Raw genomic sequence first — 57,671 nt, 5'->3', positions numbered from 1 at the left:
ATGCACTCACAATGATAGCGGTTGGACCAATAATTAGCGTATTACCGCCACTTTCATAACTGACCGTCGGTGGAATAAGGTTGGTTAACTCAACCGTATTCTCAATAGCAAAGGCTCTTGCTTTTCCATTGTCCGATTCTGTTTGTTGTAAAAATTGTTTTAACATTGCTTGGTTCCATCAAAGAACGTATTCATGCGATAGACTTTGTATAGCAAATAGTGTTCCATTTTTACTTTTGTATTAAATAACAGGTAGATACACATAAATTGCATCTTAAAAGTTCAGTTTCATCAAACAAAAAAAAAGAGCGGGACAATTTGTCTCACTCTTTCAATTGATTCATCAGTCAAAATGTACCTATTTGTTGTATGGTATATTTTGTCCTAGCCCTAATGAGGTATTTAGTGATTGTTTCTATTAGCAATTATTCTCATTAAGTGGTGATTTGTTCATACTATCTTGATTATGCTTTACTTGATTATCATTGAGATGTTCGTCAACTCGATGTTCGTCAACTACAGTGTCAGTCGCATATTGATGAGTTTCGTTGGAATTGGACTCTGCAGAACTGGCGATATTATCCGCCTCTTCATTTAACGCAGTCTCTTGGGGTTGGTCTATATCCTCAGGATCATCTTCGATAATCTCTTTCGCCCAGCCTCTAAGTGTTTCAGCAACCTCTTTTGAGAGCGTTTTAACGGCTTTGTAATCATGATCGTAATCATTCAACGCATCGACTTCACTAAATTCACCACTCAGGAAAAGTTTCCTCAGAGCCGCTTTCTTAACACTGGCTTCAGCACCTGTGGTTAATAGCTCCGCTATGGGAAGATCCGTAACGGAAGCGTCCACAACATCGCCCGAGCTTTCTGTTTCAGGATGATCAGATTCTAGATAACCAGTTTCGTTAACACCGCTCTCTTTGGACGTATTAGGGCCTGTAGTTATCGTGTTAAGCTCTGTCGCTATAAGGTCAGAATCCGTTTCATTCATGCCCAGAGCATCAGGCACAACCTCATTACCTACATCAAGGTCGACTTTATCTACAGGTTCTTCTTTGTTACTCAGCTTTCGTTGAGACCAGCGTGAAAGAAAGTTAGTTGCCACTTGCGCGCCCCGCACCTTTACGTTTCTTACGTCGAACTTCGATTAATTCACCATGGCGCCCTATATACGCTTCCATCCAAGCTTGTACTGCTAATGGCATGTCATCGGAAAGCACCAAGTAATCACCGTCCATATATTGTCCTGCAACGCTCTGAGACGCGGTAAGTGTGACAATGTTAGGTGCGATAACGTTAGCTTCGCTATTCTCTTCAAGACTTTCGTCATCTAAATTTTCGAGTACGACAAAGAGTTTAGGCATCTGAGAGTTCAAGTTGAATCGGTAATCCGTACGCTCATCTCTATGAAGCTCTAATAGTCCTACATTTTTCTGCAATATTTGAGGACGAGTATTGAACCCTTTAAGTTGCCATTGGGTGGTCGTCCAAAGCTTCTTAACGATCTGTTCTGAAATTAACTGACACTCAATATGCCAAATAGACTCTGTCTTCTCGACCGTTGGTGTTTGGCTTTTAGAGTCATCGACGTTTACCTGTTTCTCGTGAGTCATAAGCGTTGCATACCTTTTATTCATTCTCTCTTTGTTGTTACTAAAGCAATTTTCACGCCAGCCACATTCATGTCGTTTTATTGGTTAACGTTTTTTGGAACAAGAATTGCTATGTTAATCAATTATAACGTATAAGGTATTACGACAGAGGCAACAGACTTTATCTGACTCACAACTCTGTATGACCATTTCAAACTATGACCATTTCAAACTATGTAAGGATCATTTAGTGACCAAGCCGAATATCATTAAAACTGGGGCAAACCCATTTCAAACGCTAGAAGTTGAAGTATTCGATGAATATGGTGAAAAACTAACGAAACAAATCGCCTGTGAGCGCCCTCTTACAGTGATGTTAAATTGGAAAGAAATTGTCACCTTAATGACTCTTGGTTCAAGACCAGAAGCTTTAGTTCTGGGTTATCTTAAGAATCAGAGCTTTTTGAGCGATCCTGAAGCGATTGATTCTGTGATTATTGATTGGGAAACTCACTCTGCTGCGGTTATTACAAAAGAAGACACCAGCGAACTTGATGAAGCATTAAAGAAGAAAACCGTCACATCTGGCTGTGGGCAAGGCACAATGTATGGCAATGTGATGAAGCAGTTGGATAACTATCAGGTTCCACAAACCAAGATTAAGCAATCTCAAATCTATACTGCGCTTGAAGCCTTAACACACTACAACGATACCTATAAAAAAGCAGGCGCCGTTCACGGTTGTGCGGTATGCAAAGATGATCAGGTATTGTCGTTTGTAGAAGATGTAGGCCGACATAACGCCGTTGATACTTTGGCTGGTGAGATGTGGCTTAACAAAGAGAGCGGTGAAGATAAGATCTTCTATACCACAGGTCGATTGACCTCAGAAATGGTGATTAAAGTGGCGCAGATGGGCATTCCTGTTCTTCTTTCTCGATCTGGTGTTACTCAAATGGGCCTCGATTTGGCGCAGAAATTTGGGATTACGACCATTGCTCGTGCAAAAGGTTTACGATTTCAAGTCTTTACTGGAGCAGATAAAATTGAGTTTGATGTTAAAGGAACGCATAGCCTAAGCTGTTAATGATTACCCTGTACATCGCAATACGTTACGCCACAATCTATGGTTGAAATGATATTCCCTTAGATCATAAATACTGTATTTTCCAATATTGGTGAATGCAGTATTTTTTTTATCTGTCTCTCCTTCATCACTACTTTATTAAGTTCTATAAATTCAAGTGGTTACTATTCAAATCCTGCATAATTTATATCCCTTTCATTTTTTTTATTTATACAAACTTGTAATAATATGTTTCACAGCTATTAGTTGTATATCCACTAAAGAAGTTAATTATAAATTGGTTTAAACCAAAACATAGTGGTCAACGTCGACGTTAGCTAACAAGGAGGTGCCTATGAATGGGTCACCAGAAAACGCTGCTCCATCGCGTTCATTATCGATAAAAGTTAAATTATTACTTATCACGATGACGCTATTCTCTGGTATCGCGAGTTATGCCATCTATGAGTTCTATAGTTTGCAAAAACTTGAGCTCGTTCACCATGCCGCAGAGCTAAACCTTTCCAGTAAAGCTGAACTTTTAACGCTTAGACGCCATGAGAAAGACTTTTTGATGCGTAAGGATGAAAAATACTTATCTAAGTTCGACAATACTTATATTGATTTAGAGAGCCATATCGCATCCCTCCAGCCTTTGCTGATGTCGATAGACTCTAAACCCCATCATGAAATTGATGAGCTGCTCGGTTCGCTGAAGAGTTATAAAAACCAATTTGATAATTTAAGCCAGCATGCACTGTTGATAAATTCTGAAAGCGAACACAGTTATCGTGCAAAGCTCGGCCAATCTCGGGAGTTATTGCACCAACAGCTAGAGCAAGAGCGGAATGTTTCTCTCACGCTTCAGTTTATTGAACTTATTGAGCAAGAGTACACATTTGTTAGCTCTCCAAGCGCAGAGAGTCGGGAAACATTCATTGAAGCATTGAACGAGTTGAGTGTGTTATTTGCTGAATTTGATATTGCTAATGATAACCTCACGATTTACCAACGCGATTTTGAAACCTTGGCAGATGCGATGGTCGTTTTCGGCCTCTCTCCAAATTCAGGAATGCGCGGCAAACTACGTGCGAATGTCCATCAAACAGAGCAAGCACTTTCAGGTATGCTCACTCAAATTAATAACAGCGTCGATGTACTCTCTACGGAAATAAAACGTGATATGGCGTTAATGGGAGGCGGTATTGTTTTGATTGTATCGAGCATGATTATTATTGTGTCGAATATGATCACAAGGCGAATCAATGATATCAATACACTGATGAGCGACATTGCTCATGGTAGTGGTGACTTGACCGTTCGAATGAATGCTAAAGGTAGTGATGAGTTGGCACAGCTATCGAATTCGTTCGACCTATTCATTTCTAAATTGCAGATGAATATTACCGATATCGCTCAAGTGATGAATGTCCTGACTGAATGTTCAGAGACATCACAGCAAGCCGCCACTCAAAGTCTTGATAATGTGAGTAAACAGAAAGCGGAGTCTGAGTCCGTTGCGACGGCGGTTAATGAATTGGTTATGACAAGCAACGAGATAACAGCAAACATCGAAAGCGCGGCTCATACTGCACACAATGTTAAACTCGAAGCGGAAGAAAGCATGCGACTAACCAATATTGCGGGCGCAAGCACTCAAGAGCTCACTCGGAATATTGAACAATCTCAGATATTGATTAAAACATTAGAGTCGCAAAGCCGTGATATTTACTCGGTAATAACCACCATACAAGGCATTGCCGAGCAGACTAACCTACTCGCATTGAATGCTGCCATTGAAGCGGCTCGAGCGGGAGAGAATGGACGCGGTTTCGCGGTGGTCGCGGATGAAGTTCGCCAACTGTCTCATATGACCAATGATTCAACTAAGCAAATCGAGTCCACTATCTCAGGCTTAAAAGATGGTGTTGAGCAAACGGTGAGTTTGATGCAAACCAGTTTAGGTCAAGCACATGAAACGAATGAACAAACGAAATATGCAGCGAGTTCTATCACAAAGATCGTCGATCAAATTAGTGAGATGTTTGATATGAATTCACAGATTGCGACGGCATCAGAAGAACAATCGATGGTGTCAGCAGAAATTGACCGTAATATCACTCAAATTGCGGAACTGGCAGGCGACACATCAAATCTTGTTATTAAATCAGTGCATTGCAGTGAACATGTCACAGAAGTAAGCGAAAAATTAGAACGCGTAGTCGGTCAATTTAAATATTGATACCAAGATAGTGCGATTAACAAATGAGGAATGAGAGAGGAAGATTCGCTCAATACAAATGTGTAGGTGACAGATACAAAAACGCTCCGACTTGCGGAGCGTTTTTCGTTTTAATTTCGCTTTTAGTTTCTGATACGCTGCAATGCAATTGCGAAAATGACGAATCAGTGACTCTGCGATCTTAAACTAAATTATGATTCGCGAGATTTTAAGAACTCGGCATACGTACCACGGAAATCATTGATTTTTCCATCTCTGATTTCAAGGATACGAGTTGCAAGTGAATCAACGAACTGACGGTCGTGAGAAACGAAGAACAGTGTGCCCTTGTAGTTCTCAAGTGCTAAGTTCAATGCTTCGATTGATTCCATATCCATGTGGTTGGTAGGCTCATCCATAAGAAGCATGTTTGGCTTGTGCATCATGATCTTGCCAAGCAACATACGACCTTGTTCACCACCAGAGATCACTTTTACTGATTTCTTAATATCATCTTGACCGAAAAGCATACGGCCTAGGAAACTACGAACAACTTGCTCGTCTTCGCCTTCTTGACGCCATTGGCTCATCCAATCAAATAGGTTTAGATCTTGCTCAAAATCATGTGCGTGATCTTGCGCGTAGTAACCGATGTTTGCATTCTCAGACCATTTGTAAGAACCGTTACGGGGTTCTAGAACACCAGCAAGCGTGTTCAACAGCGTTGTTTTACCCACGCCATTCTCACCGATGATAGCAACACGCTCACCAACTTCAAAAATTGCATCGAACTTCTCGTATAGATCCTCTTCAAAGCCTTGGTTAATGCCTTCAAGAATAAGTGCATTACGGAATAGCTCTTTAGATTGCTCAAAACGGATAAATGGGTTCTGACGGCTTGATGCTTTAACTTCATCAAGTTGGATCTTATCAATTTGCTTAGCACGAGATGTTGCTTGCTTCGCTTTTGATGCGTTTGCAGAGAAACGAGATACGAACGTTTGAAGTTCTGCGATCTGCGCTTTTTTCTTCGCGTTATCAGATAGTAGACGTTCACGAGCTTGGGTCGCTGCAAACATGTACTCATCGTAGTTACCAGGGTAAAGACGAAGCTCACCGTAATCCAAATCCGCCATGTGTGTACAAACACTGTTTAGGAAGTGACGGTCATGCGAGATGATGATCATTGTGCAGTTGCGTTGGTTTAACGTATCTTCCAACCAACGGATAGTATCCATATCCAAGTTGTTGGTAGGTTCATCAAGAAGCATGATGTGCGGGTCTGCGAACAGTACTTGAGCCAATAGAACACGAAGTTTCCAACCAGGAGCGACTTCGCTCATTAGGCCGTAATGCTGTTCTAGAGGAATACCTACAGCAAGAAGAAGTTCACCGGCTTTAGATTCAGCCATGTAACCATCCATTTCTGCGAATTCAACTTCTAGATCCGCCACTTTCATGCCGTCTTCTTCAGTCATTTCAGCCAAAGAGTAAATACGGTCACGCTCTTGTTTTACTGCCCAAAGTTCTTTGTGGCCCATGATTACCGTGTCTAGAACGGTGAATTCTTCATAAGCAAATTGGTCTTGGTTCAGTTTTGCTACACGCTCATTTGGATCAACACTTACGTTACCACCAGAAGGCTCTAGCTCACCGCTAAGGATCTTCATAAACGTCGATTTACCACAGCCGTTAGCACCGATGAGACCGTAGCGGTTTCCTTCACCGAATTTAACTGAGATGTTTTCAAAAAGAGGCTTAGCGCCGAATTGTTGGGTAATGTTTGCGGTAGATATCAATGTATTCTTCCAATTGTCGTATAGTTATCAAACGTTAAAAAAGCCATCAAATAGACAGCTCTAGCGTTAAAAGCGGGGGCGAGTATAGCAGCTTTCGTGAAGTACATCACTCTTAAGGGAAGGGAATATGGTGAATAATTGATGATTATTTCATCAAAAGAGCTTGGGTGTATATCGGGCATACTCTCTCTGTTCGAATAAACAACTGACGTCGTTAAATGTCAGCCTGACACTCAGCGGACTATCGACCGGCCGAGTATAGGGATGAGAGAAAAAAACAGCCCTGTGTTTACTTGCTAGTAATGAGCAGGTTGGTATCAGATTTCTTGGGTAAGTAAACACTAAAACGGCTTCCTTCACCGAAGGTCGATGTTGCTCGAATCTCTCCACCAGTCTGGCTAAGAATACTTTGAGATACTGAGAGCCCTAACCCGGTGCCATCACGTTTAGTGGTGAAAAAGGGATCAAAAATACGTTTCAGGTTTTCAGGCTTGATTCCGCACCCCTGATCTTCAACATGAATTATCGCCCCTATACTCTCTTCTCCTTTGATCCAATCCTCACTGATGACGGTCAACTGCCCTTCTCCATTCATTGAGTGGATAGCATTCATCTGTAAATTGACTAATATTTGCAACAGCTGGTTTCGATTTACTTCGACGGATGTTTTGGCATGTAAATCCGTTTTATAGGTAATGTTTCGTTTCTTAGCTCCCGTTTTTACCAACGTAATACTTTCATCGAGAATAGGGTTCACATGTTGCCAAGTGATCTCATCTTGAACACCACCATGACGGCTATATTGCAAAAGGCTGCGAGTAATATTTCTGATGCGATCTATTTGATCCATGATGGCGGTAATCTCTTCCTCTACGCGCTCTGCATCTTCATCTAACTCGAACTTCATCAATTCAACATTCCCCAAAATCACTGCGGTTGGGTTGTTGATTTCATGGGCAATACCGGCCGTTAATTCACCAAGTGCGGCCAGTTTTTCATTCACAACCAATTTATCACGTGTCTGATTAAGCAGTTGTATATGGTGCTCAAGCTGTTGTGTTTTTTCGTGCAAACTTGCTGTTCTGACCTGTACCTTACACTCTAGCTCTGCTGCAGCTTGTTCGATTTGAGCATTTCTCTGCCTGAGTAGATCGAGCATGGTATCGAACTGTTTTGCAAGTTGCGTCAGTTCATGTTGGTCATCTAACCCGATCTTACCAATGCGGGTGTTCTTGCCCATTTGAACTTCTTTCACCACTTTATGGATCTGTTCGATTGGGTTAAAGAGGTCTCTAGAGCCTCGATACACCATGAAACCTGAAATAAGCAGTAGGCTAAGAATGGTAAAGGTTATTTCACCTAAGTTAGTTAGGTAGGTTTTCAACAGAGGCCAGATTAAATACCCGGTATAGAGCATCCCTACGACATTATTTTGTTGATCTCTAAGTGGTCGGTAAGCGGTGATATACCAAGCGTCATACACATACGCTCGATCAATCCACTCTTTGCCATCATTCAATACCTTCTGATGAACAGAGTGAGAAACGCGCGTTCCGATTGCACGCCCTTCTCTAATGTCGCTATTAAGTGGAACATTCGTCGAGACACGTAGGTCGTTAAGAAAAATGGTCACGGTTCCAACAGGACGACTAGACGTTCTTTTCTTATTTATGCTTCCACCGAGTGGCTCATTTTTTTCTGCCAGCAGATGGTCTGTATTATTGTTATTACTTGAATCACTCTCAGTCATCAGCTTGTTGCTTGTTGCTGCAGTTGCTTGATGACTTTGCGCCGAATACGCTTTGTGTGCTGGTGGGTAGATAAGATCCCGAATCTGATCGACAAGTTTCGTGCTGTTATTTAACAACAGGCCACCATCAAGAAAGCCTATGATCTCTTTCTCTTGATTCCGGACAGGGATAATTGTCCTACTCACTAGCCCTTGCGTTTCTACCTGAGCTGTACCCAAAATTGGGACTTGAGCTCTATTTGCTAGATCGGGATCTAAATGCTCAAGTTGTCGTTTATCAAGTAAATCGAAAAAAGCAGTTTCGTTTTGAGCGCCCGTTAACTGCCACGGATGCACGACAACATCGTTTGGGTGCCAATGAAGAAAATCTAAGTTATAGCGTACTTTTTGTTTAGTCACCCATTGCGAGATCTCGGTATTTGTTGCTTGCTTATTGACTAATACTCTAAAGTCATAAGAATTTGAGAGCGCATTAACATGATTAGCCTGCTTTTGTTGAAGCAGACTAATGCTGTTATCAGCTACATCTAGGCGCTCGGAGATATTTACCAACGCTTGCTGCCACGTATAATGGATCGACCAATAGATGGTAATTCCAACCAGTGCAAATAGAGTCAGAAATATAGGCGCTGAAGTTAAAAATAGTAACCTATATCGCACCATCGTCTTAAAACGAAAGCGCCATTTAGAGATAAAACCTGTCTCAGCCAACATATTCAGAGCCATCGGTGTCCCACTCTTTAAATTTACGTTCTAGTGTTTTTCTCGCAACGCCTAGCTCTCTTGCCGCAGCTGATTTATTGCCATCGTGATAGTCGACAAGTTGTTGTATATGAGACTTTTCGACATCTTTTAGCGTCCATGAATTTGGGTAACCGATAATATTGTCGGGTTTTCCTTCTGGAATGGATGGTACTTCCATACTGTGTGACACCGTCACTGAAACGTGAGTTGGCGTAGATGTGCCGTTAAGCTCACGCCAGTAGTGAGCAGGCGGTTTCCCTAACAATATGCAGCGTTCCATTAGGTTCTTTAATTCACGTATATTCCCTGGCCATTCGTACTCATCCATTGCGAGTATATCTTCGTGCGCCCATTTAGGCTCTGGCATCGCCAATTCAGCCGCTAACATGCGCGTGAAATACGGTACTAAGTCCATCAGGTCGATACGACGTTCGCGCAAGGGTGAAACTTCGATTTTGAGCACGTTCAGTCGGTAATAGAGATCTCGACGAAAATTGCCTTTATCAACCTCTTCAAGCAAGTTGCGATTCGTGGCAGCAACAACTCGAACATCAATACTCACCTCTTTTTCTGAGCCAACAGGACGAATGGTTCGCTGCTCTAATACACGTAACAGTGCAGATTGCATTGGAAGTGGCATTTCACCAATTTCATCTAAAAATAGTGTTCCGCCACTTGCGACTCTAAATAGCCCTTCTCTATTTTTTTTAGCTCCCGTAAATGCTCCGGATGTGTGCCCGAACAATTCACTTTCAAGCAACTCTGGTGCAATCGCACCGCAGTTGATGGGGACAAAAGGCCCAGTGCGTTGGCTCGCTTCATGCACACCACGGGCGACTAGCTCTTTTCCCGTTCCCGATTCTCCCTCAATAAGAACGGAGGCTCTTGACGGTGCGAATTGAGTGATTAATTGGCGGAGCTGTTTCGTTTTATCTGAGCCACCAATAATCTCTGTTGCCACGTAGCGGTTAAAGTCATGCTGTAGCGCGTATTGCATTCTTTCGCTCAAACGCTTATCCATGCATCGCTGCACCGCTTGTAGCATCTGTTCTAAATTAAATGGCTTGAGAATAAAATCCGATGCGCCCAGTTTTAAGGCTGAAATTGCGGTTTCTAAATCGGCGTAACCCGTCATAAAAATCACATCAGCGCGTTTTTCTGAATCATTAAACGCCTCTTCCCACTCAATGCCTGAACGACCAGGAAGGTTGATATCCAAAATAATAAGATCGTAATGACTACTCATTCTCAGAGATTCTGCGTCATCAATGCATCCCGCGGTATCCACTTTGGCAAACCATTTTCCTAAGGCTTTTTTTAAGATGGTTTGCATCCCCACTTCATCATCGACAACTAAAACAGAGAATGCTTGGTACTGAGATGTATTTTTGTAATCGGTCAGTTTGGACATAGAAAGCCTTAAATATGAATCTGTTAATCATTGGGGAGAGAACCGAATAAGTATATTGACGGTTGATTTCGAGATTATTGAATCTTATGGGACAGAGTGTACCAATACTTCTTATATTCAACCTAACTAATGTGAGACATTTTGTCTGTTTTCTTAAATTATCTCTATAAATCGAGTTTAAAAACAGCATCTTGGTATACTTTACGCAATCAAATAACTTGGCATTAGGTTTGCAATAAGCTCGTGGCTTATCAGATTCGAAATTTAATTTCGGTTATCGTCATACATGAGCATATGCAGATAATCACTCTGCGTTAAATTTAATAACTACATAATGGATTACATAATGAAAGCGATTACAGTTACTTTTGCCGCTCTTTCTCTCGTCAGTTACTCCGCAATGAGTGCCGATGATGCAACTCACGTACGTTTGGCGACAACAACCAGCACTTATCACTCTGGTCTGTTGGATTATTTATTGCCTGAATTCGAGAAAGATTCTGGTTTAAAAGTAGATGTGTTAGCGGCAGGTACTGGAAAATCCCTTCGCATGGGCCAAAATGGTGATGTTGATTTAGTGATGACCCACGCACCAAAAGCGGAAGCGAACTTTGTTGAGAAAGGTTACGGTGTTCTGCCACGTAAATTAATGTATAACGACTTTGTTATCGTTGGCCCACAATCAGATCCAGCGAAAATAGCAGCTGAAAAAGATGTGGCCGAAGTGTTCAAAAAGATCGCCTCAAATGACGTGACTTTTGTGTCTCGTGGCGACGATTCAGGCACTCATAAAAAAGAGATGGGCATTTGGGCGCAAACGAAAATGGAACCGAACTTCGGGGGTTACCGCTCTGTTGGACAAGGTATGGGCCCAACATTGAATATGGCGTCAGAAATGCAAGGTTACACCATGACTGACCGTGGTACGTGGTTGGCTTATAAAAACAAAATTCAGCTTTCTGTTCTTTTCCAAGGCGATAAGAAACTGTTTAACCCGTATCAAGTGATTTTAGTCAACCCTGAACGTTACCCTAGCATCAATTACCAAGGCGCGAAGGCATTCAGTGATTGGTTAGTTAACCCACGTTCTCAGCAGCTAATTAATGATTTTAAATTAAACGGTAAACAACTGTTTGTAGCAAACGCACAAGAAAAATAGGTCTTAACGATTTGTTCTCAAGAAAATAGGTCTTAACGGAAACCAATATGAGCCTTTGGCAAACTACGTTAGAAGCATTACATCTGCTGGTGAGTTTAGATACCAATTTATGGGAGATCGTTGCGGTCTCTTCCAGTGTCTCACTTTCCGCTATTTCTCTGGTTCTGTTGCCAGCAATTATGTTGTCTTTCATTCTTGCTTACACTGACTTTACTGGGAAATGGCTGCTGCTGTCTGTCATTAATACACTTCAAGCCGTTCCTACGGTTGTGATTGGTTTGTTGCTGTATATGCTTCTCTCTCGGGCGGGACCATTAGGTGATTGGCAAATGCTTTTCACCCAAAAAGCGATGATCTTGGGCCAAATGCTCATCTGTTTTCCTATTCTAGTCTCCATGATGCATGGCGCATTACAATCGAGTGATCGCCGTGCAGTAGAGACAGCCATTACCTTGGGTGTTTCAGTCCCAAGAGTGGCGGCAACCTTAATATGGGAAACCCGTTTTCCACTCTTTGCTGCGACAATTGCAGCATTCTCTCGTATCGTTACCGAAGTTGGCTGTTCAATGATGGTCGGTGGTAATATCATGGGTATGACTCGAAATATTCCAACCGCTATTGCAATGGAAAGCCATAAAGGTGCATTTGCTCAAGGTGTCGCACTTGGTATTGTTTTACTGACACTGGCTCTTATTCTCAATTTTTTCCTTTCTAGTATGAGAGGAAAAGGTTATTTACGGACTTAGGTGCGCGGAATGACGATAAAAATAACCGCTACTCAGCTTTCGATGCGTTTTAAAGATCGTGTTTTATTCCACATTCCTGAGCTATCGATTGGCCCAAATGACGCTATCTACTTGAAAGGCGACAATGGTGTAGGAAAAACGACCTTACTTAAAATTCTGTCAGGTTTAGTTAAACCAACAACGGGGAAAGTCGATTGCCCTAACCGCTCTCTGTTTTCGACGATGTTTAGAAAAACTGGCAGGAAAGATGTCATTTATCTGCATCAATCACCCTATCTATTTGATGGTTCAGTGTATCAAAACGTTGTTTATGCCATTCGTTTTCAAAAAGAAGCGACAAAAGACAAACGAGCACAAGTTATTAATGCCTTAAGAATGGTAGGATTAGAGACCCTCGCAGACGAGCACGTTTCAGTCTTATCTGGGGGCGAAAAACAACGTGTCGCAATGGCAAGAGCTTGGATCATAAAACCATCAATACTTCTGATGGATGAACCAAGTGCCTCCTTAGACCAAGAGTCCATTGAGAGATTGGTTGTCATGGCAAAAGATCTGTTACAGAGAGGATCAAGTTTGGTCATTACCAGTCATCAAACCAATGCGCTAACCGATTTATGCAAAAAACAGTGGTGGATTAAAGAGACAACCATGGTTGAATCACCGTTGTTACACGTTATTTCTAAAGAACAAGCACAAGAGAATTCATATGTTGCAACCAACGGAAACTAGTTGGGTCATTTTAGCCGGTGGGCAAGCAAGTCGCATGGGCGGTAAAGATAAAGGATTAGTGGAGCTCAATGGTAAGCCACTAATTCAGTACGTTTTCGATAAACTCTCCACACAAACCGATAGCATTATTATTAATGCTAATCGTAATGTAGAGCAGTACAGCACCCTTGCTCCGGTTGTCTCTGACTCTTTTCCTGATTATCCCGGTCCTCTAGGTGGAATCCATGCCGGTCTTTTGCATGCGGGTACTGATTGGGTTGGTTTCGTTCCTTGTGATAGCCCACAAATTAACAGTGACTTAGTCGCTCGTTTTTGTGCTGATGTTCAAGTGGATTCGGACATTTTAGTCGCACACGATGGTGACTATAAACAACCAGTATTTACCCTTTTTCATAAGCGCGTATTGCCTAAGCTTGAAGCTTTTTTACAGCGCGGAGACCGTAAAATCATCTTGTTGTATAAAGAGTGTCAAACCAGTTATGTCGATTTTAGTGATTCGCCTACCTGCTTTGTTAATTTAAACACTCCTGAAGAACTTAAGCAATTTGGAACTATTCAATAATGACGACTTCAAATATAAAAGTACCTACACTCCCATTGCTTGGTTTTGCTGCCTACAGCGGTACTGGGAAAACGACCCTTTTAGAGATGCTGTTGCCGAAACTGACCGATGCAGGGCTAAAAATTGGCGTACTTAAACATGCTCACCACAACTTTGATGTCGACAAGCCTGGAAAAGATAGCCACCGCTTGAGAAAAGCAGGGGCATCACAGATGTTAATTGCTTCACGCAACCGCCATGCTTTAATGACTGAGACTCCTGAAGCTGAGGCCGATTTCGAATACCTGTTGACCCGATTTGATACTGATAAACTTGATTTGATTTTAGTTGAAGGCTGTAAGAATATCGCATTCCCTAAGATTGAATTACATCGGGAAGAAGTGGGTAAACCGTGGCTATACACTAATGACACTAATATCATCGCGATTGCAGCGGATAGTCGTGTTGAAACTGAACTGCCACAAATGTCGATTAATGACCTTGATGCTATTGCCGATTTCGTCATCCAATATGCTACTAAGTTCAATGGCCAATCGACTTCTCTAGACTGCAAATCAGCACTTGATTGCAAATCAACATCCAAAAAGAGAGAGATGTCATGCTGTGACACTTTGGCCCCAGCCGCACTTTCGGTTAGTCAAGGACAAGAGAAAATCCTCTCTCTTATTTCTCAGCAAACCCTCACAACATCGTCTCCGTTAATGGCGTCTTATGGCTGTGTATTAAATGAAGATATTGTCTCTCCGGTAAATGTTCCGCAATACACAAACTCGGCAATGGACGGTTACGCGATTCGAGGGGATGATCTGGAACGCAATTCCTACAAAATCGTAGCTGAAGTTCTTGCGGGTTACGCTTATGACAAAGAACTGAAACTTGGTGAATCTGTTAAAATCATGACCGGAGCCCCCGTCCCTATGGGCGCAGATACTGTGGTCATGCGTGAGCAAGCGATTGAAGAAAGTGACACTGTAAGTTTTCCTGATGCGCTGATTAAGCAAGGACAAAATGTTCGTCAAGCAGGTGAAGACATTTCTATTGGTCAAACTGTATTTGCTAAAGGTACACGCGTTGAAGCTCCGGAAATGGGGATGATAGCATCACTTGGCTTTGGTGAATGCCCTGTACTGCGCAAAGTTAAAGTGGCAGTTTTCTCTACTGGTGATGAAGTTCAAGCCCCAGGAACAGAACAACGCGCGAACTCTATTTACGACTCTAACCGCTTTACTATCATGGGTATGCTGCAAAAGTTAGGTTGTGAAGTGCTTGATTTAGGCATCATTGAAGATGATGAAAATCGCATGATGGAAGTACTGAAAAGTGCAGCGCAACAAGCGGATTTAGTGATTACGTCTGGTGGTGTGTCTGTTGGTGATGCGGATTACATTAAGCTCGCTCTTGAAAAGTTAGGGCAAATTGATTTTTGGCGTATTAACATGCGTCCGGGTCGCCCACTTGCCTTCGGACAAATTGATGAGAAGCCTTTCTTTGGTTTGCCGGGGAACCCTGTGGCGGTAATGGTATCGTTCATTAATTTTGTTGAGCCTGCGATTCGTAAAATGCAGGGTGAGTCCAATTGGACGCCATTGAAAGTTGCAGCGATTGCGAGTGAACAACTTCGTTCTCGCCAAGGAAGAACTGAGTTCAGCCGTGGTGTTTATACGATGAATGAACATGGTGAATTAGAAGTAAAAACCACAGGTAAGCAAGGCTCTGGGATCCTTCGTTCAATGAGTGAGGCGAACTGTTTGATAGAGATTAGCCCAGCGATTGATACAGTAAAAGAGGGAGAAAGCGTGACAATCATCCCACTTCAAGGCAGAATCTAGCCAATATCATTCAAAGAACTTGTTTAAAGATGCTGTTTAGCATTTTTGTTTAAATATTTAGAGAGAATATTCAATGGCTCGTACCATTATCTACACTTATAAAGATGAAGAAAAAACACTGACATTTTCATACGAACATCACCGCAATATCCATGAAGCGGTAGCAGAAGAAGAAGGCATCGATTTAACTGAGTTTCTAAAAATGGAACAGCAAATCGAATCTATCTCTGATACTAAATCAGTACGAAACTATCGTGATAATCACTTCAGAAAACTTGGTTTTGGTAAAATCACCATGAAGCCAAAAGTAAACCGTGGTGTTGGCGAGAAAGAAGAATAATTTAACAGGTTATTTTGCAAAAACACAAAGGGCCGATTGCTTTACTCTTTACTAGAAAGAGAAATGCCATCAGCCCTTTTTTATTGTGCAGTCGTCTTAACTTGTCCCGTCTTATAACGGCACCTAAATAATTTAATTACTTAATGTTAAGGAAAGCAGCGCCACGAACACCGCCTGAATCACCGTGTTTTGCTTTGATGATCTTCGGACACTTAGCAACAGATAACAGATGCTTCGGAATACGCTTTGGCATCTCTTCATAGATAAGATCGAAGTTAGATAAACCACCGCCAAGCGCGACAACATGTGGGTCACAAGCCGTGAATAGGTTACCAAAACAGATAGCCAGAAGTTCCATAAAACGCTCTACGTGCTCTACTGCGTTCGCTTCACCTTCCGCATGAGCGGTAATGATATCGATCGCTTTCTTCTTCTCACCGTAGTAGTGCTCATAGATAAGCTCAAACCCACGACCAGATAGGTAACTATCCATACAGCCTTTCTTCTCACAACCACAGCCAAGTAGAGGTGCATTATCACCTAGATGGAACCATGCATCGATAGGAAGACGCATATGCCCTACTTCACCAGCAACGTGGTTACGGCCAGAAAAAACCTTGCCATCATAAATTAAGCCGCCACCAAAACCGGTGCCAAGAATCAGCCCCATCACTGACGGTTCATCTTTTAAATCTTCATCCCAGGCTTCTGAAAGAGCAAAACAGTTGGCATCATTTTCAATTTTCACACTACGGCCAATTTTCGCTTCTAGATCTGCACGTAACTGTTTGCCTTTCGCTGCAGGAACATTAACGGTTAATACCGCGTTAGTATCCGCATCTTCCATGCCCGGTAAACCGAGGCCTATCTTACCTTCAACGCCAAGCTCCGCGTCATACTTAGCCACAAGCCCTGCAATGGTGTCGATCAACTTTTGGTAATCGTCGCCCGGTGTAGGCACTCGCTCTGTCGCTACTCGTTCAAGTTTCTCGTTAAAAGCACCAAATTCAATTTTAGTGCCGCCAACATCGAAGCCGTAATACATGAAATCTCTCCTAAAACCGCTCCAAATCCAGAGCGTAAATAATCAACTATTGGCATTATCCATATCCTCCACCCTACAAACCGTGACCTAGTGCGAATTTATCTCTTCACTAGAATCAGTTGAACAACATGTCTGCACATAGTGGTTAAAGATTAGAGGCATCTCTCGGTTTTTTAAACTCAATAAATGTTCTTAGGGATGGTTTTGTTAAGTCAGGGCGATAACGAGTCTTACTTAACATGTAACTTTCTCTGAATGCTTCAAACCATAGCTCAAGTGTTTGTGCGGCCAGCGGTTCTTGTGCCTGCTTTAAGACTAAACTTGCAACCTCAGCGGTAGACAAGTGCTGTTCATTCTCCGATTTTCGCATCATGTACTGAGAGACAGATTCTGGGTTAATGGAAAGCACGGGTAAATGAGCCAAATAATCAGATCTGCGGAATATTTTTCTCGCTTCACGCCAACTGCCATCAATGAAAATCAGTAACCACTTCTTCTCATCTTTCAATTGCGTGTCTAAACTTTCTAATACACGTGTTTTGTCATCAGCATAATCACTTGGGAAAACAATCACGGGCTGGTATTCATCACTATTAAGCAGTGAGAGCATCTCATCATCAGGTTCAGTACGATTCCACTGATAGACAAACCCTTCTTTAACGACATCCAGTATTAAGCGACCTGTATTGCTTGGTTTCATCACCTCGTTGTCTGAAACAATCAACATCACTGCAAGGTTGGTGTCAAGATCGGGTTGATGTTCACACATGCAGTGATCAACCATGATTTGACAGAACTTACAACGTACAACTTTTGAGCCACGAGCGTTGAAAGGTTTGGTTGAAAGGGACATTCGATGTTCAAATAAGCGGTGAAAAGCGTGGATTCGCATTGATATAAGCTACTACTATAGAAAATTGGCTCGATTGTACTTACAGTAGTGACAGATTCATAGAGGAAGTGATGTCATGCAAGACCCATCAATAGTTCGTTTTAGCTTTTTTATCGTCATTTTTTGTTTATGTGCAATTTGGGAATGGCGATCTCCACGTAAACAATTAACGCAAAGTAAAGGCTTTCGTTGGTTAAATAATGCGGGCTTAATTGTTCTAAACAGTGTCACGCTCAGTTTATTCATGCCGGTATTAGCTTTTCAGGTTGCCATTGTCGCTCATGACCACGGTTGGGGCTTTTTCAATCTTCTCGAACAGAATGCCATCGCGATACCCCTATGGCTAGAAATCATATTCAGTATCATCTTGCTGGATATGATCATCTATTTTCAACACATGATATTTCACCGTGTTGGATTCTTATGGCGGTTACACCGAGTTCATCATGCTGATCAGGATATAGATGTCACAACAGGGGCTCGTTTTCACCCTATCGAGATCGTGCTATCTATGTGGATCAAAATGATATGTGTAATGGCCCTTGGAATTTCACCGCTGGCTGTTGTCGCATTTGAGATTATTTTGAATGGAAGTGCGATGTTCAATCACAGTAACGCTAAACTCCCACTCAAGGTTGATGCATTTTTGCGACGCCTAATCGTTACTCCTGATATGCATCGAGTCCATCACTCTGTGGTCGTCAAAGAGACCCATTCTAATTTTGGCTTCTTCCTTTCGATATGGGATAGAAGCTTTGGTACTTATATTTCTCAGCCGCAACTTGGCCATGATAAGGTGATTATTGGGTTACCTATCTTTAATACGCCAGATGAACAAAGGTTGGATAATATGCTTACTCAGCCGTTTAGAAATAATTAAGGCAATATCCATATATCAGTGTGAGTTTGTTTATGCTTGAACTGCACACTGATACTTATGTAACATCGTTTGCTGTTGGGCTGCAATATCAGCCACTTGCTCAGAACTCTCAACCATAGACTCTAACCTAACCTTAGTCTGTTCCCCTTGCTCACTAATTTGATTGATAGAACGACTGACATCGGCGGTTGCTCGTTCTTGCTCTTCTGTGGCTACGGTGATCTGTTCGACTCTTTGGCTTATGTGGTTCACTGATTGTTGAATATCCCCAAAAGTGGTTTTAACTTCATCGCTGGATATCAACGCCTCTACCATCTCTACTCTAGAGTCTGATATTGCACTACGCGACACTTGGGCCGCATTCACAAGATCATTCATCATCACTCGAATGTTTGACGTCTGTTTCGAGGTTCCACTAGCCAAAGCCCTGACTTCATCCGCAACCACTGCAAAACCACGTCCTTGCTCTCCTGCTCTTGCCGCTTCAATGGCTGCGTTCAGTGCAAGTAGATTGGTGCTTTCGGCAATACCACTAATCAAGTCGACCATTGCTTGAATTTTTGTGACTTTCATATCCAATTCTTGCATCGCGCGATCACTAGAATCTAAAGATTGTTCCAATGACTTTAAACGTTGCCTGTTTTTATCAACAACCTTAACACCAGTCGTTGCTTGACCCGAAGCAGTCTGAGAATCCGTGTATGAATCATTCGTTACGGTTGCAATCTCTTGGATTGAAGCCTCAAGTTCACTCACAGTAGTTACGATACAAGTTAACGCTTCATTTTGTTTATTTAGGCTTCGATTGGAGCGCTCTGCGGCATCGTGACTGATTTCAGCTGTTTGGTATAGCATTTCGCAGTTACGCGTCACCATCGAAATAGACTGATTGGTTGAATCTATAACTTGATTCAGTTTTACCGCAAGTTCTCGCATCTCGTACGGCCCAACTTGTTTGAGCTGTTGGGTCAAATTATGAGTGGTGATTTCATTTAAGCCATTTTTGAGGTTATTCAATCCTTTATCGATCCATGCCCTCAAAATTACCCATGACATTGCAACAATGGCAACGATAAATACACCGAATATAATCAACTCTTTTGAGACGGTCTGCATAGTGTTGTGAACGACTTTTTCGCTTTGGGCTATATTATCTCTTGCCATCGTTGATGTTTGATTAAGTAACCCAATGGTACTTTTGGCGATAACCGAAGCCTTTTGTAGCTCGTTATTTTGTTTCTCTATGAATTCAAGTTTGCTGAGGATCTGCTTTAGGACACCGTTAGGTTCGAACCCCTCATTCACCATCTGAAGTGGTGCAACCAAGCTGGCATATTCGACAATATCAGGGTGCCAATGTGAGAAATCATCAAAAGCAAGCTTAATTCCAGCTTGTCGATTTCGCATCTCCTTATACAACTTTAATGCGCTTTCTGTTGTTGTTTCCATCATCATTAGAAGAAACGAACTTTCCATAGACGTTGCACTTGAAATAAAACGGTTCGCTGAATCCGAAGCTTCAGGGTTTTCGCTTACGAGGAACATACTAATGCGGTTCATTTCTGGCCCAATGGAATTCAAACCGTAACGAAAAGCGGTGGCGTTCGAGGATATGAGAGCCTGCTGCGCAACTATATTTCTTTGACCTTGTATCACGGACTCGGTGATTTGATGTAGTTGCTGCAAGCTGTGTTTTAGCTCTTCAAGTTGATCGATTGATATTGTTGAGTCCGCACTTTTTGCGATGGCTACCAACGATGACAGCTTTTGATTACTGAGGCTTTTTAGCTGCTGAATTCTTTCTTGCACAGGTTTTAGTTGGGCTTCTGATTCAACTTGAGTCCCATAATTTATGAGTTTTACTTGTTCTAGAATATTTTGTGTTAGCTCTGCATTATTAAATGCAAGCGGTAGAGCTTGAGTCGAAAGATTGTTAAATTGAACCGTAATTTTCTCAAGCCCTTTATTACTGGCGATAATGAGTGCAAGAACTAGTGAGATGAGCGCAATAAAAATAAAGCTGATCGTTTGAGTAATGGATGGGTTCCGTGGAAAAAGCGATTTAAATACACCAATTAAATATTTCATATCTCTCCGTTAAAGCACTGATGCAATCATTTGCATTTATTGAGAGCAATGCTAGTAAGTGGATATGACGCCAATATTTCATTTTTAAATCATTTATGTGACGGTCTACTATGTATAAAAATCAGCTTTTATTTCCAATAATCATCAGTTTAGTCATAACAGGTTGTTCGAATGCGCCGAGCCATATTATTGGAAGTCAAAATAGAGTGGTGCCATTTGAAGAACAACTGCCCGATAATCATCTTTTAATGGTTCAATTTAATAAATGGTCAGGGACGCCCTATCGGCTTGGTGGAAACAGCTTGAATGGTGTTGATTGTTCAGCTTTTGTTCAAGAGGTTTATCGTAGTGCGCTTGGTTTGGCCCTTCCAAGAACAACGGCGTTACAGAGTGAGCGTGGTAGAAGTATTGAGTACCAACAGGTTAAAACGGGAGATTTAGTATTCTTTAAGACGTCGTATAAAACACGACATGTTGGAATTTATTTAGATAACAATAGATTCATGCATGCATCAACATCAAAAGGGGTGATTATTTCAAGATTGGATAACCCGTACTGGGCTTCTGCGTTTTGGCAAATAAGACGAGTTAACGAGAGTTAAATCGAAATAACTCTCGTCTATTTTGATCAGTCGTATTTCGCTACTGCTGTATCAAATAGGTTTTTAACTAATGCAATGTATTCATCTAAGAATTCGATCTGTTGATTCGTTGCTTTCTTAGTCCAAGCACCAGCAAGTACTTCTCCAAGATCTTCAACTACCGCATCAGCTTCTTTAAGCAGTTGGAAACGTACACTTGAATGCAGTTCCGGGTTTTGTTCGAAAATAGCCATGATATTGGATGAAATCATATCAGTAACTATATCTTCAATACTCTCCTCCCCCGTATCTCCTTGCTCATTAGCAAAGACTGACAAGTTAAAGGAAAGGTGCTCAATCAGCGCTAAATATCCATCGGTTTCAACAACCACTTTTCTTCTCCGTATTGGTGCTTACAACAATTTGCTAAACGGCAACCTGTTCAAGCAACATATCTACTTTATAACATAGTGTGAAAACGTATCTAAACTAATACAATATCAAATCTAATACTAAGACATGTCGTCACATTTTCACACTAATCGGTAAGTGTTATGCTGCGTTTTTGGTTGAATGTCGTTTTTATCACCAAAAACAGGCTAATAAACACGCACCAACCATCCACTAACTGGCTGTTGTTCGGTTTCTTCCGTTCTGTTTCGAGTGGTACAAGTTTTCGTCAGCTTGTTGGATCCACTCCAAATGGTCACCTAATTTTGGATTAAATTGGCACACACCCAAACTTACTGTGAACTTGACTTCCACCCCACAAGATTTCACCACCTCTGCTTCAATTCGTTTCCTCAGCCTTTCTGCAAAGTAAAGGGCTTGATCTGCCGTGGTATCGGGTAAGACCGCAGTGAACTCTTCACCACCATATCGCCCACACATATCGGTTTTACGTGCTTGTTTCAGTAAAATAGAGGCGGTTTCTCGAATAACATCATCACCCACGGTATGCCCGTAAGTGTCATTCACTCTTTTGAAGTGATCGATATCGAAAATCACCAGCGAACAAGGTGAGTTAACCACTTGAGCATGATCAAATTGCTCTTTAAGACACTCTTCCCAAAAAGAACGATTAAATAAGCCTGTTAAGCCATCAGTACGGCTGATTTTGGCTAAGTCATGGTTCGCATCTCTAAGTTCGATCTTATTCTTTGCAATATCAGAAACATCATTGATCATCAATGCAATATGAGTCACTTCTCCAGACAATGAACGCAGAGGTGTGATGACGACATCTTGATACATGTATTCAACGCCTCTCGACACTGGTGAGAAGTTTGAAAATTTGAACAAATACGGGCGATCTTCCCAACTTGAGAATGACTTTGTCGCTAGTGCTATTGCGGCTTCAACTTTGGTGTGCATCCAACATTCAGGTAAGTCTGGACAGGCAGAAAAAAGATTCTTACCCATAATGTTTTGTGACTGAATACCACTGTATGACTGCATGAAATTATTCCAGACACACACGTTATATTGGCGGTCAATCACTACAAGGCCAGAATCAAGTGTATCCATTAGCTGCATAACCCAATGAAAATCCGTCATATCGACAGTTAAATCAGACATTACATCATCTCCATTAGTTTATAAATTTCAGCAACCGACTTATTATCAAGCAAGAAAAGCACTTCACATTGGAAATCGAGTGTTTCCGCTGAGTAGGTATATTCGATAGTAAAGATCTCTTCAGAATCTGAAATGCTGGATTGCGTTTTCTGAATATGACCCAAAACGGTAGGCTGTCTGAGAGCGACTCGTTTTGCTAATTGCTCCCCCAGGGCGACTAAATAGGAAGAAACTAATAAGTTTGCAATATTTAGTACAATTTCGTTGTAGGTTGAGTGTTCAGGCGTATAACCAAGACGAATTCCGATCTCATTAACATGCGATCCTCTTAAGCAGACCAAAGCTTCGCCGTGTAATCCACCACCAACAAAACGTTGAGACACTGCGATTGAGTTATCACGACTGATCACGTCTTCCATGGTCATTTTTAATTCGCCATAGGTTAATGGACCGACGTTAGGAATGGGTAACTGAATGAATTCACTCAGATGATCGCCAAGAACCGCAGCCCCTTGACCGAGTGCTATGTTGGTTAACTCTTTAAACTTAGTTAAAGGATCGATCGTTTCTGCTTCTTGAACGGGTTTAGGCTTGTTTGCTGTGTAGAAAACAATGCCTAGTTCATCAAAAAGTGGCTTGGCTATTTCAGCGGTAAATGGTTTGGATACGAAGTCATACGCCCCAAGATTTCGACACCTTGTCTTAGCTTCTTGTTGTACATCACCAGAAATTACGACCGTTTTAGTTTGATAGTTGCTAACGGGAAGTGAAGCAAGTACATCGAACCCATCCATTACCGGCATGGTCAAATCCAAGAACAAAATGTCTATATTTTGCTCTTTTAAAACTTGCAGTGCTTCAAGGCCATCTTTGGCAAATACTATTTGTACGTTGTCTGTCTGTGTTATGCATTTGGCGATTGACCTCCGAGCGACCGAGGAATCATCACAAATAAGAATTTTCATAAGTCATTTTTAATTTTTATACTCGTAACATACATAATACTCATACCAACATGTATTTCATACTGTTAAATTCTATGGATGACTTCATGTAGGCGACCGATATCACACTTATTCAGTTCTCTGAGCAATTACAGCCACTTGTTGTGAAAAGTATGCAGAACTTAGCAATCATTGTTAAATTAATGACCTAAGATAGAAAGTAAATAAAGCAATGACCTAGTGAGGGTGATTATGTGGCAAGCCATTTCTCAGCAATTATCAGATACTTTATTGTTTGACTTCAATTTAGTCGAAAAAACCAAAATCTCCGGAGGGGACATTAGCGAATGCTACATGATCAGCGATGGTGAGCAGCGATATTTCGTTAAGGTCAATAGTCGTGATTTTTTTTCTAAATTCGAAGCAGAAGCAGAAAATCTACGCTTACTGCGGGAAACTTCCACCATATTCGTGCCTGAACTCGTGTTGATTGGTAAATCAAAAACAAATTCATTCATTGTCTTAAACTATTTGCCAACCAAAACGTTAGACGATGCTAAAAACAGTTATGCCTTTGGCGTTAAACTAGCCAAATTGCACCAATGGGGTGAACAAAAAGAGTTTGGGTTTGATCGAGATAATTTCATAGGCGCTACACACCAACCGAATAAGTGGTGTAAAAAATGGAGTCGTTTTTTTTCAGAGCAACGAATCGGCTGGCAGTTGCAACTTCTAAAAGAGAAAGGTATCGAGTTTTGCGATATTGATGCTTTTGTAGAAAGTATTCATCAACGTTTAGCCAATCATCACCCTCGCCCATCATTGATTCATGGTGATCTATGGTATGGCAACGTCTCTAATTCAGTGTCAGGCCCTATCTGCTATGATCCGGCCTCTTACTGGGGGGATTTAGAGTGTGATATTGCGATGACTGAATTGTTTGAAGGATTTCAGCCTGATTTTTATCAGGGCTACGAAAGTGTTACCCCTTTAGACATTCATTACGCTGAGAGGAAAGACATCTATAATCTCTATCATATACTGAACCACTGTAATCAGTTTGGTGGCCATTATGTTGAACAAGCTCAGCTACTTATTACAAAAATACAATCTCAACCGTAATTGTCAAGTTCGCAAAAGGCGAAGCGGTTTAAATTGATAATCAGAGCTTTAGTATTTATATGAAACATAATATTTACTTTAAACTCATGTAATTAAGAGTTTACGTCAAACCCTTAAATGTAATAGTTTCTAATATATGAGACAGAGCTAATTTTGTACTTATTTAGCGCCAATAAGTAACCAAACCATCTAAAGTATAAGGAGTAAAGAGAACCTCAGTATATAAGGTGTAAGGGAAATTTATGCGTAACTACACAGAACGAAGAGTTCAATGCCCACACTGTGGACACTCAATTGGGATCACTCTTGATGCTTCACAAGGAAGTCAAAATTTTTACGATGATTGCCCTGCTTGTTGTCATGCGATCCATTTAAATATGACGGTGGATGAGCAGTATGATCGAGTCGATTTACTGGTCGATTCCGATGATGAGCAAGTTTTCTAAGTGTTATATACGATTCAGTAAATAAACAGACAAAGCGACTGGTTACCCGTTGCTTTGTCTGTATGTTTTGGCACTTTAGTTACTAAATGAAGCGACTAAGTGATTAGCTTATAGATACAGTAATGTCCTATTGATCCATTCTGGCAGCAAGTACTCGCTCTACCGTATCGACGATAGCTTGTGTTTGTGGATCAATTTCAACATTCACCTTTTCCCCCACTAAGCGTTGGCCAAAAAGAGTACGATTCAAGGTTTCAGGAATTAAATGTACACAAAATGTATTTTTTTCTACGTCCCCAATGGTTAACGAGCAGCCGTCAATACCAATATAACCTTTAGTAAGAACATATTTGCTCTGCTCATTCGGCAAGCTAAACCAAATGGTTCGATTATTTGGTGTATCGATTATTTCAGTTATCTCAGCGAGGCAATGAATATGCCCTGACATACTATGGCCACCAATTTCATCCCCAAACTTTGCCGCTCGCTCAATGTTCACCGCACTACCCACGCTAAGTTCGCCAAGGTTGGTTAACTTTAACGTAGCTTGCATTAAATCAAACGACACTCGTCCTCCATCAAGCTTGGTAACGGTCAAACAGCACCCGTTATGAGCAACTGAAGCGCCGATTGAAAGTTCTTCTCTCATTTCACCAGATAGCTCAATAGTGTGGGTTTGGAAGTTCTCTTTCTTATCTATTGCAACAATCGTTGCCATACCTTGAACAATACCTGTAAACATTTGCTGATTCCGACAATTTTTAATGGTGCTTATTGTGACATTTCTTTATCATTCACCACAATATATCTGTACATATTATTAGCATTTAAGGATTATCCTGAACCCAATAATATGTCGAACATTTACCTATACTGAACACAGGGCTAGAACGTAACAAAGCCATGCTTGTTTTGGAGAATTTCGTGCATCGTTATAAAAAAGAAGCGGTTAATTTAGTTAAATTATCAACGCCTGTTCTTGTTGCTTCTGTTGCTCAGACAGGAATGGGGTTCGTTGACACTATAATGGCGGGTGGCGTCAGTGCTATTGATATGGCTGCCGTTGCTATTGCGGCAAGTATTTGGCTACCGTCTATCCTATTTGGTGTTGGTTTGTTGATGGCACTTGTTCCTGTAGTCGCTCAGTTAAATGGCTCAGGTAAGCAAGAGAGAATTCCATTTGAGATTCAGCAAGGATTTACGCTTGCCGTCATCATCTCCTTACCCATTCTTGCCGTGCTATTTCAAACGCAGTGGATTTTAGGATTGATGGACATTGAAACCGCTATGGCCGATAAAACTATCGGTTATATGGATGCTGTAATGTACGCCGTTCCTGCCTTTTTGTTTTTCCAAACATTGAGAAGTTTCACCGACGGTATGGCTTTAACAAAACCAGCCATGGTGATTGGTTTTATCGGTTTACTATTAAATATCCCACTCAATTGGATGTTCGTTTACGGTAAGTTAGGCGCACCTGCATTAGGAGGTATCGGTTGTGGCGTGGCGACCGCAATTGTCTACTGGGTGATGTTTGCTTTGATGCTTCTCTATGTAATCAGCGCTAAGAGACTCCAACATGTAGGCTTGTTTAGTCAATTTCATAAACCTGAATTAAAAGCTCAAATTCGACTCTTCAAGCTTGGTTTCCCTGTGGCGGCTTCTATATTTTTTGAAGTAACACTATTTGCGGTTGTCGCTCTATTAGTTGCGCCTTTAGGCCCGACAATTGTGGCTGCGCACCAAGTTGCCATTAACTTCTCATCACTTGTTTTTATGCTCCCGATGAGTATTGGTGCGGCTGTTAGTATTCGTGTGGGACACAAGCTAGGCGAAGAGAGCATTGAAGGGGCAAGAATTGCGTCACATGTTGGGATAATCGTTGGCTTAGTAACGGCCTTTGGCACTGCCATTTTAACCACGTTGTTCCGTGAACAAGTTTCACTGTTATACACCGATAATCGCGATGTTATTGAACTGGCGATGGAACTATTGCTATTTGCTGCGGTGTACCAATGTACAGACGCCGTTCAAGTTATTGCAGCAGGTGCTTTGCGTGGTTATAAAGACATGCAAGCCATCTTCAATCGTACCTTTATTGCCTATTGGTTAATTGGATTACCAATTGGTTGTATTTTGGGGTTAACCGATTGGATTGTTGAGCCTATGGGTGCTCATGGTTTTTGGATTGGTTTTATTCTTGGCCTATCTTCTGCTGCTGTTATGCTTGGGATCAGATTACATTGGATGCACAGCCAAGAAGATTCAGTTCAACTGAAATTTGCTTCCCAGTAAAGAACTAAATTGGAAGTCGATCGTATGGTTGGCTTCCGCTTAGCTCTTAGCTCTTAGCAAAATGTTACCTATCGATTTGGACGCTCACGTAAATACCTTGCAAATTTTGGTACGCCATTTTGGGTGTATCCGTTGTAACGATACGTAACCGTTGAGCCTAACGTTGGTGGCAATAGCCTCATCTCATCAGTAAAACCACTCCCGATATAAAACTCTACTCCTTCACCCGTTCTAACTAAAATAGAGCCCATTTTACCTTTATACTTACCCGTCCCTGATTTATAGCCAATCACCAAGGCTTCAGCATCTTGATGCTTTTTTAGTTTGAGCAAATCATTACTTCGTCCTGCCTGGTATCGACTGGTCACCTTCCTCAGCATTAAGCCTTCGCCTAGTTTCTCGCTTACGCTATTCAATTGGCTAAAGAGCTCTTTCTGTGTTTTTATCGGTGTGTGTTCAACATATTTAACGTGTTGTACGTCTAACTGGCTTACCCAAGCCAAGATATTATAATAGCGTTTTTGATAGTCACCGGCTGAATCTGGCATATCAAATAGCATCAAATCGATTTTCTTCCATGCTGCATCATTCGGAATATCGTCTAACACAGTCTGCTGTACTAGATGGAAATTGCCTCTTCCTGCCCACAGTTCACCTTCGAAACGTATTGGAGGCAACTTTTCAATAAACCAATCAGGGGCATAAATAGGATTTCCATTTTGTGTCACCAGCATTTTTCCTGTCCATAAGGCTCGTATCCCATCCAACTTTTCACTTTTCCAATATTCAGACACATCAATGTCCTGCTGGTAATGACTCGCTTTTACGACTTGAGGTATCCGCTCATCTATTGATTCAGATTTAGAGGGAAATGCTGTTGCTAGCGCAATAGTGACAAAGTTAAGCCTTAATAAAACCGCAGTTCTTTTTTTCAATGTGCTCATCCAACGTTTTTTATATATGTGATTTATAAAAAACCAATATGACGTTACAAGCAAACTACCCCTTGTGGCATGCGAGTAAGGCAACAGTTCATGCTGATATTCCATTTGTCAGTTACATGAAATTTGGACTCATGCACAAATAACTGTTGATTTCACCGTGTCAATTTTCGCCATTCACGCACTTAAATTGTTCAATAATTCGTCTGTCAAATTGAGAAAAACTCGATTCTTAAATTGAGAAAAGGATACAATAAATTTTTATCTATCTGATTTAGTTGAATATATTTCTTGGCACAGATTCTGCTCTTATCTATGCATACCCAAACAGGAGATATCATCATGGAACTACGTAAAATTGAAGCTAACGACACAATACTGACTCTTTCAATCTGCGGCGATATGGATGCTTCAGGAAGTCGAGATGCACAACCACATATCGATGATGTCATCGCACACGACAGCCACCCAGAAATTGAAATTGATTTCAGCCAAGTTAATTTTCTCGATTCGTCAGGTGTTGGTGCGATTGTTTATCTCTATAAACGTCTTGTCGAACGTGAACGAAACATGCGCATTGAAAATGTTCAGGGGCAGCCACTAGAGATCATGAATCTTTTACGTATAGGACATGCCATCCCAGTAAACTCTCGTAGTAATAACGCTTAATCGAACCAGCAATTATTCCAATAAAAACAATAACTAATTGCTCACAATAATTGAAGAATGACAAGGGACGTTGGCATGAAAAACTTATATATGACTTACATAGCAACAGCTGTATTCTCATTTTACTTAACAGGCTGTACCAGCTACCCGGAAAGCGGTACTGGTGGGCTTGCAGAGAGTTACACTAACGCGGACTTCTCGCCAGTAATGCCCGATGAACCTTTAGGACCAGAGCATGGGTTAAGGTTTGATTGGAAACTGGCCAAACTGCATTTGGATGCTCTAATTCAAGAAGGAGCAAAATGGTGTTTCCCTGCTGCTGTTGTTCAAGCCATTGAGAAACAAAACCGTATAGCACGAGAGCTTCAAGGTGGTTTATTGCTGGATGCAGCTAATGATCTTGTCATTCAAAGAAAGCGACTGAGACAATTAGAGCAACAATTAGACTATGTCACATCACAAACTCGCTGCGCCCCACCTAAAAATGAAGCGCAATTTCAAATTCAATTATCTGTTGTTTCGCATTTATTCGATTTGCTCAATGTCGACAATCAATTTGCTTTCGACTCTATTGAGATCAACCCGAAATACATGGGTAAGCTTGCTGAAGCCGCAAACATTCTTAAACAACATAACGCGCTCACATTACAAGTAACTGGCCATGCCGACGCCTCTGGGAGCGAAGAACATAATCAAACTCTGGCACTTGGTCGAGCTAAGCAGGTCAAACGTTACTTAACCATTTTTGGTCTAAACCCACAAAGAATTACAACTAACTCATTAGGATCTACCTTACCTCTATTTGAAGGTGATACGCCTGGGGTGATGTTAACTAATCGACGAGTCAGCATAGAAATTTTATCAAATGATAAAAACAGCCCATCAACGCAAAGTGAGCTAGCCGCTTACCAAGGAGTTCGTTATGAAATGGACTAGCCTACTACTAACAACGCTTGTATTTATATTTACAGGTGCTTCACTCTCTTCTCATAGTCATGCTGCAGAAGACGTCGTTCAGGTAGGTGACCTGATTCAAGTTAACCTACCAGGTGAAGAGACGCTAAACAAAGGATTTCAAGTAAATAAGCGTGGAAGAATAACGCTGCCTGAGATTGGTCCTATTTTTGTCGCTGGCTATGACGAGGCCCAACTAGAACAAACGGTGAAGTCAGCACTAAAGAGTGTTTTCCGTGACCTAACAAACGCAAAAGTGTTCATTAAAAAGCGTCAGATGCTTATTTCAATTCAAGGTTATGTAAAGAAGCCGGGTGAATATACTTTACCTGAAGGTGCCAGCATCCAAATGGCAATTTACGCTGCGGATGGCCTTCGTTCAGGTGCCCAACTTAATAAAATGCAGCTAAAACGTGGTGCTCAAAAACAAGATTTTGATTATAAGAACTTCTTAGATACGGGTAATGAAGATCTGTTACCTGCTCTAAAATCCCTTGATACTTTATTTGTTCCAGCCTCTCCACTTGTGGGTAACATTGAGCAAGAGTTCGACGCTTCAAAACTTGCAAATTCAGGTGACAGTTCAGATGCGAGGTTAGCAATAAAAGTTTTTGGTGAAGTTAATGCGCCGGGGTCATTTTCATATACAAAAGATGCCGATCTTGTGGATATTCTGATGCGTTCTGGTGGTGTTACTCGTTACGCAGGCGTCGAACAGATTCGAGTGATCAGCAACAACGCACCAACTCTATTTAATCTAAAGCGTTATCTCGATTCTGGCGACTCAAGTTTACTCCCTACACTTCTTCCCGGTTCGACTATTTTCGTTCCAATGCAAGAAGAAGAGATTAAATCAGGGGCGAATACCGTATACGTCATGGGTGAAGTTGCTCAACCAGGTGCTTTTGAAGGGAAAAAAGGCGCAACATTTATGGATATTCTCGCTAACGCAGGTGGACCTACTCGATTTGCAGAGTCTCGCCAAATTCGAATTTTAAAGGCTAACGGTAAAGTCATTAAGTTTGATTTAGCGGCATACACTGAAGGCTTAAACGGAATCAAGCCACCAGCGATTCAATCAGGTGATGCCATTTTCGTTCCTGAAAAAACAGATATGAATGAAAAATCGTGGTTAAAGATTGCACCGAATAGAGCGGTTAATGTCATTGGTGAGGTTGTACGCCCCGGCCGTATTGAATGGTCTGATGAAATGGACTTGATGGATTTACTGGCTCATGTAGGTGGCCCGACTCTTCGAGCTGACACCACAAAAATTGAAGTGGTATCCGGCGGAAGACAGATGCAAGTCTTTGATTTAGATAGCTACATAATAAACGGCGCTCAACGAAGTGATCTTCCTGTCATCAGAGCGGGTGCGATTGTACGTGTACACGATCTTCCTCAAGATCCATCAGACAATAAATCTCAATGGGTTCGCCAAAGCTCAGATTCGTCTATTTATGTCTTTGGCCAAGTTAACGCTCCAGGCCGGTACCGTTTTACCAATCAAATGCACTTTTTAGATATCTTATCTGCTGCTGATGGACCAACTAAAGATGCCGACATTCATAATATTCGCGTGACTCATAGAGATAAAACTTACTCTCAAGTTAGTAAATTGAACTTATCTCTTTATTTTGAAACAGGTGATGAATCTCTACTTCCACAAGTTAAAACTGGGGACACCATCTATATTCCAGAAAAAGACCGTAACTGGTTAGATCGTTCTAAAGAATCAACAGTGCGGATCTTAGGGGCGGTTAATGATCCCGGTCGTTATGTATTCGATGACAACATGACAATTCTGGATATTTTAGCTGAAGCTGGTGGCCCAAGTGATTCGGCATACTTAGAGAAAATCAGCGTGGTGAATATGTCGTGCTGTGAAGGACAATCAAGAACATTCGACCTCATTAAATTCAGCAAAACAGGGAATATTTATCAACTACCTGTATTACGAGCTGGCGACACAATTTACATTCCGGATCGTAGCGAAAGTTACATCGAACAAGCTCGTTCAGGTTTACGTGATGTATTACAAATTGCCACCACAATCGTATTAATAGGAGCACTCTAATGGCTATATCTGCTACTCATGCTGAGATTGAACAGCTCTATTTATCAGCTGAACTCGAAAAATGCCGCTCTATTTGCATAACAGCCTGTCATTCAGGTGACGGCGTAACATCAGTAGCAGCCGCATTAACAGAGCGCTACCTACTTGCCGGACACAAAACCTTACTTGTCGATCTCAATTTGTTTAACCCCGCTTTCTTGGATCTTGAGTTAAGTTCCACACAGGATGGAGAACATTGGCTAGAATATAGTGAGACTCATCAATTATTTGTAGGCTTACCTGCGCCAAAAGAGACGTCGACTCAACTTGCGTACAAAGATCCAATTACATTACAGAGAAAAGTGGCACAGTGGCTCAACGAATATGAGCGTATTGTTATTGATACTTCCCCACTACTACAGGTAAATAAAGGGAATATCCCGGCTCAAAGTGTTGCGAGTGCATGTGATTGCACTCTACTGGTTATGCTTACAGGTGTGACATCAGCACATCACTTAACTAAAGCGAAATCACTGCTCTCCGCGAGTTCAATTAACTTATTCGGGTGTGTTATGAACATGCAGCAACATCCATCGCTGGCTCAAGAGATAGTAAGACAACTCAATAAATTTAAGCTGATTCCCAAGTCATTAAGAGCGAAATTAGAATCGGTCATCTATCACAATAATTTTTTAAATTTACCACTTTAATGAGGCTGCTATGAAAAAACTGCTCTGTATGATGTTTGCACTTTCGCCTATGTTAACCTTTGCTGAGCAGTACACGTTCAGTATTGTGCCGCAACAATCTGCGAGTCGACTTGCTAAGCAATGGACTCCTATTATGAATGAACTAAGTAAACGGACAGGCCATGATTTTGTTTTTACTACAGCCGCTGATATTCCTACTTTTGAGCAACGGTTAAGCGAAGGGTTATATGACTTCTCGTACATGAATCCCTACCACTTCGTTACCTTTAATCAAGCGCCCGGTTATCAAGCCATTGCAAAAGCTCGGAATAAACAAATCAAGGGGATACTCGTTGTACGTAAAGACAGTGGCATTACAGACTTAAAACAATTGCAAGATGAAACACTTGCCTTCCCTGCTCCGGCCGCATTTGCCGCAACTATACTGACTCAAGCCGATCTTGCCGCTCAAAATATTAACGCGATCCCTCAATACGTCTCTTCCCATGATTCTGTTTATCTTTCCGTCGCAAGAGGTTTTTACCCCGCAGGCGGTGGGGTAATGCGAACGTTCAAAGCGATGGACAGTGAAATCAGAGAGCAATTAACCCCAATTTGGGTCACCAAAGGTTACACACCCCATGCCATTGCCTCTCACCCTAGAGTACCTCTATCCGTTACAAAACAAGTTCAGGAGATCTTCGCGGATTTATCGAAAACAGATTCAGGTTCTAAGTTATTAACACCACTGAAAATTATTGGATTTGAAGCCGCAGTGAACGACGACTGGGATGACGTCCGAGAACTTCATATCAACAATCTAATGAGTGATAAAAAGTAACTCAAAAATAGACAAGGTTCATTAGACAAAAGGTTTGACTATGACATTTCGAGCTATGACTTTTCGAGCGAAAACAGTAATCGGCATTGCACTAATAGAGATTGTATTATTGATGATCTTAGTGATTAGCTCGATGTCATTTCTTGCTGATTCAAACGAAAAACAGTTAATACAACGGGCAGATGCAACTAAAATCATGTTTGCAAAAGCCACTCAAGATGCTGTCTTATCCATGGATCTCGCCACACTGGACGACTTAACGAACGAGATCGTTGTTCTAGAAGATGTTCTGTATGTGAAAGTAATACGTAACGATAAAGTCCTAGCGTGCAGTGGCGACAAATCTCTATTAGATCGAACGCCGACCTTTGATAAGGGGTTAGATACTATTGATGACGGCATTTTTGATACACGCGTTAATATAGAAGTCGACGGCACGGTTTACGGTCACATCGATATGGGATTTGGAACCTCAAGCATTGATAACCTTTTGGCCAGTGCCCAAAAATCGATCGTTGCTATCGCCTCTCTTGAAGTCTTTCTTGTGGCTGTTTTCTCATTGGTTTTAGGTACGTATTTAACTCGAAATCTCACAAAACTCACCGAAGCCGCGCATAACGTTGCAGAGAATGGCCCCGGTTATCAAATTAAAATGGAGCAGAAGGATGAATTAGCTGAAGTCGCCAATGCCTTCGATAAGATGTCGCGTAGCCTTCAAGAAAATTACGGTGAATTAAAACTCGCGCGAAGTGAAGCCGAACAAGCCAGTGAATCTAAAAGTCGTTTCTTAGCTTCAATGTCACACGAGATTCGTACCCCAATGAATGGCGTTCTTGGTTTGTTATCTCTACTTGAGGAAACCAAACTAGATAAAGAACAGATGAAACTCTTACATACTGCAACTGAATCAGGCGAGTTGCTACTTTCAATTATTAATGACATTCTCGACTTCTCAAGAATGGATGCTAATACCTTGATTCTGGAGCATAAACCTTTCATTCTTAACACATGCATGATCGACATCGTGGATAGTTTTAATGCTCTTGCGAACAAGAAAAATATCGCGTTAGTCTGTTCGGTTGATAATACTAAACCCATTAGTGTTATCGGAGACGTCAACCGTTTCCGCCAAGTTGTGCTTAACTTACTTGGAAACGCATTTAAATTTACTTCCGAGGGGTTGATCTCCGTTCAATTGCAAACCGAAGTCCAAGATCATAATAAAATTCAAGTGACCTGCTCGGTGACGGACACAGGAATTGGCATAGAAACTAATGCCCTCGATTACCTTTTTGATGAATTTACAATGGTTGACCAAAGTTACTCACGAAGCCGTGACGGTTCCGGTTTGGGGCTTGCTATATCACAACGTCTAGCTGAGATGATGGATGGTGGTATTACGGCCAAAAGCACATTAAATCAAGGTAGCACTTTTACGTTCACCTCTTACCTAAAACTGTCAGATGAAGAGGAAAAGTCAGATAAAATTAGAAAAACGCCCCCCGTTCTTTCGGAAGCAATACGCAAATGTAAGATTCTAGTTGCAGAAGATAACAAAGCGAATCAACTCGTTATTCAAAATATGTTTCTTCATGTAGGAATGGATATAGATATCGCTGAAAATGGGAATCAAGCGGTGGAAATGGTCCTTAATGGCACCTATGATTTTGTATTCATGGATATCTCTATGCCCGAAAAAGATGGGATTGAGGCATGTAGTGATATACGAAATTTAGAGTCTTCGCTGAAATCATCGGTCCCAATTGTGGCACTGACCGCTCATGCTCTTTATGGAGACAAAGAAAAATTTATGAAAGCTGGCATGGATGACTACCTTTCGAAGCCAGTTAGAATGTTCCAACTCATCGAAATGCTAAACCGCTATTTAGATCCGGAGCGATTGTCTATTGATGAAACGGGGATGGGTTCAAGCTGTAATGATAATAACGAAGTCGCAATGATGCCAAACCAACAACAGAGATCAACCTCAGTAATGACTCAAGAACAGGGGAATTTAACCGACATGGACACAAGCAATATGGACACAACTAACGAAGCTGCACTGCAATCTAACATTAACCTTCACTCACCTGAAGACTCTGTCGCGTCGGAAGGTTTGGATTCCGAACTGATAAACCAATACGTTGATGAATCGATTTTGATTCAAATGATTGAAGATACAAGCGCAGAAGTCATTCCTCTTTTGATTGAACACTATGTCGAAGAGTGTCATGTCCGTTTAGAAAAGATATATGCGGCGATGGATGCTCAAGATATAGACTCACTCGAATTTGAAACACATACATTAGGCAGCTCTTCACTAGCACTTGGCAACCGTAAGTTGTCCACTTTAGCTCGTGCAATAGAAAAACAGTGCCTACAAAATAACTCAGAAGAAGCATTCAAATTATGTGCAGGAATAGAAGAGCTTGCTAATGCTTCAATTAAAGCGCTTAAATTACGAAGTGCTCTCGGCTTTGAAAGCCATGCTTGAAAACCATTCGAGTTCAAATATTTAATTCAATCAGATTCATAGTTATGAAAGGCTGTGCTATTAATTTGTTTATAGCGATTTTTTAATCGTATGATTTTAAAAGGAGTATGCATGCGCCCTAAAGTATTACTAGTTGAAGATTCGACCTCGCTGGCCGTGCTATATAAACAATATGTGAAAGATGAACCTTACGATATCTTTCATGTTGAAACCGGACGCGAAGCAAAAGACTTTATACAACGCAACACTCCACAATTGGTCATTCTTGATTTAAAACTTCCCGATATGTCTGGAGAAGATGTCCTAGAGTGGATTTCAAGCAACGAAATACCGACTGCTGTGATTATTGCCACAGCGCATGGTTCTGTCGATATTGCCGTCAGCCTGATTCAAAAAGGGGCGGAAGACTTCCTTGAGAAACCGATTAAAGCAGATCGACTTAAAACCTCTGTTCAACTTCATCTTAAGCGCGCTAAATTAGAGCACTTAGTTGATGATATGCAGAACAAATTTGACCGTTCTCGCTTTCATGGATTTATCGGGTCATGTTTACCAATGCAAGCAGTGTATAAAACCATTGATTCTGTTGCACCAACAACCGCCAGTGTTTTCATTAATGGAGAGAGTGGAACGGGTAAAGAGGTTTGTGCTGAAGCCATCCACAAAGAGAGTAACCGCAAAGATAAATCATTTATTGCGATTAACTGCGGCGCGATTCCTCGTGATCTCATGGAAAGTGAAATATTTGGCCATGTGAAAGGCGCATTTACTGGAGCCACCACCGATCGCAAAGGTGCGGCGATGCTTGCTCATGGTGGAACACTGTTTCTAGATGAGCTCTGCGAAATGGAACTGGAAATGCAGAAGAAGTTACTGCGTTTCTTACAAACTGGCACCTTTACCCCACTAGGTGGCAGCAAAGAGATAAAAGTTGATGTGCGTATAATATGTGCAACCAACCGAAATCCCTTATTGGAAGTTCAAGAAGGTCGGTTCCGCGAAGATCTCTATTATCGAGTTCATGTCGTGCCCATTGAGATGCCCGCACTTCGTGAGCGAGGCTCTGATATTGCGACTCTAGCGAAGCACTTTTTGAAAGTCTATGCTAAGCAAGACGGTAAGAAATTTATCGGAATTAACCGTGATGCAGAAACGATTCTAAAACGCTACACTTGGCCTGGGAATGTTCGTCAACTGCAAAATATTATTCGAAACATTGTCGTTCTTAATGATGAAACTCACGTTTCTGTTGAACATCTACCGCCTCCAATTAATAGCAAAGATACCACCACTAAGCCAATGGGGCTCTCGGCGGCGACCAAAATTCAGCAACCTGTTGAAGTACAGCCTACTTTTGTCCCTCAAATTTCTGAGCAGACGAATACAATTTCTGGACAGTCTGGCGATCTCGATGCTCAATCCATTTTAAGTGACAGCATCACAAATAGTCAGCCAGTGAGTGCCGCCGATTCGTCTATGATTAACTCGGTCTTAACTAAACCGAATGGAGACATAAGACCAATGTGGCAAATCGAGCGCGAAGCGATTCAGCATGCGATTGATTTTTGCGACGGTAACGTCCTAAATGCAGCAGTACTATTAGAGTTAAGTCCTTCTACCGTATATCGGAAGAAACAGGCTTGGGAATCCGAAAGTGAATGCGACCAAGCCTAGATTAGGCGAGATATGGTTGTTAATCGATAGCCTAACTTTTGGTGGGATAGAAACGCATGTGCTTGAGCTCGCAATCGGGCTTAAGCATTTTGGATTGCATTCAAAAAGTAAAATCCCCTCTGTCCGAGTGGTATTACTGACAGAGTATCCTGAAGAATCTGCGATCATCCAGAAATTGAATGTTGAAGGTATTCCCTACTCTTATCTTCACCAGTTAGTTGATACGGAAAATAGATCCACACAAAGATTTCATCAATTATTGAATCAACCGCTGCATCAACTTCACCTCGCCAATCGTATTCATCAACCGACACTCATTCATGCTCACGGGTATAAAGCGAGTATCTTAAGCAAATTAACTAAATTACTCTCATGGTCGCACCCTATCACTCAATTCTCGACTTTTCACGCTGGAGAAAACCCAGTAGGAAAGGTAAAGCTGTATGATCTATGTGACCGATATTCCGCTGGGCTTTCAAATAGCAATCTCGCAGTCAGTCAATTGATACAATCTAAACTGCCCGTTAAAGCTTCGGTTCTCAATAATTTCGTTAACACAGGCAATGTTACGCGTAGTAACGGACAGCAACTGGCTTTTGTTGGGAGACTAAGCCATGAAAAAGCCCCAGACCGAATCTTAGATTTAGCCAAACACTTTCCAGAACTTGTTTTTGATATTTATGGCAGCGGTCCACTTGACTCTGATTTGAGTGCAAACAAAACCTCAAATGTTAAGTTTCACGGACATCAAAATGATATGTCACTCGTTTGGCAGAATATTGGGCTGCTTATCATTCCTTCACGATTTGAAGGTTTGCCAATGGCAGCATTAGAAGCGATGTCACGTGGTATACCAGTACTAGCGATGAATGTTGGAAATCTAAGCCAACTTATTCAACATAATGAAAATGGCTTTATCGCGAATAACGCCGATCAACTGTTTGAACATCTCCAAGCTTGGCTCTCTTCTTCTGAAGGTGAAAAAAATGCCATGACTCAAAATGCGATTAACACGGTGAATAAGCACTACTCTAGTGAAGCTGTGATCCCTCAGTTTCTGAATGTGTATCAAATCCTTCCGACAAAATCTGAAAGTTCTAGTTGCTAATTTTCTGAACAAAAGCGCTTTTATATTCATACAATAGGCTCATCTCAAACTGAGAATATGTTTCTCAATATGAGAATTACGTATATAAACTCTTAACCAACCATAACCATATCCTTTAAAATCAGATAGTTAACTAACAGTTAAGTTTGGCATCACCTTTGCAATCGTATACCTATCGTCATTACGTTAGGTATATCAAAATGAAAAATAAAAAAAACATCCTATTTGTTCATTATGGTGATAACTGGATCCGAGGCAGCGAGATGTGCCTCATCCGTCTATTCAAACATTTAGACCGAGATCTGTTTGTCCCACATCTTTGGACCAACAGCCAAGCGCTTCACACACATATGAGTGAGCGTGACATATTTAGCCAACATAGTGAGTTCTCATTACTCGCTGGTTGGAGTCGCCCACGCTGTGATGTCAATGGTTGGTACCATCTGGTACAGCAAGGCTTGAACCTGATTCGTCGCAATAACATTGATCTAATTCATGTCAACAGTGGTGCGCCTTGTCAGTGGATGTGTTTGGTTGCCAAGCTTTGCAATATCCCGCTAATCACCCAACTCCACAGCGACTACCAACTACGAGATCGAATGTCGCTGGGATTACACTTATCACCGAATATCATTTGTGTCAGTAAAGCGATCAGTCTTAACCTCATTAACGAAGGTTACCCGCAAAATCGGGTCTCTATTATTCATAATGGTATCGAAGCGGATATATCAAAAAGTGCCCCGCTGAATGTAAAAGCCAAACTCAATTTAAAAGAGAGTGATTTTGTTTTAGCGACAGTCGGTTCACTCATTGAACGTAAAGGGGTTGATAGGCTTATTTCAGCAGTGAAATTGCTTGAACACCACTACCCTAATCTGCATTTGGTTGTGATTGGTGACGGTGAACAACGAGATGAGCTCGCACAACAAGTCGCCAAGCTCCACTTTATGACACGCATTCATTTTGTTGGAGAGCAGACTAACGTAGCGAATTGGTTAAGTGGTGGCGTTGATGCCTTTATCAGTGGCGCGAGAACGGAGGCTTTCGGGCTGGTTCTCGGTGAAGCCGCGCTGGCTGGTTTGCCCATAATTGCCCCGAGTACCGGAGGTATTCCAGAATTCATTACTCATAATGATACTGGCATTCTATACGAAAACAGTGGGGTTGCACCGATTGTCCATGCGATTGAAACGCTTCTTGACGACCAACCGTTACAGAAAAAACTCGGTACGAATGCATTTAACTATGTCAGCACACAATTAACTATTGAGCGCAATACTCAAGCCATCCAATCTCTGTATTTGGCGAAGATAGCTCAATCTTCTGTCCCGAAAATTTCGTTACTCGATGGCTTAAAACCACTTAAAAGCATTATCAATCATGTACCGTCTACAGGAGGTCACCATGGATAACACAGCGAAAGTCGGTGCTGAATATGGACACAGTTTAGTCTTTGATCCAATAGGTTTTTCTGGAGGTTCAAAAGTGGCGACAAGTGAAGCTTTAGCGCTATGTAACGCGAAAAATAGTCAGTTCACGATTCTGACGGCAAGCCCTAAATGTTGGTCAAACAGCTCTTTGGCCCGAAAGCATGATGTAACAATAGTAAAATTGCATATTCCATACTCACTCGCAAAGGCATCATGCGGCGGTCTATTTTGGGTAAAACAGCTTTATCTATCAATGTACATCTGCTTAACGCTATTGAGTATTAAGGTGTCCGCTTCCAACTCTATTACTAAACTGGTTGCTTGCTCTGGTCCTGGAATCGATATGAGCCTATACCTGTGCCGAACCTTAGTCGCACTTAACATTATTCAATTCATTCACGGACCAGTCGCAGCTTCTCGCTCCATTGGGTTCTGCCTGACACGCTGTGACGCTTTGTTTTATCTACCCAGTACCAAACAATCTCTTATTGACGCTCTCTCCTGTTATCTTTCAATTAAGAATGGCGATCATTACTCAGCGACGTTAGCTGAATTTGTACTGCATTCCCCACACGCTCGCACTTTTGTGAATGGTATTTCCCAGACCTGTTGGCCAACAAAAAGCCAAACCGATCATGCCTCTCTATTTTGGGCAGCATCACTTCTTAAATGGAAGGGCTTAGATCTATTGCTCAATGTACTAAAGGCTAACACTCTTAATTCCTCGCCAAATGATGCGACAACCTGCCTTCACACCACGGTTTGCTATATTCGCCCTCAAGGGATCAATCTCAATATCACGCAAGCTCCTATCGCTATTCAAAATGTTCAGTGGCACGAACAGCCAGATAATTTGGATCAACTACGATCTCAAAACAGTATTTTCGTTTCTACTAGCATCAATGAGCCGTTTGGTTTATCCATTTTAGAAGCCCTTGCCGCAGGAATGTGTGTCGTTATCCCCAAAGATGGCGCGTACTGGGATACCCAGTTAACTCATGGTCTGAACTGCATGAAATACACGCCTCAAGACCCAAAGAGCTTACAAACCATATTGCACACACTCGCCATTACCCCATTATGGCGTTCGAATATTCAATCTCGAGCTTATATTTTGGCAAAAGAGTACCAAGCTGAGACCTGTTACCTACCTATCGCCCGTTTCATTGATACCGATAAATTCACCTCTGAGATGACACTCTCTGTCTGTTCAGAGCGTTGTTCACGCACAGGGACATCGCTATGAAATTAAAATCGGCCATGGGCGATATGCTGACTTACGCAGTTGGGATATTCCTAATTAAAGGTATTTCATTGTTGATGCTTCCTGTGATGGCTCAATACCTTGAACCTGCACAACTTGGAAAACTGGAACTGCTTGCTACAGTAAGTGCGTTCCTAGGTATGTTTATCAGTGTTGCATTGCATGAAGCTCTGTATCGGTTTGCAGGAGAGAAAGCCTCCCATGAGGAGCAAAAACGCATCGCGAGCCAACTGCTTAGCTTAACGCTCACTATTTCGTTTTTAATGATAGCCGCTTTGATTGGCTTTATTCTATTCATCGATGATCTTGATGGCTGGATCTCCCCTTTATCATCAAGCGAGTTATTCGTGGTTATTGCCTCTCTCTCTTTAGAAGGCGCAATTGGTGTGGCCATGGCTTGGATTCGAATGCAAAACAAAGCCCGTCACTTTCTATTAATTAGTATTGCAACCACAACGCTACAAGTCAGTTTAATTCTCGCGGTATTGTTTACCAGTCCTAGTGTTGTACATATATTACTCGTGAGTACGGTGGCTCATATTGTTCAATTCATTTTGATTCAGGTCACTCAGCGACTTAGCTTTTCTCTTCCTAAACCGCACTATTCATCGCGGTATCTAGCGTACTGTTTCCCGCTTATGCTATCTGGGTTACTCGCTTTTGGCTTAAATGGTGCAGAACGTTGGTTGATCTTATACGCCACCAATTTAGAGCAACTTGGGTTGTATGCCATTGCAGCAAAATTCACCTTAGCCATGTGTATTTTGGTCCAGCCATTCGGAATGTGGTGGATGCCTAAACGCTTTCATGTCATCGAACAACAAGGACCAAAGCAAGCCGCTATTTATACGCAATATGGCATTGTTCTTATCGCCGCTCTAGCCGTATGTATCGCTTTTTTCGGTCAAGCTTTTATTATTATCGCCTTACCGGCGAGCTACTTATTTGCAGGAAAAATTCTCGTTGCGACACTTAGTATTGCCGTATTCAAAGAGCTTACTGAGCTGTTCAATATTGGAATACTTGCTGAAAAAAACACCCAGACTCTGTTGAGAATCAATATGCTTTGTACATTTGTTGGTCTGTCTCTGGCGTACACACTTAACTCATTTGGAATTTGGGGTATCTTAATGGCGGTATTTTTGGTTCAGGTTAGTCGCATGGTCATTGTAACCGTTGTCAGCCAACGTCTTCGCCAACTTCCTTATGATTTCAAATCGATGCTCATCCTTTTAGTGGTATGCATACTCCTGTTTTTTATTGCAAGCTACGCTCTTACTGTTTTAGCGCTAATACTAATGAGCGTTCTTGCGCCAATGATCGTTATCTTTTGTGCACTTAAACTCAAACTTGTTACCCTGCCGAGTCGAGTGGTTAACTCTGCTTTTATGTCTGAATTGTTTTCAAAATTGCATTCGCTAAGGAAAGCATAATGACATCATACCCATCACGACTTAGCTCATTCATTCTTGTCAGCCTAATCTGCGCCTTGATTGGTTTGGTGTGGATGCTTGTTCCTAACCCTGCGGTTGCTCTAGTTCTGGCTCTGCTTCCGCTTGGTGCTCTGTTTGTGATTAGCCAGACCTTCTGGCTCGTCACTCTATTTGTGGTGTTTTCATTCTTTCGTATTCACGAAGTGATCCCTGCTCTGTATTCTTTGAAAATCCCCCTATTGCTCTCTTTAGGAGCGTTATCGGCTCTTATTTGGCATACCTTAATCAGCCGAGAACTTAAAGTGTATTGGCATCCATCACTCACTTGGTTAGCGATTTTTTGGGGGCTTGTTATCGTGGGTATTGCGTTCGCTTCAAATCGTGGCATTGCCATCACCACATTTAAGAATACCTATTGGAAAATTATTGTCATGACATTAGCCATAATTTGGTTGATGAACAATATCGACAATCTCGCTCGGGTATCGGTATTAATCGTGATGGCAGGATTATTGGTGGGAACGGTCGCGCTGTCTAATTCAGTAAATGGCATTGGTTTGGTTGAAGGTTCACGAGTCACTATAGGCCGCGATATCGGTTCTGTTCTTGGCGATCCTAACGATTTAGCGCTAGTACTTATGTTTCCACTCGCCTTTGCGGCAGGGTTAGCGACAACACCCAGAGTCCATTGGCTAATTCGCTTATGCAGCATTGTCACGATTGTTATTTTAATGATGGCTGTCATCGCGACACAAAGCCGTGGAGGACTGCTTGGTTCATTAGCGGTATTCGGTATTTTTGCTATAAAGCTGATACGTTCAAAAGTTGCGTTATTCAGTATTGGAGCCATCGCGGCATTGGTTCTATACAGCGTCGCAGGGATATCTGATAGAGCATCTGGAGGTGCAGCAGAAGCAGGAATTGACGCATCCGCAATGGGAAGACTGTATGCATGGGAAGCGGCGTTCAAAATGTCACTCGACAATCCATTTACTGGCGTCGGCTTGAACAATTTTTACTCTAATTATTTCTTTTATAGTCCACATTGGGATGGACTAAATCACGCAGTACACAGCACTTGGTTTGGTGTATTGGCTGAAACGGGGATGCTTGGTTTAGTCGTGTTTATCGGATTTATCACCTCTTTGATTCTCACCGCGAGAAAGACGCTTAAGCAGATAGCCATAAAACCAAAAACTCATAACTGTTATTTAATTGCGATGGCAAATTCAGTATATGCCGGACTGATCGGAACCATTGTCTCTGCAACTTTCCTTACTCAAGGCTTCACTTGGCCCATTTATATTCTCGCTGCGCTGACTATTGCGGTATCTCACCTCACTCAAAATGCCTGTCAAAATGAGAATAATACCGCCACCTAAATATCTTCATTACTATCCAATTGAATTTATTGACTAAATTAATTGGCACAATCTGTGTAATAACCAACATATAGATAAACAAAAAGAGACAAGCTTATGTTGGCAACCAAAACAAATGAATTCAAAAGTTGGCTTAAAGATCATCCAAATCCTAAATTTCGCAATTTGTTTCTCTTTTTGAAACAAGCTCGAATGGCTGAATTACCAACGCCACACATCATGAACAAGATTTTTTATGGTGTTTATACGTTTGCGCGAAATAGCATTAACGAAACTCTCAGAATCCTTTTTCACACTCCAGCTTTTAAAGGAAGACTTTCACGTTACGGAAAACGCCTCTACCTATATGGTGGCATTCCCTACATTTCGGGTCCACTCACAATCAATATTGGGAGCGACTGTCGAATATCAGGTCAAACGACATTCAGCGGGCGATCCTCTTCTCAATCTCCTACCCTCACACTTGGACACAATATTGGTATTGGTTGGCAAACGACCATTGCTGTCGGTCAGCAGGTCGTATTAGGGGATAACGTAAGACTGGCAGGTGGTGTATTTCTCTGTGGCTACTCTGGGCATCCTCTCGATCCTGTTCGCCGGGCGATAGGTGAAGCTGATGATGAAACACAAGTGGGAAACATCATTTTAGAGAAGGACGTTTGGCTCGGGAGTAATGTGACCGTAATGAGTAACGTAACGATTGGTCAAGGTACGGTGGTTGCCACTGGTAGCGTCGTCACCAAAGATCTCCCACCCTTTGTCATTGCAGCAGGTAACCCCGCGAAAGTGATTCGCTCGATCCCCGATAGCCAAACCCATCAAACAGAAGGAGAACGTTATGCATGATCTCATAGTATTCGGTGAAGATTTTGGTGGCTTGCCTTCGAGCACACAACACTTAATTAAGCGTTTAGCTCAAAACCGCAAAATCGTTTGGGTAAACTCTATCGGTTTGCGTCAACCCAAGCTCAATCGTAAAGATATTTCACGAGCAGCCAATAAGTTGATGGGAAAAAGCAAGGGAGATACACAGGGCATGTCCGATGCCATCGTGCATCCAAATATCACCATCGTTAACTTAAAAACGATTCCTGCGCCTCAATCTAACTTTGTTCGGAAAATGGCAAAAGATTTAATACTCAAACAGTTACTTCCGATAATTGAAAAACTCAACCTAAATCAGCCTATTCTTTGGTCGTCGCTTCCAACCGCTGCTGATATTTGTGGGCATTTGGGTGAATACGCGGTGGTGTATTATTGTGGTGATGACTTCTCCTCACTTGCCGGTGTTGATCATAAAACAGTCAACACTCATGAGCAAAAAATGTCTCAAAAAGCCAATCTGATTTTTGCCGCGAGTGACGCAATTCGTGACAAATTCCCTAAATGTAAAACTCAATTATTACCTCATGGTGTTGATGTTGAACTCTTTTCTACCCCAACGGTAAGAGCAAATGATTTACCTAGTTCGCATCGACCAATTGCAGGCTTTTATGGCAGCTTATCGGAATGGTTAGATTATGATTTGATAACGAACGTCGCCACGACTTTGCCAGATTGGGACTTTGTTTTTATCGGCCCCAACGAAATGGAGACGCTGTTATTACCATCACTCGCCAATGTTCACTATCTTGGAGCAAAGCCCCACGCAGAGCTTCCTCGCTATTCTCAACATTGGGATGTTAGCCTGCTTCCATTCAAATCAAACAAACAGATTCAGGCATGCAGCCCATTGAAACTGATGGAATACCTGGCGACTGGAACACCCATCGTCACAACCGATTTTCCTGCAATGCACCCCTACCGACATTACTTGCATCCCATATCGACAAGCGATGAGATGATCCGGGCTTTAGAAGTCGCACGACATGAGCCAAGGCTTAGAACCGATATTGTCAGTGAAGAGAGTTGGGACAACCGGAGTCAGTTTGTTAGCTGGATGTTGGAGTTATTATGATTAATCTTAAAATACGTTTACTTGTGTTGTTAAGTTCGGCTTGGCATAGACGCTATATCATTTTACTTCCAATTATTATCCTTCCTTTAATGGGGTTGGCAATCAGTAAAATGACCCCTCGCGTTTATCAAGCTCATACCAGTATGCTTATCCAAGAGACGGCGAAAATGAACCCTTTCCTGGAGGATTTGGCCGTATCAACCATGCTGAAAGACAGAATCAATGCGTTGAGAACCTTACTAAAAAGCCGTCACGTATTAATGTCCGTTGCACTTGAGCAAGGCCTGATAAACGATCAAATGAGTGGTAGTGAAAAAGAACAAGTGATCTCTAAGCTATCAAGCCGCCTCAATATCTCTCAACTTGGTAAGGATTTCCTCAAAATTCATTTAACCGCGAGTAACCCTGAAGGGATGAAAGAGATGCTCGAATCCATCAGTGGTCACTTCATAGAGCAATTGCTTGCACCTGAACGCTCGTCTATAAAAGATTCCAGCGACTTTCTTACTATTCACATTAACAAACGATATGACGAGCTTGACCAGTCAGAACAAAAATTGGCTGATTTTAAAAATATCAATTCATCTGTAAGCCCTGAAATGCAGGGACAAAGCTTAAATCGATTAGCAACATTGAAACAGTCTTTAGCAGAGAAAGAAGCCGAACTTTCAGGTGTTAAAAAGAGCTTAGGTAGCATTGATCAACAGTTGTCTCAGACCAATCCAGTTGTTGGTAAGCTTGAAGAGCAAATTATAGAAATTAGAAGTGATCTAACTCTTCTTAGTGCCAAATACACAGATAACCATAGCGCAGTGCAAGCCAAACAGAGAGAACTCAACCGTTTAGAGCTTGAGAGAACTGCCCTGCTCGGCAAATCCCAACCTAAACTCAATTCTGACCAATTATGGGATATTGCAAGCAGTAATACGCTATCGAGTTCTTCAGACAATCAACCGCTGTTAGTCACCCAACTACACAGCTTACAGTCTGTTCGTAGCAAATTTGAATCACTGAGTGAAGAGACAAAAAGTCTGCGCAAAATGATATTTGAACTGGAACAAAAGGCGAATAATTTTGGTAGCAATGCGAAAGAACTCTATCGATTACAGCGCGATGTTCAAGTAAAAAGACAGCTATATGAAGAGTTGGTCGAACGTTATGAGATGGCACAATTAACGGGTTCTCTAGGGGCGTTTGAACACAGTAAACGAGTAAAAATTATTGACCTTCCTTATACTCCAAGTCTGCCATCCAATATGCCGAGTATCATTTTCATCGTTGCAGGTTTATTTGCAGGTATTGCATTGGGGATAGGTCTAGCAACGTTACTTGAAGTGTTTGATACGCGAGTTCGCCGTCGTGATGAGGTTGAACAAATCTTAGGTGTTCCTGTTATCACGACCATTCCACACGCTTAAATGCTTTCCACTTTTTACAGCCAAACTTTACAGCCAACTTGTTTCAATAAAATGAGTTGGCTGAATGTGTTCATTCTGCTTTCCTCGCAAAGATTTAACTTAAACTCACTGTCATGGCTCTACCCCGTGAGCTTTTCAACTCATCATTTTGCAATTCGACAACTCTTCCTCTTATCTGATTCATTTCGATTCTCAAATTAAAAACCAAACGTACAAAGCGACCATAAACACTATAAGGCTATGATATTTAAGCATTAAAACATTGGCACACTAAATGCTACCTATTAGATACGAAACAAAAACCATCAGCGTATTTGCGTCAGGGACTGAGAACAAAATAAGGTGAGCATTATGGATAGAAAGATAAACAAGCCACTTGGCAAAAAAGTAATCCATGTCGTACAACGGCTCGCTCCAGGAGGATTGGAGACGTTAACGTTAGATCTTCTTCGTTTTGCTAACCCAAATGACCAAGTATTAATCATCAGCTTGGAAGGTACCAAAGATGAATCGTTAGCCCTATGGCCAAAACTCACCCAATTTTCTAAACAGCTTGTGTTTCTAAATAAAGCACCCGGAGTTCAACTCAAGACCATGCGTACACTTATTAAGATTTTCAAAAGCATACGCCCTGATGTAGTACATACTCACCATATCGGTCCACTTCTGTATGCCAGTATTTCAGCTCGTCTTTCAAATGTACCAACGCGTATTCACACCGAACATGACGTGTGGCACCTCAACAGTAAAAAACATGTCGCCTTACAAAAAATGGCTTTAGTTGCCGCTAAACCAACCTTGGTGGCGGACGCGGTTCGAGTAAACCAGCAACTGAAAATGCACTTTAATTACGACAAAACCGTCACGATCAAAAATGGCATCGACTGCCAAAAATTTCGTCCTGCTTCGAAACTAAACGCACGCAAAGCCTTATCTCTTCCATTTGATGTCACAGTGATCGGGTGTGCGGGCAGGCTTGAAACGGTTAAAGGTCACGACCTTATCATCAAGGCTCTGACATTTTTACCTAAGCATGTCTCACTTGCTATTGCGGGTGATGGAAGCCAAAAAAAGGAACTAATCAAACTGGCTCGTCAATTAGGTGTCGAACAACGAGTCATCTTCCTTGGTTTAGTTGAAGATATGCCTCAATTCTACCAGTCGCTGGATCTATTCTGTTTACCGTCGCGCTATGAAGGGTTTCCTCTCTCTCCTCTCGAAGCTCAAGCATGCAATATTCCCACTGTCGTTACGGATGTTGGTTCCGCCAGTGAAACGCTTTGCCATGAGTCTGGCTACCTTTCAAAAGCAAATGACATTCCTAGTTTGGCGCATGTATTACTTCGTGCTGTTTCTGAAGTTAATAACGATGTTATTGGCGTTGAATTCAACTCTGAAGTCTCCTTCCCAAGAACTTTTGTTCTCGAAAATAATGATGTGAGACATATGGTAAAAGCTTATGAAGAATTAGGAGTAACAGCATGACCGATATTCTATTAATTTCTGTATTTCTATTTAGTGGTGCGTTGATTGTCTATCATCATGTTGGCTATCCCATGCTTCTGAAATGGCATTCCGCGAATCACCCAATTAAGCAAGTTACCGGAAAAGTACGTGGATACCGAAACGGCAAACTCGATCGTACTCGTTCAACCATAACGATTCTTGTTCCTGCGTTTAATGAGCAGCAATGGATCGCAGAAAAAATTCGTAACTTAGCGTCTCTCGATTACCCCAGAGATCGCCTAAAAGTCATCATCGCATGCGACGGATGTACCGATAATACCGCCGAAATTGCACAGTTAACGATACAAGAAGCTATCTGCTCAGACACTTACTTTGAAGTGCATGAGCATACGGTTAATCGTGGCAAAGTGGCCGTTATCAATCATGAAATGTTATCCATTGATTCTGATATTACGGCTTTGAGCGATGTTTCAGCGCTTATATCTATTGATGCTCTACTTATTGCTGATTCACACTTTAGCGTTGCAAATATTGGGGTGGTTAATGCCACCTACCAAATAATGTGCGCCGCCGATGAGGGAGAACAAAGTTACTGGAACTATCAAAATCAGGTGAAGTTAAACGAAGCTTCTTTAGGTTCTACACTAGGTGCACACGGAGCCTGCTATCTGTTCCGAACACATCTTTTCGAAGCATTGCCAAGCAATACCATCAATGATGACTTCGTTCTACCAATGGAGATCGTTAAAAAAGGATACGTAGCTGATTATGAGCCAAGAATTGTCGCTATTGAGATGGAAGCAACCAGCCAAAATGCAGATTTCAAACGTCGATTACGAATTTCTGCTGGCAACATGCAACAAGCTATTCGTTTAATCAGCCTATTTAACCCGCGGTTTAGAGGGGTTGCGTTTGCCTTCTTTTCAGGAAAAGGCTTACGTTTAGTCACTCCGTATCTAATGCTTGCTTGTTTAATTTCTTCAATCACACTCGTCAACCACTCTTTATTTATGGCCATAGTCGCCGTGCAAGTCACTGTCTATTCTGTGGGCTTAATTGGTTTTATTTTTCCACAAGTGTTCACCAAAAAAATATTCAAGCTGATCACTTATTTACTTACTGGCCACTACGCCAATTTAGTTGGTGGATTACGTTATTTATTAGGCTTTGAAAATGGCCGTTGGAATCGTGTTAATCATTAAGGACATATTATGAATACTACTAATCGCAATACTATATCTACTGCAAAACGTGTCTTCGATTGCATTGGCGCGTTCATCGGGCTCATTTTATTTATGCCATTATTCCCGATCATTGCTCTGATGATTGTGCTCACCTCACCTGGGCCGGTATTTTATCGTCAAATGCGAGTAGGAAAATCAACACCTGAACAAATGGCGCTGTTTGACATCATTAAATTTCGCACCATGTACCAAGATGCGGAATCTCGTTCTGGCGCGGTTTGGGCGACGGAGAATGATCCCCGAATTACCCCTGTAGGTCGATTTTTACGTAAAACCCGACTTGATGAGATTCCGCAGCTTTTCAATGTTCTCAGTGGTGATATGTCATTAATTGGCCCTCGTCCAGAGCGTCCTACCTTCTACCAAAAGCTTGAAACTGCGATCCCTTACTTTGCTGACCGAACTTACGGCGTGCTACCTGGGATTACGGGATTAGCGCAAGTGAACCAAGGCTACGACACTTGCTTAGATGATGTGCGTCGTAAAGTGGGGTTTGACCATAGTTATGCCCTATCGCTATCGAGCTTATCCAGTTGGTTTTCGACCGATATGAGCATATTAACTCGAACCATTATGGTGATGGTTGATGGTCGTGGACGATAAATAGAACTTATTTAAGAGAAGTTCATGTGCTCAATACACGATAGCCTTTACTTTGTAGAGGCTATCTTTTTATCACACTACGTAATAACGCTCGTATTTTGATTTTTGTCACACGCCAATGCGTAATCGGTCGCGTTGGTGCTGTGTTAACTAAATGCTCAAAGCGCTGCTGATTAAGCTCTGACTTACCACCGTGAGCAAGTAAAAGCGTTTTTACATTAAGGTGGTATACACGATGTAGTGAATCTCGATATTTATTGGGATGGAAAATAGGAAATGGCGCGATAAGCTGCTTTTTTACTTCAACCATTAAGTCAGCAACATAAAGAATGCTTTCACTGGCGCAATACACCGACAAATCTCTGTCTGTATGCCCTGGAGTCTCCAGGACTTGCCAATCCTCAAAACCCGGAATTAAATCACCATCGTTAAGTTTATAATCCGGTTTCAATTTCCGTGAATACCACAAGTTTCTTTTCGGGATACCCATGCGATTGGCCATCCACCAAGCCAATGCAAGATCGGTAAGATGCATTAGCCATCCATCTGTCCCAGAGTACCAATCCGTTTTCTTGTGGGCGGAAACGATTTTACAACCCGTTAATCGCCTAAGTTGATGCGCTGCGCCAGCATGATCAGGATGCATGTGCGTCACCACAACAATGGTTAAGTCATTGAACGATCGCTGCAATGTTTCTTCAATATATGCCCTAATGGTTGACACATCAGCACGACTCGCCCCATCAAGAAGCATCAATTTATTTTCATATTCAATAAGATAGATCTTTTGTATGTAACCTTGGATTGAATGTAATTTCACGAACCTTCCTTGTTCAACAACTGGTCAGACAACCTCAACAATCATTTAGCATAGCACCATTGATCCAATATACAACGGGCTTAATCGGCGTAAATAGCTCTCTTAAAAATAACAACCTCCATAAATACTTCATTTCCCTGACATTTCTTAGTAACAAGATTGTCACAAGCTCGAACCAGTATAGCGTCAAACGAAACGTCTAAAGTCTCGTTCGAAACCAACCATCATTAATAAGGAAACTATGATGAACAAGCTATGGTTATCGGGTCTGCTTACAGCAACCATTTCAGGTACAAGTTTCGCAGCAACAGATCCGTCGGTAACAGAAGTAACTTGGTGGCACGCTATGGGCGGTCAATTAGGGGAAACCGTTAACAAGATCGCGACAGATTTCAATGCTTCTCAGCACGATTACAAAATCGTACCCGTCTATAAAGGCTCTTACACTGAGACTTTAACCGCTGGTATCGCCGCATTTCGAGCAAACCAAGCACCTAACATCCTACAAGTGTTTGATGCTGGAGCCGCAACAATTATGAACGTGCCTGGCGTAGCAAAACCAGTACAAGATATTTTGGTGGAATCGGGCTATGAATTCAATTCGAAGAACTATTTGGCAGGTGTACGTAATTTCTATGCTGACAGCAAAGGAAAAATGGTAGGCATGCCTTTTAACAGCTCAACGCCTGTTCTTTACTACAACAAAGATATCCTTGCAAAAGTGGGTGCTAAAGCCCCAGAAACCTATGAACAATTAGAAGTGCTGGCAGCGAAGTTAAAAACAAAAGGTTATGTGACTTTTTCGCAATCACATACCCCATGGATAATGTTTGAGAATTTTAAGTCACGCCATAACCTACCTCTCGCGAACGAGAATAATGGCTACGATAACCTTTCTTCTTCATTGATGTTCAATAGCAAAGACATGGTTATGCACTTTTCAAAAATGAAAGAGTGGGCTGATAAGGGTTACTACAAATACTACGGCAGTGATTGGGATGCTAACCAAACCCCATTTGAACGACAAGAAGTCGCGATGTGGATGGGCTCATCGGGTTCTTTCGGCGGGCTACGCAATCGAGTGAAATTTGAGCTAGGCACTACGTACCTGCCTTACTGGAAATCAATAAATCCAGATGCAGGACTAACGTTCATTGGTGGTGCAGCCCTGTTTGCTCTTGATGGAAAACCAAAAGCGGAAGAGCAAGGTGTGGCAGCTTTCTTTGACTATTTAACCAAGCCTGAAACTCAAATGTATTGGCATAAAACAACCGGATACGTACCGGTGACCAACGCCGCTTATGAGCTCACCAAGCGATCAGGTTACTACACCGAACAACCGGATGCAGAAGTGGGTGTCAAACAACTTAGTCTTGGTGCGGGTGAATGGACAAATGGTTACCGACTCGGTTTCTATCCTCAAATCCGAGAAGTCATGCACCGCGAATTTGATAATATTTTTGCTGAACGTTCTTCTGTAGAGAACAGCTTAAACAAAGTAGAAGTCGAAAGTGCACAACTTCTCAAACGCTTTGCTCGAACCATCAAATAATTCATTGATGAGTTAGGCGTTGATAATCGAAACACACAATGATTATTAACGCGGTTATCAAAGACCGTTAGCAAAATCACCATCAGCACATTTGTGTTGCCCTATCGCCTTTTGTCACTCTCAAATAGAAACGCAGAAAGTGACAAAGAGGCGATATTCCTAAATATAGTAAATAGGAAATATTGTGGAACATCGTCAGCAATTCTTTCATTCACCATTGCCGTATCTCTTTTTAGCACCGCAGATTGTGATCATTGCCGTTTTCTTTCTTTACCCCGCCGCTCAAGCTGTTTACCTCTCATTTATGCTTGAAGACCCATGGGGAATGTCATCCACGTTTGTTGGAATTGAAAACTACCAAATGCTTTTCGAATCCAGCGAGTATCTGAAATCGATTGGTTTTACGCTTTTATTCGCCGTTATTGTCTCTTTTCTCTCTTTGGCTCTTGCGTTATTACTTGCCGTAAAGGCAGACAACGTCATTCACGGACAAGGGCCGTACAAACTAACCCTAACTTGGGTATACGCCGTCGCACCTGCTATTGCCGGAATCATCGGAGGCTTTCTCTTTAACCCTCATATTGGTGTATTAACCGATGCATTCGCCCTGTTGGGGTGGGAGTTTAATTTACAAACGGATCCCATTGACGCCACTTTCGCTCTGATTTTAGTCTCAGTCTGGAAGCAAATTTCAGTCAATTTCATCTACTTCCTCGCGGGTTTACAATCTATTTCTTATGCCGTTAAAGAGGCGTCAATGCTCGACTGTGTCAGTGATACCAAGCGATTTTGGACCATTACCTTCCCCTTACTGGCCCCAACTGGTTTTTTCTTGCTGGTGATCAATTTGACGTATTCATTTTTTGAAACCTTTGGCGTGATCGACACAATGACATCAGGAGGACCGGGAGGAACAACCACCTCGCTGGTTTACAAAGTCTATCGCGACGGGTTTGTTGGCGCCGATCTCGGAGGCAGTTCCGCTCAATCCGTAGTGCTACTTTTGTTGGTGTTAACACTGACATTTATTCAATTTAGATTCGTCGAAAAGCGTGTTCACTATTAACGACTAACGCTATTTGTAAACACAATACATAAACCGCTTATAACGCTCTATTAAGGTCTAGAACTATGAAAAGCAATCGATCCTCCGATCACCTTATTTTGATCGCAGGAGCTTTATTCATGCTGATTCCAATTTGGCTGATTTTTGCAAGCTCGACGCACAGCCCAAATACAATTGTTAGCGAAGGGCTTCAGTGGTTGCCCGGCGATCACTTTCTTGATATTTACAGCGAGGCTTGGAATAAGAGTCTCGGTTTTGGTGGGGATGTCACTGCCAAATCTATGATCATCAACTCAATGGTCATGGGGCTTGGGTTTGCCATTGGAAAAATCATCATCTCAATGATGGCGGCCTATGCATTAATCTACTTTCGCCTGCCCTACGCCACCGCCTGGTTTTGGCTTATCTTTGTTACGCTTCTTCTTCCATTAGAAGTCCGAATTATTCCCTCTTATGAAGTCGTTTCTGGCTTAGGGATGTTAAATAGCTATACCGGTTTGATTCTTCCACTCATCGCATCTGCAACCGCCACATTTTTCTTTCGTCAGTTTTTCAAAACGATTCCAGACGAATTGTTAGAAGCCGCTCAACTTGATAATGCAGGCCCTATTCGCTTCTTGTTTGACATATTGCTTCCGCTTTCTAAAACAATGATAGCGGCCATTTTTATCATTATGTTTGTTGTCGGATGGAATCAATATTTATGGCCAATCATGATGACGACAGATGAAGGCTACAACACGATTGTGATGGGCATTAAGCAGATCTTAAATAATATTAACGAAACCAACTCACCTCGTTACGACTATGCCTTTGCCATGGTCATTCTCGCCATGCTTCCTCCTGTATTGGTGGTCGTGATATTTCAACGATGGTTTGTTAAAGGATTAGTCGAAAGTGAGAAATAAATTATACAACTTTACTCAAAACAGCATGCTAATAGTGATGGTTCTCACTCTAAAACGGATCACATTCAATCCATCAATACCGTTGATTTCGATTCACAGCCCAAGGAAAGCATCATGTTGAACATTAAACAGCTTGTTAAAACCTATGAGAATGGACACCAAGCAGTGAAAGGCGTCAGTTTAGAAATTAAAGACGGTGAATTTCTGGTTCTTGTCGGACCTTCAGGTTGCGGAAAATCGTCAATTTTACGATCGATTGCCGGTTTAGAATCGATAACATCCGGTGAAATTCATCTAGCTGGTCGCCGTGTCGACAACCTTAAACCAGCCTTACGAGATATCGCGATGGTTTTCCAAAACTACGCACTGTATCCGCACATGAGTGTTTACGATAATCTTGCCTATGGTTTAAAGAATCGCGGTGTTGATAGACAATCTATTGCCGAAAAAATTAGCAAAGTATCCACCACACTTAAAATCGAAGAATATCTAGATAGGAAACCATCGAAACTTTCAGGTGGTCAACGACAACGAGTTGCAATGGGGCGTGCGATTGTTCGTGATCCACAGCTGTTTCTATTTGATGAACCTCTCTCCAACTTAGATGCGGCCCTAAGAGCACACATGCGTTTGGAGATCAAAAAATTGCAACGTGAACTCGCGGTAACTAGTGTCTATGTAACCCATGATCAAGTAGAAGCAATGACGCTGGCCGATCGAATTGTGGTATTAAATCAGGGTAAGATAGAGCAAGTAGGCACTCCAAAAGAAGTGTACCACCAACCTGCAAGTCAGTTCGTTGCGAGCTTTATTGGCAGCCCCGCCATGAACTTCATTCCCGCGACAATAGACAATGGTTATTTAGAAATGGGGAAACAGCAGATTTATCTCAGTGAATACTCTTATCTTGAACAGCAAGATATTGTGGTTGGAATAAGGCCAGAACACGCTGAGATCTCACCCATTACTCCAACGATATCGATAACAAGTCCAAACGTAAATACACTAGAAAACCGCTCACTCACGCTTAGTACCAATATACACGTTGTCGAGCCTCTAGGCCCAAATCAGCTCGTTCACGGCAAGATCAATGAGCACCCTTTTATTGCTGTAACACCTGAAATGGATTTAGATACTAATCACCCTTTATCAATCCATGTCAGCATGGCTAATTTGCATATCTTTTCTTCCACGGGAAAACGTATAGAGCCAAGCCGAAGTTTGCCGAATACTTCAATTGCACCCACAACATTGCTATGTAACCGTGCATCAAGAATGTAGCCGCACCGCCAGAATGTAAGCGCTATAAACAGGTTGTCAGTGGTACACTACGTGAAATTAAGCGACTATTTATCGATCAAACTACTGACAACATTGAACAATTGTGCCAATTTAACGACGTTGAATTGATCGCCTCACTTTAAGGATAAAAAATGACGCCACTGATTGTTGGCCACCGAGGAGTGGCAGGAACTCATCCAGAGAATACGATGGCAAGCATACAGCAAGCTATAGCGTTAGATTTGGACTGGATCGAAGTTGATGTTCAGCCGACAAAAGATGGTGAGCTAGTGATCTGTCACGATCACACGATTGACCGATGCAGTAATGGTAAAGGCCGTGTCGATTCCTACACCCTAGCCGACTTGAAAGCACTGGATTTTGGTTCGTGGTTTGATACCCAATTCTCTGGTGAGCTCATTCTGACATTAGATGATTTATTGCACATCGCCGAACAACATAATTTGGGATTAAACCTAGAAGTCAAAGTTGACCAACATGACTCTCAAGCCGTTGTTAAGCAATTAAAAAAACAACTTGAGCAGTCGCCTATACCCAAGAACAAATTATTGTTATCGAGCTTTAGCCACGATGTCAT

General features: G+C 41.8%; 50 protein-coding genes and 2 pseudogenes (2 of these 52 cut by a window edge). 37 read left to right on the top strand and 15 right to left on the bottom strand.

The genetic code is table 11. The features are described 5' to 3' along the window. From OCV39_RS07450 to OCV39_RS07440, 3 genes are all read right to left on the bottom strand, one after another. A protein-coding gene (locus tag OCV39_RS07450) for a 4Fe-4S binding protein (protein WP_261889454.1) crosses the window boundary here: on the bottom strand, positions 1 to 166 show its beginning. It extends 1,496 nt beyond the left edge of the window; the window shows 166 of its 1,662 coding nt (coding positions 1–166); the start codon lies at positions 164 to 166; its stop codon lies off the left edge, out of view. A gap of 252 nt (positions 167 to 418) precedes the next feature. Then, positions 419 to 1,108, bottom strand: coding sequence for a DUF3306 domain-containing protein (locus OCV39_RS07445; RefSeq protein ID WP_261889453.1), 690 nt, complete (start codon positions 1,106 to 1,108; stop codon positions 419 to 421). Next, the gene (locus tag OCV39_RS07440; protein ID WP_261889492.1) at positions 1,098 to 1,616 is read right to left on the bottom strand and encodes a DUF3305 domain-containing protein; all 519 of its coding nucleotides are present in this window, start codon (positions 1,614 to 1,616) and stop codon (positions 1,098 to 1,100) included. Before OCV39_RS07440 ends, OCV39_RS07445 begins: the two co-directional genes overlap by 11 nt. Positions 1,617 to 1,845: 229 nt before the next feature. Here OCV39_RS07440 and fdhD point away from each other — a divergent pair, with 229 nt between their 5' ends. Both fdhD and OCV39_RS07430 read left to right on the top strand, forming a co-directional pair. Beyond that, on the top strand, positions 1,846 to 2,682 hold the full coding sequence (fdhD, locus tag OCV39_RS07435) for a formate dehydrogenase accessory sulfurtransferase FdhD (protein ID WP_261889452.1): 837 nt from the start codon (positions 1,846 to 1,848) through the stop codon (positions 2,680 to 2,682). A gap of 334 nt (positions 2,683 to 3,016) precedes the next feature. After that, positions 3,017 to 4,903 carry a methyl-accepting chemotaxis protein gene (locus tag OCV39_RS07430; protein ID WP_261889451.1) on the top strand — a complete coding sequence of 629 codons (1,887 nt, stop codon included), beginning with the start codon at positions 3,017 to 3,019 and terminating at the stop codon, positions 4,901 to 4,903. A gap of 191 nt (positions 4,904 to 5,094) precedes the next feature. Here OCV39_RS07430 and OCV39_RS07425 read toward each other — a convergent pair whose 3' ends face one another. The 3 genes from OCV39_RS07425 to OCV39_RS07415 all read right to left on the bottom strand — a co-directional run bounded on the left by OCV39_RS07425 (position 5,095) and on the right by OCV39_RS07415 (position 10,586). After that, positions 5,095 to 6,681 carry an ABC-F family ATPase gene (locus OCV39_RS07425; RefSeq protein WP_171756736.1) on the bottom strand — a complete coding sequence of 529 codons (1,587 nt, stop codon included), beginning with the start codon at positions 6,679 to 6,681 and terminating at the stop codon, positions 5,095 to 5,097. Positions 6,682 to 6,970: 289 nt separating this feature from the next. Beyond that, a complete protein-coding gene (locus tag OCV39_RS07420) occupies positions 6,971 to 9,157 on the bottom strand; it encodes a sensor histidine kinase (RefSeq protein ID WP_171756735.1) in 2,187 nt (728 codons plus the stop codon). After that, positions 9,135 to 10,586 carry a sigma-54-dependent transcriptional regulator gene (locus OCV39_RS07415; RefSeq protein WP_261889450.1) on the bottom strand — a complete coding sequence of 484 codons (1,452 nt, stop codon included), beginning with the start codon at positions 10,584 to 10,586 and terminating at the stop codon, positions 9,135 to 9,137. The genes OCV39_RS07420 and OCV39_RS07415 overlap by 23 nt, the downstream gene beginning before the upstream one ends. 346 nt (positions 10,587 to 10,932) lie before the next feature. Here OCV39_RS07415 and OCV39_RS07410 point away from each other — a divergent pair, with 346 nt between their 5' ends. The 6 genes from OCV39_RS07410 (at position 10,933) to OCV39_RS07385 (ending at position 15,951) form a co-directional block, all read left to right on the top strand. Beyond that, positions 10,933 to 11,745, top strand: coding sequence for a substrate-binding domain-containing protein (locus tag OCV39_RS07410; protein ID WP_261889449.1), 813 nt, complete (start codon positions 10,933 to 10,935; stop codon positions 11,743 to 11,745). A gap of 47 nt (positions 11,746 to 11,792) precedes the next feature. After that, positions 11,793 to 12,491 (top strand): ABC transporter permease, encoded by a 699-nt coding sequence (locus tag OCV39_RS07405; protein WP_017051569.1) that lies wholly within the window; start codon positions 11,793 to 11,795, stop codon positions 12,489 to 12,491. Between the two features lie 9 nt (positions 12,492 to 12,500). Further along, the gene (locus OCV39_RS07400; protein WP_017051570.1) at positions 12,501 to 13,220 is read left to right on the top strand and encodes an energy-coupling factor ABC transporter ATP-binding protein; all 720 of its coding nucleotides are present in this window, start codon (positions 12,501 to 12,503) and stop codon (positions 13,218 to 13,220) included. Continuing rightward, entirely contained in the window at positions 13,198 to 13,782 is a 585-nt protein-coding gene (gene mobA, locus OCV39_RS07395; RefSeq protein WP_261889448.1) for a molybdenum cofactor guanylyltransferase MobA, read from the top strand. The genes OCV39_RS07400 and mobA overlap by 23 nt, the downstream gene beginning before the upstream one ends. Next, positions 13,782 to 15,611 (top strand): bifunctional molybdopterin-guanine dinucleotide biosynthesis adaptor protein MobB/molybdopterin molybdotransferase MoeA, encoded by a 1,830-nt coding sequence (locus OCV39_RS07390; RefSeq protein WP_261889447.1) that lies wholly within the window; start codon positions 13,782 to 13,784, stop codon positions 15,609 to 15,611. Before mobA ends, OCV39_RS07390 begins: the two co-directional genes overlap by 1 nt. 73 nt (positions 15,612 to 15,684) lie before the next feature. Further along, positions 15,685 to 15,951, top strand: a complete 267-nt coding sequence (locus OCV39_RS07385; RefSeq protein WP_261889446.1) for a DUF2960 domain-containing protein — start codon at positions 15,685 to 15,687, stop codon at positions 15,949 to 15,951. 136 nt (positions 15,952 to 16,087) lie between these two features. On the opposite strand, the gene nagK is transcribed toward OCV39_RS07385, so the two are convergent. Both nagK and OCV39_RS07375 read right to left on the bottom strand, forming a co-directional pair. Beyond that, a complete protein-coding gene (gene nagK / locus OCV39_RS07380; RefSeq protein ID WP_113795552.1) occupies positions 16,088 to 16,996 on the bottom strand; it encodes an N-acetylglucosamine kinase in 909 nt (302 codons plus the stop codon). A gap of 145 nt (positions 16,997 to 17,141) precedes the next feature. Then, positions 17,142 to 17,888 (bottom strand): tRNA-uridine aminocarboxypropyltransferase, encoded by a 747-nt coding sequence (locus OCV39_RS07375; RefSeq protein ID WP_261889445.1) that lies wholly within the window; start codon positions 17,886 to 17,888, stop codon positions 17,142 to 17,144. Positions 17,889 to 17,964: 76 nt separating this feature from the next. On the opposite strand from OCV39_RS07375, the gene OCV39_RS07370 reads away from it, so the two are divergent. Beyond that, positions 17,965 to 18,768, top strand: coding sequence for a sterol desaturase family protein (locus OCV39_RS07370; protein ID WP_017051576.1), 804 nt, complete (start codon positions 17,965 to 17,967; stop codon positions 18,766 to 18,768). Positions 18,769 to 18,798: 30 nt separating this feature from the next. Here OCV39_RS07370 and OCV39_RS07365 read toward each other — a convergent pair whose 3' ends face one another. Further along, a complete protein-coding gene (locus tag OCV39_RS07365) occupies positions 18,799 to 20,856 on the bottom strand; it encodes a methyl-accepting chemotaxis protein (RefSeq protein WP_261889444.1) in 2,058 nt (685 codons plus the stop codon). 110 nt (positions 20,857 to 20,966) lie between these two features. On the opposite strand from OCV39_RS07365, the gene OCV39_RS07360 reads away from it, so the two are divergent. After that, positions 20,967 to 21,458, top strand: coding sequence for a C40 family peptidase (locus OCV39_RS07360; RefSeq protein ID WP_136994659.1), 492 nt, complete (start codon positions 20,967 to 20,969; stop codon positions 21,456 to 21,458). Positions 21,459 to 21,484: 26 nt separating this feature from the next. Here OCV39_RS07360 and OCV39_RS07355 read toward each other — a convergent pair whose 3' ends face one another. From OCV39_RS07355 to OCV39_RS07345, 3 genes are all read right to left on the bottom strand, one after another. Then, positions 21,485 to 21,829 (bottom strand): DUF3802 family protein, encoded by a 345-nt coding sequence (locus OCV39_RS07355; protein ID WP_113795559.1) that lies wholly within the window; start codon positions 21,827 to 21,829, stop codon positions 21,485 to 21,487. A 232-nt stretch (positions 21,830 to 22,061) separates the two neighbouring features. Next, a complete protein-coding gene (locus tag OCV39_RS07350; protein ID WP_017051580.1) occupies positions 22,062 to 23,015 on the bottom strand; it encodes a sensor domain-containing diguanylate cyclase in 954 nt (317 codons plus the stop codon). Then, the gene (locus OCV39_RS07345) at positions 23,015 to 23,980 is read right to left on the bottom strand and encodes a response regulator (protein ID WP_029203247.1); all 966 of its coding nucleotides are present in this window, start codon (positions 23,978 to 23,980) and stop codon (positions 23,015 to 23,017) included. Before OCV39_RS07345 ends, OCV39_RS07350 begins: the two co-directional genes overlap by 1 nt. Before the next feature lie 231 nt (positions 23,981 to 24,211). Between OCV39_RS07345 and OCV39_RS07340 the strand changes: the two genes are divergently transcribed. Together OCV39_RS07340 and OCV39_RS07335 are read left to right on the top strand one after the other, a co-directional pair. After that, positions 24,212 to 25,081, top strand: a complete 870-nt coding sequence (locus OCV39_RS07340; protein WP_017051582.1) for a fructosamine kinase family protein — start codon at positions 24,212 to 24,214, stop codon at positions 25,079 to 25,081. A gap of 242 nt (positions 25,082 to 25,323) precedes the next feature. Next, positions 25,324 to 25,527: a CPXCG motif-containing cysteine-rich protein gene (locus tag OCV39_RS07335; RefSeq protein WP_017051583.1), complete on the top strand. Its 204-nt coding sequence runs from the start codon at positions 25,324 to 25,326 to the stop codon at positions 25,525 to 25,527. A 127-nt stretch (positions 25,528 to 25,654) separates the two neighbouring features. Here the strand turns inward: OCV39_RS07335 and OCV39_RS07330 are convergent, their stop codons facing one another. After that, positions 25,655 to 26,269: a riboflavin synthase subunit alpha gene (locus tag OCV39_RS07330; RefSeq protein WP_261889443.1), complete on the bottom strand. Its 615-nt coding sequence runs from the start codon at positions 26,267 to 26,269 to the stop codon at positions 25,655 to 25,657. Positions 26,270 to 26,451: 182 nt separating this feature from the next. On the opposite strand from OCV39_RS07330, the gene OCV39_RS07325 reads away from it, so the two are divergent. After that, positions 26,452 to 27,822, top strand: a complete 1,371-nt coding sequence (locus OCV39_RS07325) for an MATE family efflux transporter (protein ID WP_136994655.1) — start codon at positions 26,452 to 26,454, stop codon at positions 27,820 to 27,822. 68 nt (positions 27,823 to 27,890) lie between these two features. Here OCV39_RS07325 and OCV39_RS07320 read toward each other — a convergent pair whose 3' ends face one another. Further along, positions 27,891 to 28,766 (bottom strand): DNA ligase, encoded by an 876-nt coding sequence (locus OCV39_RS07320; RefSeq protein ID WP_261889442.1) that lies wholly within the window; start codon positions 28,764 to 28,766, stop codon positions 27,891 to 27,893. Positions 28,767 to 29,105: 339 nt separating this feature from the next. On the opposite strand from OCV39_RS07320, the gene OCV39_RS07315 reads away from it, so the two are divergent. From OCV39_RS07315 to OCV39_RS07230, 19 genes and pseudogenes are all read left to right on the top strand, one after another. Next, positions 29,106 to 29,432 carry an STAS domain-containing protein gene (locus tag OCV39_RS07315; RefSeq protein ID WP_017051587.1) on the top strand — a complete coding sequence of 109 codons (327 nt, stop codon included), beginning with the start codon at positions 29,106 to 29,108 and terminating at the stop codon, positions 29,430 to 29,432. A gap of 75 nt (positions 29,433 to 29,507) precedes the next feature. Then, positions 29,508 to 30,368 carry an OmpA family protein gene (locus tag OCV39_RS07310; protein ID WP_261889441.1) on the top strand — a complete coding sequence of 287 codons (861 nt, stop codon included), beginning with the start codon at positions 29,508 to 29,510 and terminating at the stop codon, positions 30,366 to 30,368. Beyond that, on the top strand, positions 30,355 to 32,463 hold the full coding sequence (locus OCV39_RS07305; protein ID WP_017051589.1) for an SLBB domain-containing protein: 2,109 nt from the start codon (positions 30,355 to 30,357) through the stop codon (positions 32,461 to 32,463). Before OCV39_RS07310 ends, OCV39_RS07305 begins: the two co-directional genes overlap by 14 nt. Beyond that, the gene (locus tag OCV39_RS07300; protein WP_261889440.1) at positions 32,463 to 33,152 is read left to right on the top strand and encodes a P-loop NTPase family protein; all 690 of its coding nucleotides are present in this window, start codon (positions 32,463 to 32,465) and stop codon (positions 33,150 to 33,152) included. The genes OCV39_RS07305 and OCV39_RS07300 overlap by 1 nt, the downstream gene beginning before the upstream one ends. 10 nt (positions 33,153 to 33,162) lie before the next feature. After that, positions 33,163 to 33,972: a phosphate/phosphite/phosphonate ABC transporter substrate-binding protein gene (locus OCV39_RS07295; protein ID WP_261889439.1), complete on the top strand. Its 810-nt coding sequence runs from the start codon at positions 33,163 to 33,165 to the stop codon at positions 33,970 to 33,972. Positions 33,973 to 34,012: 40 nt separating this feature from the next. Continuing rightward, on the top strand, positions 34,013 to 36,466 hold the full coding sequence (locus OCV39_RS07290; RefSeq protein ID WP_261889438.1) for a HAMP domain-containing hybrid sensor histidine kinase/response regulator: 2,454 nt from the start codon (positions 34,013 to 34,015) through the stop codon (positions 36,464 to 36,466). Positions 36,467 to 36,577: 111 nt separating this feature from the next. Then, positions 36,578 to 37,741, top strand: a pseudogene (locus tag OCV39_RS07285) (sigma-54-dependent transcriptional regulator); the annotation flags it as partial. A 228-nt stretch (positions 37,742 to 37,969) separates the two neighbouring features. Then, positions 37,970 to 38,140 (top strand): annotated as a pseudogene (locus OCV39_RS21170) (helix-turn-helix domain-containing protein); the annotation flags it as partial. Next, complete coding sequence (locus OCV39_RS07280; protein WP_261889437.1) at positions 38,121 to 39,248, top strand: glycosyltransferase family 4 protein; 1,128 nt, start codon at positions 38,121 to 38,123, stop codon at positions 39,246 to 39,248. The pseudogene OCV39_RS21170 and the gene OCV39_RS07280, both read left to right, overlap by 20 nt. A 200-nt stretch (positions 39,249 to 39,448) precedes the next feature. Then, positions 39,449 to 40,660: a glycosyltransferase family 4 protein gene (locus tag OCV39_RS07275; RefSeq protein ID WP_261889436.1), complete on the top strand. Its 1,212-nt coding sequence runs from the start codon at positions 39,449 to 39,451 to the stop codon at positions 40,658 to 40,660. Further along, the gene (locus tag OCV39_RS07270; RefSeq protein WP_261889435.1) at positions 40,653 to 41,924 is read left to right on the top strand and encodes a glycosyltransferase; all 1,272 of its coding nucleotides are present in this window, start codon (positions 40,653 to 40,655) and stop codon (positions 41,922 to 41,924) included. The genes OCV39_RS07275 and OCV39_RS07270 overlap by 8 nt, the downstream gene beginning before the upstream one ends. Further along, a complete protein-coding gene (locus OCV39_RS07265) occupies positions 41,921 to 43,375 on the top strand; it encodes a lipopolysaccharide biosynthesis protein (RefSeq protein ID WP_261889434.1) in 1,455 nt (484 codons plus the stop codon). Before OCV39_RS07270 ends, OCV39_RS07265 begins: the two co-directional genes overlap by 4 nt. Next, positions 43,375 to 44,757, top strand: coding sequence for an O-antigen ligase family protein (locus tag OCV39_RS07260; protein WP_136994639.1), 1,383 nt, complete (start codon positions 43,375 to 43,377; stop codon positions 44,755 to 44,757). The genes OCV39_RS07265 and OCV39_RS07260 overlap by 1 nt, the downstream gene beginning before the upstream one ends. Before the next feature lie 96 nt (positions 44,758 to 44,853). Then, positions 44,854 to 45,603, top strand: a complete 750-nt coding sequence (locus OCV39_RS07255) for an acyltransferase (protein WP_261889433.1) — start codon at positions 44,854 to 44,856, stop codon at positions 45,601 to 45,603. After that, positions 45,596 to 46,714 carry a glycosyltransferase gene (locus OCV39_RS07250; RefSeq protein ID WP_261889432.1) on the top strand — a complete coding sequence of 373 codons (1,119 nt, stop codon included), beginning with the start codon at positions 45,596 to 45,598 and terminating at the stop codon, positions 46,712 to 46,714. Before OCV39_RS07255 ends, OCV39_RS07250 begins: the two co-directional genes overlap by 8 nt. Next, complete coding sequence (locus tag OCV39_RS07245) at positions 46,711 to 48,132, top strand: GumC family protein (RefSeq protein WP_113795587.1); 1,422 nt, start codon at positions 46,711 to 46,713, stop codon at positions 48,130 to 48,132. Before OCV39_RS07250 ends, OCV39_RS07245 begins: the two co-directional genes overlap by 4 nt. A gap of 351 nt (positions 48,133 to 48,483) precedes the next feature. After that, positions 48,484 to 49,617, top strand: a complete 1,134-nt coding sequence (locus tag OCV39_RS07240) for a glycosyltransferase (protein WP_261889431.1) — start codon at positions 48,484 to 48,486, stop codon at positions 49,615 to 49,617. Next, on the top strand, positions 49,614 to 50,801 hold the full coding sequence (locus OCV39_RS07235) for a glycosyltransferase family 2 protein (protein ID WP_261889430.1): 1,188 nt from the start codon (positions 49,614 to 49,616) through the stop codon (positions 50,799 to 50,801). The genes OCV39_RS07240 and OCV39_RS07235 overlap by 4 nt, the downstream gene beginning before the upstream one ends. Before the next feature lie 9 nt (positions 50,802 to 50,810). Continuing rightward, entirely contained in the window at positions 50,811 to 51,446 is a 636-nt protein-coding gene (locus OCV39_RS07230) for a sugar transferase (protein ID WP_017051604.1), read from the top strand. Positions 51,447 to 51,507: 61 nt separating this feature from the next. On the opposite strand, the gene OCV39_RS07225 is transcribed toward OCV39_RS07230, so the two are convergent. Further along, positions 51,508 to 52,266 (bottom strand): MBL fold metallo-hydrolase, encoded by a 759-nt coding sequence (locus OCV39_RS07225; protein WP_261889429.1) that lies wholly within the window; start codon positions 52,264 to 52,266, stop codon positions 51,508 to 51,510. A 244-nt stretch (positions 52,267 to 52,510) separates the two neighbouring features. On the opposite strand from OCV39_RS07225, the gene OCV39_RS07220 reads away from it, so the two are divergent. From OCV39_RS07220 to OCV39_RS07200, 5 genes are all read left to right on the top strand, one after another. Further along, positions 52,511 to 53,818, top strand: a complete 1,308-nt coding sequence (locus OCV39_RS07220; RefSeq protein ID WP_261889491.1) for an extracellular solute-binding protein — start codon at positions 52,511 to 52,513, stop codon at positions 53,816 to 53,818. 184 nt (positions 53,819 to 54,002) lie between these two features. Next, entirely contained in the window at positions 54,003 to 54,884 is an 882-nt protein-coding gene (locus OCV39_RS07215; RefSeq protein ID WP_136994625.1) for an ABC transporter permease subunit, read from the top strand. A 65-nt stretch (positions 54,885 to 54,949) separates the two neighbouring features. Beyond that, entirely contained in the window at positions 54,950 to 55,792 is an 843-nt protein-coding gene (gene ugpE / locus OCV39_RS07210; protein ID WP_261889428.1) for a sn-glycerol-3-phosphate ABC transporter permease UgpE, read from the top strand. Positions 55,793 to 55,906: 114 nt separating this feature from the next. Beyond that, entirely contained in the window at positions 55,907 to 57,073 is a 1,167-nt protein-coding gene (ugpC, locus tag OCV39_RS07205; protein WP_390903240.1) for a sn-glycerol-3-phosphate ABC transporter ATP-binding protein UgpC, read from the top strand. Positions 57,074 to 57,225: 152 nt separating this feature from the next. After that, positions 57,226 to 57,671: the 5' portion of a glycerophosphoryl diester phosphodiesterase gene (locus tag OCV39_RS07200; RefSeq protein ID WP_261889427.1), read on the top strand. Its footprint extends 265 nt past the window's final position; 446 of the gene's 711 nt are visible here — the first part of the coding sequence; it begins with the start codon at positions 57,226 to 57,228; its stop codon lies beyond the right edge, outside the window.

Origin of the sequence: Vibrio cortegadensis (genome assembly GCF_024347395.1) — a bacterium.
In the GTDB taxonomy this organism is placed as follows: domain Bacteria; phylum Pseudomonadota; class Gammaproteobacteria; order Enterobacterales; family Vibrionaceae; genus Vibrio; species Vibrio cortegadensis.
The sequence above is the reverse complement of the archived record's forward strand: the minus strand, read 5'-3'. Positions and strand labels throughout refer to the sequence as shown.

Coding starts and splice junctions, on each gene's coding strand:
- ugpC (WP_390903240.1), top strand. CDS start 55,907: ATGTTGAACATTAAACAGCTTGTTAAAACCTATGAGAATGGACACCAA.
- OCV39_RS07230 (WP_017051604.1), top strand. CDS start 50,811: ATGAATACTACTAATCGCAATACTATATCTACTGCAAAACGTGTCTTC.
- OCV39_RS07340 (WP_017051582.1), top strand. CDS start 24,212: ATGTGGCAAGCCATTTCTCAGCAATTATCAGATACTTTATTGTTTGAC.
- nagK (WP_113795552.1), bottom strand. CDS start 16,996: ATGTATTACGGCTTCGATGTTGGCGGCACTAAAATTGAATTTGGTGCT.
- OCV39_RS07320 (WP_261889442.1), bottom strand. CDS start 28,766: ATGAGCACATTGAAAAAAAGAACTGCGGTTTTATTAAGGCTTAACTTT.
- OCV39_RS07400 (WP_017051570.1), top strand. CDS start 12,501: ATGACGATAAAAATAACCGCTACTCAGCTTTCGATGCGTTTTAAAGAT.
- OCV39_RS07270 (WP_261889435.1), top strand. CDS start 40,653: ATGGATAACACAGCGAAAGTCGGTGCTGAATATGGACACAGTTTAGTC.
- OCV39_RS07430 (WP_261889451.1), top strand. CDS start 3,017: ATGAATGGGTCACCAGAAAACGCTGCTCCATCGCGTTCATTATCGATA.
- OCV39_RS07365 (WP_261889444.1), bottom strand. CDS start 20,856: ATGAAATATTTAATTGGTGTATTTAAATCGCTTTTTCCACGGAACCCA.
- OCV39_RS07405 (WP_017051569.1), top strand. CDS start 11,793: ATGAGCCTTTGGCAAACTACGTTAGAAGCATTACATCTGCTGGTGAGT.
- OCV39_RS07295 (WP_261889439.1), top strand. CDS start 33,163: ATGAAAAAACTGCTCTGTATGATGTTTGCACTTTCGCCTATGTTAACC.
- OCV39_RS07265 (WP_261889434.1), top strand. CDS start 41,921: ATGAAATTAAAATCGGCCATGGGCGATATGCTGACTTACGCAGTTGGG.
- OCV39_RS07410 (WP_261889449.1), top strand. CDS start 10,933: ATGAAAGCGATTACAGTTACTTTTGCCGCTCTTTCTCTCGTCAGTTAC.
- OCV39_RS07330 (WP_261889443.1), bottom strand. CDS start 26,269: ATGTTTACAGGTATTGTTCAAGGTATGGCAACGATTGTTGCAATAGAT.
- mobA (WP_261889448.1), top strand. CDS start 13,198: ATGTTGCAACCAACGGAAACTAGTTGGGTCATTTTAGCCGGTGGGCAA.
- OCV39_RS07370 (WP_017051576.1), top strand. CDS start 17,965: ATGCAAGACCCATCAATAGTTCGTTTTAGCTTTTTTATCGTCATTTTT.
- OCV39_RS07360 (WP_136994659.1), top strand. CDS start 20,967: ATGTATAAAAATCAGCTTTTATTTCCAATAATCATCAGTTTAGTCATA.
- OCV39_RS07255 (WP_261889433.1), top strand. CDS start 44,854: ATGTTGGCAACCAAAACAAATGAATTCAAAAGTTGGCTTAAAGATCAT.
- OCV39_RS07390 (WP_261889447.1), top strand. CDS start 13,782: ATGACGACTTCAAATATAAAAGTACCTACACTCCCATTGCTTGGTTTT.
- OCV39_RS07415 (WP_261889450.1), bottom strand. CDS start 10,586: ATGTCCAAACTGACCGATTACAAAAATACATCTCAGTACCAAGCATTC.
- OCV39_RS07420 (WP_171756735.1), bottom strand. CDS start 9,157: ATGGCTCTGAATATGTTGGCTGAGACAGGTTTTATCTCTAAATGGCGC.
- OCV39_RS07440 (WP_261889492.1), bottom strand. CDS start 1,616: ATGACTCACGAGAAACAGGTAAACGTCGATGACTCTAAAAGCCAAACA.
- OCV39_RS07240 (WP_261889431.1), top strand. CDS start 48,484: ATGGATAGAAAGATAAACAAGCCACTTGGCAAAAAAGTAATCCATGTC.
- OCV39_RS07310 (WP_261889441.1), top strand. CDS start 29,508: ATGAAAAACTTATATATGACTTACATAGCAACAGCTGTATTCTCATTT.
- OCV39_RS07350 (WP_017051580.1), bottom strand. CDS start 23,015: ATGTCTGATTTAACTGTCGATATGACGGATTTTCATTGGGTTATGCAG.
- OCV39_RS07375 (WP_261889445.1), bottom strand. CDS start 17,888: ATGCGAATCCACGCTTTTCACCGCTTATTTGAACATCGAATGTCCCTT.
- OCV39_RS07345 (WP_029203247.1), bottom strand. CDS start 23,980: ATGAAAATTCTTATTTGTGATGATTCCTCGGTCGCTCGGAGGTCAATC.
- OCV39_RS07305 (WP_017051589.1), top strand. CDS start 30,355: ATGAAATGGACTAGCCTACTACTAACAACGCTTGTATTTATATTTACA.
- OCV39_RS07245 (WP_113795587.1), top strand. CDS start 46,711: ATGATTAATCTTAAAATACGTTTACTTGTGTTGTTAAGTTCGGCTTGG.
- OCV39_RS07220 (WP_261889491.1), top strand. CDS start 52,511: ATGAACAAGCTATGGTTATCGGGTCTGCTTACAGCAACCATTTCAGGT.
- OCV39_RS07335 (WP_017051583.1), top strand. CDS start 25,324: ATGCGTAACTACACAGAACGAAGAGTTCAATGCCCACACTGTGGACAC.
- OCV39_RS07275 (WP_261889436.1), top strand. CDS start 39,449: ATGAAAAATAAAAAAAACATCCTATTTGTTCATTATGGTGATAACTGG.
- OCV39_RS07235 (WP_261889430.1), top strand. CDS start 49,614: ATGACCGATATTCTATTAATTTCTGTATTTCTATTTAGTGGTGCGTTG.
- OCV39_RS07260 (WP_136994639.1), top strand. CDS start 43,375: ATGACATCATACCCATCACGACTTAGCTCATTCATTCTTGTCAGCCTA.
- OCV39_RS07385 (WP_261889446.1), top strand. CDS start 15,685: ATGGCTCGTACCATTATCTACACTTATAAAGATGAAGAAAAAACACTG.
- OCV39_RS07290 (WP_261889438.1), top strand. CDS start 34,013: ATGACATTTCGAGCTATGACTTTTCGAGCGAAAACAGTAATCGGCATT.
- ugpE (WP_261889428.1), top strand. CDS start 54,950: ATGAAAAGCAATCGATCCTCCGATCACCTTATTTTGATCGCAGGAGCT.
- OCV39_RS07300 (WP_261889440.1), top strand. CDS start 32,463: ATGGCTATATCTGCTACTCATGCTGAGATTGAACAGCTCTATTTATCA.
- OCV39_RS07250 (WP_261889432.1), top strand. CDS start 45,596: ATGCATGATCTCATAGTATTCGGTGAAGATTTTGGTGGCTTGCCTTCG.
- OCV39_RS07315 (WP_017051587.1), top strand. CDS start 29,106: ATGGAACTACGTAAAATTGAAGCTAACGACACAATACTGACTCTTTCA.